Origin of the sequence: Primorskyibacter flagellatus, from assembly GCF_048268605.1 — a bacterium.
GTDB classification, from domain to species: Bacteria; Pseudomonadota; Alphaproteobacteria; order Rhodobacterales; family Rhodobacteraceae; genus Primorskyibacter; species Primorskyibacter flagellatus.
In genome coordinates this window covers 113,224-157,210 of record NZ_JBLWVF010000009.1, presented here as the reverse complement: position 1 = coordinate 157,210, position 43,987 = coordinate 113,224, and the positions used below count along the sequence as shown (strand labels likewise).

At 61.1% G+C, this 43,987-nt stretch carries 33 protein-coding genes and 1 pseudogene; 17 read left to right on the top strand and 17 right to left on the bottom strand.

The genetic code is table 11. The features are described 5' to 3' along the window. From glyA (ACN0WV_RS11985) to ACN0WV_RS11960, 6 genes and pseudogenes are all read right to left on the bottom strand, one after another. Positions 1 to 154, bottom strand: a pseudogene (glyA, locus tag ACN0WV_RS11985) (serine hydroxymethyltransferase); the annotation flags it as partial. 25 nt (positions 155 to 179) lie between these two features. Continuing rightward, positions 180 to 2,846, bottom strand: coding sequence for a phosphoenolpyruvate carboxylase (locus ACN0WV_RS11980; RefSeq protein WP_417606012.1), 2,667 nt, complete (start codon positions 2,844 to 2,846; stop codon positions 180 to 182). Next, positions 2,846 to 3,817, bottom strand: a complete 972-nt coding sequence (locus tag ACN0WV_RS11975) for a 2-hydroxyacid dehydrogenase (RefSeq protein WP_084353735.1) — start codon at positions 3,815 to 3,817, stop codon at positions 2,846 to 2,848. Before ACN0WV_RS11975 ends, ACN0WV_RS11980 begins: the two co-directional genes overlap by 1 nt. Before the next feature lie 12 nt (positions 3,818 to 3,829). Continuing rightward, positions 3,830 to 4,711: a succinate--CoA ligase subunit alpha gene (sucD, locus tag ACN0WV_RS11970; RefSeq protein WP_417606010.1), complete on the bottom strand. Its 882-nt coding sequence runs from the start codon at positions 4,709 to 4,711 to the stop codon at positions 3,830 to 3,832. Next, positions 4,711 to 5,907, bottom strand: a complete 1,197-nt coding sequence (locus tag ACN0WV_RS11965) for a malate--CoA ligase subunit beta (protein WP_417606008.1) — start codon at positions 5,905 to 5,907, stop codon at positions 4,711 to 4,713. The genes sucD and ACN0WV_RS11965 overlap by 1 nt, the downstream gene beginning before the upstream one ends. Before the next feature lie 24 nt (positions 5,908 to 5,931). Continuing rightward, on the bottom strand, positions 5,932 to 7,179 hold the full coding sequence (locus ACN0WV_RS11960) for a pyridoxal-phosphate-dependent aminotransferase family protein (protein WP_417606006.1): 1,248 nt from the start codon (positions 7,177 to 7,179) through the stop codon (positions 5,932 to 5,934). Positions 7,180 to 7,380: 201 nt separating this feature from the next. Between ACN0WV_RS11960 and ACN0WV_RS11955 the strand changes: the two genes are divergently transcribed. Further along, positions 7,381 to 8,037, top strand: a complete 657-nt coding sequence (locus ACN0WV_RS11955) for a response regulator transcription factor (RefSeq protein WP_417606004.1) — start codon at positions 7,381 to 7,383, stop codon at positions 8,035 to 8,037. Between the two features lie 98 nt (positions 8,038 to 8,135). Beyond that, on the top strand, positions 8,136 to 9,113 hold the full coding sequence (locus tag ACN0WV_RS11950; protein WP_417606002.1) for an HpcH/HpaI aldolase/citrate lyase family protein: 978 nt from the start codon (positions 8,136 to 8,138) through the stop codon (positions 9,111 to 9,113). Positions 9,114 to 9,368: 255 nt separating this feature from the next. Here ACN0WV_RS11950 and ACN0WV_RS11945 read toward each other — a convergent pair whose 3' ends face one another. The 11 genes from ACN0WV_RS11945 to ACN0WV_RS11895 all read right to left on the bottom strand — a co-directional run bounded on the left by ACN0WV_RS11945 (position 9,369) and on the right by ACN0WV_RS11895 (position 25,066). After that, positions 9,369 to 9,797, bottom strand: coding sequence for a group II truncated hemoglobin (locus ACN0WV_RS11945; protein WP_084353729.1), 429 nt, complete (start codon positions 9,795 to 9,797; stop codon positions 9,369 to 9,371). A gap of 49 nt (positions 9,798 to 9,846) precedes the next feature. Continuing rightward, complete coding sequence (locus ACN0WV_RS11940) at positions 9,847 to 10,740, bottom strand: bifunctional 5,10-methylenetetrahydrofolate dehydrogenase/5,10-methenyltetrahydrofolate cyclohydrolase (RefSeq protein ID WP_084353728.1); 894 nt, start codon at positions 10,738 to 10,740, stop codon at positions 9,847 to 9,849. Beyond that, complete coding sequence (folD, locus tag ACN0WV_RS11935; RefSeq protein WP_417605999.1) at positions 10,737 to 11,627, bottom strand: bifunctional methylenetetrahydrofolate dehydrogenase/methenyltetrahydrofolate cyclohydrolase FolD; 891 nt, start codon at positions 11,625 to 11,627, stop codon at positions 10,737 to 10,739. Before folD ends, ACN0WV_RS11940 begins: the two co-directional genes overlap by 4 nt. Positions 11,628 to 11,744: 117 nt before the next feature. Then, positions 11,745 to 13,421: a formate--tetrahydrofolate ligase gene (locus tag ACN0WV_RS11930; protein WP_417605997.1), complete on the bottom strand. Its 1,677-nt coding sequence runs from the start codon at positions 13,419 to 13,421 to the stop codon at positions 11,745 to 11,747. 51 nt (positions 13,422 to 13,472) lie between these two features. Then, positions 13,473 to 16,253 carry a formate dehydrogenase subunit alpha gene (fdhF, locus tag ACN0WV_RS11925; RefSeq protein ID WP_417605995.1) on the bottom strand — a complete coding sequence of 927 codons (2,781 nt, stop codon included), beginning with the start codon at positions 16,251 to 16,253 and terminating at the stop codon, positions 13,473 to 13,475. Further along, the gene (locus tag ACN0WV_RS11920; protein ID WP_417605993.1) at positions 16,250 to 18,007 is read right to left on the bottom strand and encodes an NAD(P)H-dependent oxidoreductase subunit E; all 1,758 of its coding nucleotides are present in this window, start codon (positions 18,005 to 18,007) and stop codon (positions 16,250 to 16,252) included. Before ACN0WV_RS11920 ends, fdhF begins: the two co-directional genes overlap by 4 nt. 598 nt (positions 18,008 to 18,605) lie before the next feature. Beyond that, on the bottom strand, positions 18,606 to 19,880 hold the full coding sequence (gene glyA / locus ACN0WV_RS11915; RefSeq protein WP_417605991.1) for a serine hydroxymethyltransferase: 1,275 nt from the start codon (positions 19,878 to 19,880) through the stop codon (positions 18,606 to 18,608). A 78-nt stretch (positions 19,881 to 19,958) separates the two neighbouring features. Then, entirely contained in the window at positions 19,959 to 20,489 is a 531-nt protein-coding gene (locus ACN0WV_RS11910) for a sarcosine oxidase subunit gamma (RefSeq protein ID WP_417605989.1), read from the bottom strand. Positions 20,490 to 20,502: 13 nt separating this feature from the next. After that, positions 20,503 to 23,505, bottom strand: coding sequence for a sarcosine oxidase subunit alpha (locus ACN0WV_RS11905; protein ID WP_417605987.1), 3,003 nt, complete (start codon positions 23,503 to 23,505; stop codon positions 20,503 to 20,505). After that, positions 23,502 to 23,801 carry a sarcosine oxidase subunit delta gene (locus tag ACN0WV_RS11900; protein ID WP_417605986.1) on the bottom strand — a complete coding sequence of 100 codons (300 nt, stop codon included), beginning with the start codon at positions 23,799 to 23,801 and terminating at the stop codon, positions 23,502 to 23,504. The genes ACN0WV_RS11905 and ACN0WV_RS11900 overlap by 4 nt, the downstream gene beginning before the upstream one ends. 11 nt (positions 23,802 to 23,812) lie before the next feature. Further along, positions 23,813 to 25,066 (bottom strand): sarcosine oxidase subunit beta family protein, encoded by a 1,254-nt coding sequence (locus ACN0WV_RS11895; RefSeq protein WP_417605984.1) that lies wholly within the window; start codon positions 25,064 to 25,066, stop codon positions 23,813 to 23,815. Positions 25,067 to 25,169: 103 nt separating this feature from the next. Between ACN0WV_RS11895 and ACN0WV_RS11890 the strand changes: the two genes are divergently transcribed. The 15 genes from ACN0WV_RS11890 (at position 25,170) to ACN0WV_RS11820 (ending at position 43,842) form a co-directional block, all read left to right on the top strand. Beyond that, positions 25,170 to 26,183, top strand: coding sequence for a GlxA family transcriptional regulator (locus ACN0WV_RS11890; RefSeq protein ID WP_417605982.1), 1,014 nt, complete (start codon positions 25,170 to 25,172; stop codon positions 26,181 to 26,183). 153 nt (positions 26,184 to 26,336) lie between these two features. Next, complete coding sequence (locus ACN0WV_RS11885) at positions 26,337 to 27,785, top strand: MFS transporter (RefSeq protein ID WP_417605980.1); 1,449 nt, start codon at positions 26,337 to 26,339, stop codon at positions 27,783 to 27,785. Between the two features lie 146 nt (positions 27,786 to 27,931). Further along, entirely contained in the window at positions 27,932 to 28,936 is a 1,005-nt protein-coding gene (locus ACN0WV_RS11880; RefSeq protein ID WP_417605978.1) for a Gfo/Idh/MocA family protein, read from the top strand. Next, positions 28,933 to 30,504 (top strand): acyl CoA:acetate/3-ketoacid CoA transferase, encoded by a 1,572-nt coding sequence (locus tag ACN0WV_RS11875; RefSeq protein WP_417605977.1) that lies wholly within the window; start codon positions 28,933 to 28,935, stop codon positions 30,502 to 30,504. The genes ACN0WV_RS11880 and ACN0WV_RS11875 overlap by 4 nt, the downstream gene beginning before the upstream one ends. Next, a complete protein-coding gene (locus ACN0WV_RS11870; RefSeq protein WP_417605976.1) occupies positions 30,501 to 31,268 on the top strand; it encodes an enoyl-CoA hydratase/isomerase family protein in 768 nt (255 codons plus the stop codon). The genes ACN0WV_RS11875 and ACN0WV_RS11870 overlap by 4 nt, the downstream gene beginning before the upstream one ends. Before the next feature lie 3 nt (positions 31,269 to 31,271). Next, positions 31,272 to 32,798 (top strand): aldehyde dehydrogenase family protein, encoded by a 1,527-nt coding sequence (locus tag ACN0WV_RS11865; RefSeq protein WP_417605974.1) that lies wholly within the window; start codon positions 31,272 to 31,274, stop codon positions 32,796 to 32,798. A gap of 51 nt (positions 32,799 to 32,849) precedes the next feature. Then, complete coding sequence (locus ACN0WV_RS11860) at positions 32,850 to 34,100, top strand: ABC transporter substrate-binding protein (RefSeq protein WP_417605972.1); 1,251 nt, start codon at positions 32,850 to 32,852, stop codon at positions 34,098 to 34,100. Between the two features lie 60 nt (positions 34,101 to 34,160). After that, complete coding sequence (locus ACN0WV_RS11855; protein WP_084353712.1) at positions 34,161 to 35,060, top strand: carbohydrate ABC transporter permease; 900 nt, start codon at positions 34,161 to 34,163, stop codon at positions 35,058 to 35,060. Further along, positions 35,060 to 35,941, top strand: coding sequence for a carbohydrate ABC transporter permease (locus tag ACN0WV_RS11850; RefSeq protein ID WP_417605970.1), 882 nt, complete (start codon positions 35,060 to 35,062; stop codon positions 35,939 to 35,941). The genes ACN0WV_RS11855 and ACN0WV_RS11850 overlap by 1 nt, the downstream gene beginning before the upstream one ends. A 4-nt stretch (positions 35,942 to 35,945) precedes the next feature. After that, positions 35,946 to 37,058: an ABC transporter ATP-binding protein gene (locus ACN0WV_RS11845; RefSeq protein WP_417605969.1), complete on the top strand. Its 1,113-nt coding sequence runs from the start codon at positions 35,946 to 35,948 to the stop codon at positions 37,056 to 37,058. Beyond that, positions 37,059 to 38,552, top strand: coding sequence for an FAD-dependent oxidoreductase (locus tag ACN0WV_RS11840; RefSeq protein WP_417605967.1), 1,494 nt, complete (start codon positions 37,059 to 37,061; stop codon positions 38,550 to 38,552). A gap of 47 nt (positions 38,553 to 38,599) precedes the next feature. Beyond that, complete coding sequence (locus ACN0WV_RS11835; protein WP_417605964.1) at positions 38,600 to 40,189, top strand: GMC family oxidoreductase; 1,590 nt, start codon at positions 38,600 to 38,602, stop codon at positions 40,187 to 40,189. A gap of 3 nt (positions 40,190 to 40,192) precedes the next feature. Further along, complete coding sequence (locus tag ACN0WV_RS11830) at positions 40,193 to 40,507, top strand: Dabb family protein (protein ID WP_084353707.1); 315 nt, start codon at positions 40,193 to 40,195, stop codon at positions 40,505 to 40,507. Positions 40,508 to 40,618: 111 nt separating this feature from the next. After that, positions 40,619 to 41,632 carry a LacI family DNA-binding transcriptional regulator gene (locus tag ACN0WV_RS11825; protein WP_084353706.1) on the top strand — a complete coding sequence of 338 codons (1,014 nt, stop codon included), beginning with the start codon at positions 40,619 to 40,621 and terminating at the stop codon, positions 41,630 to 41,632. Positions 41,633 to 41,745: 113 nt separating this feature from the next. Beyond that, the gene (locus tag ACN0WV_RS11820; RefSeq protein ID WP_417605962.1) at positions 41,746 to 43,842 is read left to right on the top strand and encodes an FAD-binding protein; all 2,097 of its coding nucleotides are present in this window, start codon (positions 41,746 to 41,748) and stop codon (positions 43,840 to 43,842) included. Positions 43,843 to 43,987: the final 145 nt, after the last annotated feature.

Genomic DNA, 43,987 nt, shown 5'->3' with positions numbered 1-43,987 from the left:
GCATCACCGCCCGGCTGACGATGTTCTCCGAGGCGATCAGCTCGATCTCGTCGCGCTGGCGGCCAAGCTCGCCCGTGATCGCGGCAAAAACATCCGCGTCACGATCAGAAAGCGGTTCAGTGAAAAATCCAGCGGCGCGGTGGGGAGCATTCATGTCTGCATTTCCTTCGATATTGGGGCTATCCGGTCCAACCAAGTGCGGCGGCAACACAATTCATAGATTGCATCAGCGGCACACTTCCCGGACCATCTGTTTTCGAACGGCTGTCTTTCAGCAACGCGATCTGCATATCGTGCACGCGGTCCAGTTCGCCCCGCACGCGCGAAAAGCGACTGCTCATCATGGGGAAACGGGCACCGATCTGGCCGGAGCCGGTGATCGTGCGCAGGCATTGGCAGCTTGCCTCGTACTCGCGCTGGATCATTCCGAATATGTTGTCGCGAATGTCGGTATCGGCAAGCAGTTGGGCATAGCGCGCCGCCACATCCATATCCGTATGGAACAGCGACTTTTCCACTTCGTCCACGATCAGCCGGAAAAGCGGCGATTGCGCGAACATGGCCCGCAGCAGCACATCGCCCTCTTCCTTGCGGAACCGTCGAAAAGAGGTGATCGCGGACCCGAATCCATACCAGCCCGTGATAAGGTGACGGTTCTGCGACCATGCAAAAACCCACGGGATCGCGCGCAGATCATCAAGGCTTTCGGCCCCGAAACGCCGCGCCGGGCGTGACCCCATCTTGAGCATCGCCAGCTCCTCGACCGGGCTGGCATATTGGAAATAGCTCACGAAGCCGGGCTGGTGCAGCAAAGTGCTATAGGCGGTCTGCGACATTCCCGACAGCGCCTCCAGCGCGTCGTGATAATCGGGCCTGTTTTCGGGCGTGTCTTTGCTCAGCGACCGTGCAAGAACCGAGGATGCGAGCAGTTCCAGTTCATGTTGGGCAGTGCCGCGATTGGCAAACTTGGACGAAACGACCTCGCCCTGTTCGGTGGTACGCAGCTTGCCGTGCACAGTGCCATGGGGCTGGGCCGCGATGGCACGTTCCGTCGGCGCGCCACCCCGGCTGACCGACCCGCCGCGCCCGTGGAAAAAGACGGGGCGGCAATCATGTGCCTTGAGACTGCGGGTGATGTTGCGCTGCGCCTTTTCCAATTCCCAGGTGGAACAGATGAATCCACCATCCTTGTTGCTGTCGGAATAGCCCAGCATCACCTCGATCTGATTGTCGCGGCCGACAAGGCTGCGCCGGGCCAGCGGCACCTTCAGCAACTGGTCCAGAATCTGTGGTGCAGCGCGCAGGTCATCTATCGTCTCAAAAAGCGGGACAACAGCCAGGTCCAGCTTTTCGGCCCCAAAGCCGGCGTATCGCGCCAGCAAATAGACCCCAAGAAGGTCGTCACAAGACCGCGTCATCGACAGGATAAACGGACCCATCGCCTGCGGATCGCCGCCCAGAGATGCCTGTCGCATCAGTGTCAGCAACGCCATCATTTCGCGGGCTTCGTCGCCCAGCTTGTCGTGATCAACCCACCGCAGATCAGCGCTGCCCAGATCCTGCCGCAGACGTGCCGACCATTCAGGTGTTCCATATTCAGGCGGGGTTTCGGTCAACGCCCAGATTTCGGCGATCACGCGGGTGGTCACGGAAGAGTTTTGCCGGACGTCCAGCGTAACGGTCCGGAACCCGAACACCTCCGCCTGCCAGCGGATCGGCTGGATGTGTCGGGCCGCCAACCGGGCGGCACCGATTGCGACAAGGCCGTCCTCGATCCGGCGCAGATCCTGAATAAAGTCCCGAACCTGCCGATACGTCCCTGCCCCACCTGATTGCGTGGCCTTTATGCGCCGCGCAATCGCGCTCAGCGCCTGACGAAAATGCTCGCCGGGATTGGGGTGGAGGGGGCTGTCGGCAGGTGGCGCTGCATCTATGATCTTTGCCAGCACTTCAAGCGTCTCAGACGGCAGTCCGGCAATCGCGGTGCTGACACTGATGTGGCGCGCGGCATCGGTCAGTTCGGACACATATCGCGCGAGGATGGTTGCCCGGTTCCTCTCCAGCGCGGCGCGCGTGGTCTGCGTTGTGACATTGGGGTTGCCGTCGCGATCCCCACCGATCCAGGAATGGAAATGCACACAAGGCGACGTATTGCCCCCGATACCGAAGCGGCTTTGCGCGGCATCATGGAACCTGTGATAGAGTTCGGGCACCGCGTCGAACAGCGCATCGCGGAAAAACTGCAAGCCCCATTCGATTTCATCCTCGGGCGTGGGGCGTTGCAAACGCAACTCACCGGTCAGCCACAGAAGGTCGATTTCGCTTTCCAGATCGCGCATGAGGTCGCGCCGTTCGCGCGGCGTCCAACGGCGGGTTTCCAGCTTCACCAGACCGCGATATATGCGGCGATGAATCTCCAATACGGTCACGCGCTTTGCTTCGGTCGGGTGGGCCGTCAGCGTCGGACCGACAGACAGGCGCTGCGCGGCATCGTCGAATTCCGACCGCGACACATCGGCCGCGTCAGCCAGTGCTCTGGCAAAGCTGCCACTCACCGCATCGGCACCGTCTTTGGTCTCTGCCTCGCGCCGGGCCCGCATCGCGGCGTTTTCCTCGACAATCTTGAGAAGCTGAAACCAGATGTTCAGTGCCTGAAGGTAGCTGGCCTGATCCTTGCCTTGCGGCAGGGAGCCATCAGAGCTGTCGAGCAAAGGCAGGGCCTGCGGCGCGCGATGTGAGATCACATTGCGCCACAGTTCCTGCACCTCGGTCCGCAGGGTGTCGGCATAGGCATCGGACACTGCAAGAGCGTGCTCCGGCCCGGTGGACGCCTCGGCTTGTGCCATCAGTTGACCCTGTCCCTCGGTTCGCGCCCTTCAAAGAAATCGCGCAGGTTATCAATGACCCTGAAGCCCATCGCCTCGCGGGATTCGTGGGTGGCGCTGCCCAGATGCGGCAGCATCACCAGACGGTCACAGTCCAGAAGGGCCGGATTGATCCGCGGTTCGCCCACGAACACATCAAGTGCTGCCCCTCCGATCGTGTTGAACCAAAGCGCCTGCGACAGCGCCAGTTCGTCTATCACCTCGCCACGGGCCGTGTTGATAAGGAAGGCATCCGGTTTCATCAGTTCCAGCCGGGCAGAGTTGATCATGTTGCGGTTTTCGGCACCGCCCGGACAATGCAGCGAAACGAAATCGCAAAGCGGCATCAGCGTTTCGATGTCATCGACCTGGGTGGCGTTGCATTGCGCCAGCACTTCGGGCGCGACCTTGCTGCGGTTTTGCACCACGATCTTCATGCCGAAACCATGATGCGCCCGGCGGGCAACCTCCTGACCGATCCTGCCGAACCCGATGATCCCGAGCGTCTTGCCCGAGACCTTGGTTCCAACCAGATGGGTCGGCCGCCATCCCGTCCAGCGGCCTTCGCGGATCTCACGTTCGCCTTCGCCTGCCCGCCTTGCAACCATCAGCAAAAGCGTCATGGCAAGGTCGGCGGTACATTCGCTCAGGACATCCGGTGTGTTCGTGACGGTGATCCCAAGATCATTCGCGGCGGCGATGTCGATATGGGTATAGCCGACCCCATAATTGGCGATGATCCTGGTCTGTACAGACTTCATCTGCATCGCCTCGCCGCCGATTGAATCGGTGACGGTGGGCAGAACCGCATCACAGGAAGACAGCGCCGCCCGAAAATCTTCCGGGCCAAGCGGTTTGTCCGATGTGTTGAGAACCGTATCGAAACTTTCGGAAAGTTGCGCTTCGACCGCTGCGGGCCAGCGACGCGTGACCAGAACCTTGGGCTTCACCATTGGAACAACCTCCTATTGCATGACACGTTCGATGGTTTCACCGATCACCGCAGGGTTTTCGGCAACGGTCACGCCGGCGGCGGTCAGAATTTCCACCTTTTCGCTGGCGCTTTCCCCGAAGGCCGAGATGATCGCCCCGGCATGTCCCATCGTGCGGCCCTTCGGTGCGGTCAGACCGGCCACATAGGCAATCACCGGCTTGCTGATATGATCGCGGATATATTCGGCGGCTTCGGCCTCCTGTGGTCCGCCGATCTCGCCGATCATGCAGATGATGTGCGTGTCCGGGTCATTCTCGAACTGTTCAAGAATATCGCGGAAGGACGATCCGTTGATCGGATCGCCGCCGATCCCGACCGAGGTGGAGACGCCGATCCCGCGCTCCTTGAGCTGTGCGGCGGCCTCATATCCCAACGTGCCTGACCGCCCGACGATGCCCACATTGCCTTGCAGATAGATATGTCCGGGCATGATCCCCAGAAGCGCCTTGCCGGGGCTGATCGTTCCGGCACAATTGGGCCCGGTCAGCACCATGCGCCGCTCTTTCGGATAGCGGTACATGTAGCGTTTCACGCGGATCATGTCCTGCGCGGGAATGCCGTCGGTAATGCAGACGCAATACCGGACACCGGCATCGGCTGCTTCCATGATGCTGTCGGCCGCAAAGGGGGGCGGAACAAAAACCAGCGTCGCCTCGGCACCCGTTTCGGCGACGGCTTCCTTCATCGTGTTGAAGACGGGAACGCCTTCGACGGTTTCGCCGCCCTTGCCGGGAACGACACCGCCGACGACATTGGTGCCATATTCGATCATGTCCTTGGTATGGAACCGGGCCATTTTGCCGGTAATTCCCTGCACAAGCACTTTCGTGTCGCGGTCCAGATAGATGCTCATTACACGGCCCTCACTTTGGTGCTTTGATCAAGATCGCTCTGCCATGCGCCGACGGCGCGTTCAGCGGCTTCGACAAGGGTCGTTGCCCTGATAAGTGGCAGACCGCTTTCGGCGAGGATCTTCTGACCCTCCTCGACATTGGTTCCGGCAAGGCGCACGATCACCGGCACGTTGACTTCGACTTCGCGCAGCGCCTTCACCACGCCTTCGGCCACCCAGTCACACCGGTTGATGCCGGCAAAAATATTGACAAGGATCGCTTCGACCTTGGCGTCGGACAAAACCAGACGGAATGCCTTGGCAACCCGTTCAGGCGTTGCGCCGCCCCCGATATCGAGGAAATTCGCGGGTTCGCCGCCGGCAAGCATGATTGTGTCCATCGTGGCCATTGCAAGCCCGGCACCGTTGACGATGCAGCCGATATTGCCATCCAGACCGACATAGGACAGTCCGCGGTCGGCCGCGCGGCTTTCGCGCGGATCTTCCTGCGATTTGTCGCGCAGTTCGGAAATCTGCGGATGCCGGAACAGCGCATTGTCGTCAAAGGTCATCTTGGCGTCGAGCGCCAGGATCCGACTGTCCCCGGTGATGACCAACGGATTGATTTCAACCATGGTGGCGTCAAGCTCGGTGAAAGCGCGGAAACATCCCTGAAGGGTGCGCACCATCTGCTGCACCATCCCTGCGTCGATCCCCAGCTTGAACGCGATCTCGCGACACTGGAATTCCTGCAAACCCACAGCCGGTTCGACGGTGGCGCGCACGATACTGTCGGGCCGGTCGGCCGAGATGTCCTCGATCTCCATTCCGCCTTCGGCGCTCGCCACGATCATCACGCGCTGGCTTGTCCGGTCCAGAACGAAGCCCAGATAGATCTCGCGGTCGATCGGCACCGCCGCCTCGACATAGACACGGTAGATGCCTTTGCCTTCGGGGCCGGTCTGATGCGTGACCAGCCTGCGACCGAACATGTTTTCCGTGACTTCCTGGATTTCGACGTCGCTGTTGCAAACCTTGACGCCACCGGCCAAGCCTCGCCCGCCGGCGTGGATCTGCGCCTTGACCACCCAACGCTCACCACCCATTTCGCGGGCGCGATATGCGGCCTGTTCAGGGCTGTAAGCCAGTGCCCCAGCAGGCACCTCTACGCCAAAGTTGCTCAGCACTTCCTTGGCCTGATACTCGTGAATATCCATAGTTCTGTTCCTCCCGGTGACAGATTATTCCGCTGCGATATCGGTGTCGTAATGCCGGTTCAGCCCATCGCGGACCGCATCGGTGTCGATCTTGGCGCCCAATTCGCGCATCGCCTCGCCAAACCGTGTCGCGATCTCAAGGATCGCTTCCTGCGTCAGCAGGTTGAGAATACCGATACGGATCTGCACCGGTTGCGACAGTGTCGGCCAGATACCGAAACCGTTGGCCCGACAGTGCTGCACCAGTTCCATCTCGCGGCCTGCCAATTCCTCGGGCAGGTTCAGCACCACCAGCGACGTCATGTTCGACGACACCTTGCACCCCATTGTCGTCACGGCTTCGCGGAGCGCTGCCTCGTGGAAGGCATAATCCCGTGCGCGCTGTGCGACGCCATGTTGAAGGGTGATCCGCAGTGCCTCGTGGAAGGCGGCGACCGCATAGGGGCTGTGCGTGCGGTGATAGACACCCTTCTCGGCATCCTTGCCGTCGATAATGCCCCAGTGACGCGCTTCGAGGATCGGATGATGCACGAAGCTGCGGCAGCCTGTGGATTTCAGAACGTCGATATAACGATCGGTGAAGGACACCGGAGCGTAGGTCAGCGGCAGGCAGCAGATACCTTTCTGCGGGCACGAGGCCCACCCATGCACGCCGCGGAAATCGTCAATCCGGAAATCCTCGACGCCCAGCGACGACACAGCGTCGATCAGGCCCATGACATCATGGCGCTCGCAGGCATCCGAGAACCCGCGCAGATCGTTGATCCGGCCTGAACCGGTTTCCCAATGCGCCATCGCGGCCCATTTCGGTTTATGCTCTGCCAGGGCTTTTTCAACGATTTCGCCGCTGACTGACTCGCCATGCGGCACGTCGATGATGGTGACAGAGGCGGGCTTGGGGTCAAGTGGATTGGCTGCGAGTTCCTCGGCCGTCGCTGCTTTCATGCGGACAGTCAGACCGTCGATCCCTGAAAACGTACCATTGTTGAACACGACGACCTTGTCGCCCGGCATCACCGCGTTGAACATTACGTCCAGGCCGCTCCACCCCGTACCGGCAACGCCGAAAGTATGAACGTTGCGCGTACCCATTACATCGCGCAACATGTGTTTGGCCTCGACCATGCCGCGCAACACGTCGGGCTGCATATGATCGGCGACGCCCGCAGCGGTGAAACGCTGCAACACACGAGGATCGGTATTGCCGGGCCCAGGCCCTGCGGCAAGAGTTTGCGGAATGTCGAGCTGCGGGAAGATCTCAGTGTCGGTCATGCTGATATTTTTCCTATCAGTTAATTTCCAGTCCTCTTCAGGAAACACCTACTCGACAAACCACACAACATCCGTCATTACTGCTTTTGGGTATCTAAATGGGTGGTAATTTTCCTATTCTTTCAGGCAAGAATGCTACGGTATACAGATTTTACCCCTACCCAGAGGTATGGTTTATTCAGATAAAGGCTATGATTTGATATGGTTAAGGAAATCGCACCACCGATCAGCATCATGTTGGCCGACAGCAATCCGCTCGTTCTGTCGGCGATGTCCGCCTATTTCGAACGCGACAAGCGATTCTCTTTGATTGCGACCTCCGCCACCGCAGAGGGCTTTCTTGGGACGGTCATGCGCGTGCCGGTACAGGTCGGTGTCATCGACTGGAATCTGCCCGTGCTGGGCGGTGCCAGGCTGCTGGAAGTGCTGCGCGAGCACGAAAAAGCACCGCGGCTTGTCGTCTATGCGGATGAGAACAGCGATGCGCATCGCGGGGCGATGGCGGCAGGTGCGGCCGGTTTTGTCGCGCGGAACGGCCCTGTCGAGGGGTTGCTTGACACCTGCATCGCGGTCGCGGCGGGCCAGATGGTCTTTCCGTTTCTCGATGTGCGCGACCTTCAGAAGGATCCGATCCATTCCCTGTCGCGGCGGGAACGGATCATGCTTGAGGCGCTGTCGAAAGGTCTGACCAATCGCGAGCTTTCGAAGGAATTGGATATTTCGATAAACACCGTGAAATTCCATCTCTCGAACCTGTTCGAAAAACTCTCGGTCAGGAACCGGGCGCAAGCGATCGCTTTCTACTACAGCAGCCGCTTGCCCGGAGAACGTGCCTCGCGTCAGCAAGCAAAAGAATGACCCAGTTTGACAGGCTCGGAATTATTTTCTTGACAGGAAACTATTCTTCCTACTTGCATAGGGGCTGCCAGAGCAATGACCGCCAAGGAGCATAGAACATGAGTTTCCATCCAATCGAACAGGCCCCCGGACGCCTGAACAGAAGCGAGTTGGCCGTTCCCGGAAGTCAGCCGCAAATGTTTGAAAAAGCAGCTGATTCCGACGCCGACGTGATCTTTCTGGATCTCGAAGATGCCGTCGCTCCCGACGAAAAATTGCAAGCCCGAAAGAACATCATCAAGGCGTTGAATGAAATCGACTGGGGACGAAAATCCATGTCGATTCGAATCAACGGGCTGGATACGCACTACATGTATCGCGACGTTGTCGACATCGTTGAACAGGCCGGGGAACGTCTGGACCTGATCATGATACCCAAAGTTGGCACTGCCGCAGATGTCTACGCGGTGGACATGTTGGTGACTCAAATCGAGGATGCCACAGGTCTGAAAAAGCGCATCGGCTTCGAGCACATCATCGAAACAGCCCTTGGCATGCAAAACGTATACGCGATCGCCGCCGCATCCAAACGCAACGAAAGCCTGCATTTCGGCGTCGCGGATTACGCCGCAAGCACCCGCGCCCGCACGACGGTTATCGGTGGCGTGAACGAACATTATTCCGTGCTGACGGATCCGGACGGTGACGGAAATCGCCAAACCCATTGGGGCGATATGTGGCATTACGCCATTTCACGCATGGTTGTCGCTGCCCGCGCCAACGGTCTGCGCCCACTGGACGGCCCGTTCGGCGATTTTTCCGATCCCGATGGGTTCAAGGCAGCCGCCTACCGTGCTGCCGTCATCGGCTGCGAGGGGAAATGGGCCATCCATCCCAGCCAGATCGCCCTTGCAAACGAGGTGATGAGCCCTTCCAAAGACGAGGTGGATCGGGCCGAACGTATCCTCAAGGCGATGGCCGAAGCCGAAGCGGCAGGCAAAGGTGCTGTATCGCTTGATGGCCGTCTGATCGACTATGCCTCCATCCGCCAAGCCGAAGTCCTGGTGGAGAAGGCCAAGCAGATCAGCGCCGGCTAGCATTATGGCTGACGCGCATTCTGGCGCGTCAGCCGTCTACCCATCCCGTGAATGTCGCCGCTGCTGCCTTGCAGTAGCATGACAGTATCGGGCGCACCCGTCGGCACACCCCTCCCGGCCGACGGGTGCCATTTTCCATTCGACGCTCGATAAAATCGCTCTTGCAGTGCTTCGTCGGCTGAATGCAAAAAAGGCGCGTCTGACCCGACAGACGCGCTTACAATGCGATCACTCAGAAAGCGTCAAAGAAGATTATCAGGTTTTCTGCGGTCCCTCGGTCGCTGGGACACCCCAGGCACCCAAATCGTTGACCAGAAGCATCGCCACACGCCGGAGCACGCCGCGCAATCGTTCGACTTCAGGTCCGGCAAGCCCGTTGGCTTCGAGTGCCTTATCCATACAGGTCAACCAGTTTTCGGCTTCCGCTTCTGAAATCGGCACATGTTCATGCATCAATTTCACGTCCATATGGCCGAATTTCTCTTCGTAATAGCGCCGACCACCCAGAAAACCGGACATGAAGTTGAACTGTTCCAGCCGGACATGCGCCAACCCATGGCCCCGGTCATGCATCTTCTTGATCTCGGCACCTTCGGGCATCGTCTCGATGAGGTCGTAAAAATCATTCACCAGCTTGCGCAGCGCGTCTTCGCCGCCGATCTGTTCCAGCATGCTCTGCTTCATGTTCGTCCTCCTTCCTCTCAAAAAGAGACCCGCCAAGATGCAGTCAGCCTCAGCAGATCCAGCCAACCTCCTTCTGACGCTGGTGCGCGATCATCGCGTTGCGCATCAGAATGGCCACCGTCACCGGCCCCACCCCGCCCGGCACAGGCGTCACCCAACCGGCGACCTCCTTGACGGCAGCCGTATCAACATCTCCGACGATCTGGGTTTTACCGGATGCGTCGGTGATCTGGTTGATACCAATATCGATCACGACCGCGCCCGGCTTGACCATATCAGCCCCGATCAGATGCGGTTTCCCCACCGCAACCACCAGGACATCCGCGCGCCGCGAATGCATCGCAAGCGCCCTGGTCATGTGATGACAGACGGTGACGGTCGCACCCTCCGCCATCAAAAGCAAAGCCGCCGGCTTGCCGACGATCTCCGAATGGCCGACCATGACAACTTCGAGCCCCTTGAGCTCCAATCCGGTTTCCCTGATCAGTTCAACCGCCGCCGCCGCCGTACAGGGTGCCAGCGCCATGTCTGAATAGACGATATTTCCGATGGAGGCGGGGTTCATACCCTCCACATCCTTCAACGGATGAATAGCCGACTGCAACGAGCGGACATTGATATGATCCGGAACAGGACGTTGCAGAATGATGCCAACAATGCTGGGATCGTCGTTCATCTCGACGATCAGTTGCTTGCACTCTTCCTGGCTGACCTCATCGCTCCAGAGCTCTTGATAGAAACGCAGGCCGGCCTTTTGCGCGGCCAGCGCCTGATTGCGCACATAGACCGCGACTTCGGGGCTGTCGCCGATACTGACGGAAACCAGCCGAGCCCCCTTCTGGCCGATATCGGCACCCGCGAAATAGGCGGATACGTCATCCAGAATACGCGCCATGACGGCCTTGCCGTCGATCAGCCGATGGTCTTGTGGCGCATCCTTCACGCCGTGAGTCCCTCAGGTTCAGCAAGCCCATTCGCCCGGCAACAGGCCGTCACGGTGTTCGCCAGCAAACAGGCAATGGTCATCGGGCCGACACCACCCGGCACTGGCGTGATCGCGCCTGCCACGGCGGCACAGCTGTCGAAATCGGCATCGCCGACCAGCTTGTTCTTGCCGTCACGCTCGATACGGTTGATGCCGACATCAATCACGGTCGCGCCTGGCTTGATCCAGTCGCCCGGCACCATCTCGGGCCGCCCCACGGCGGCAACGACGATATCGGCGCGGCGCACCACGTCGGCAAGATCCTTCGTGCGGCTATGCGCGATGGTCACGGTGCAGCTGTCTCCCAGCAACAATTGCGCCATCGGCTTGCCCACGATATTGGACCGTCCAATGACAACCGCGTCCATTCCCGACAGGCTGCCATGGTGGTCTCGCAGCATCATGAGACAGCCCAGCGGCGTGCAGGGCACCATGCTTTTCTGCCCGGTGCCCAACAGTCCCACGTTGGAAATGTGAAACCCGTCGACATCCTTTTCCGGCGCGACCGAATTGATCACCAGATCTTCGTCCAGATGTTTCGGCAAAGGCAGTTGCACCAGAATGCCGTGAATCTCGGGATCATTGTTCAACTGGTCGATCAGTGACAGCAGATCGGCTTCTGACGTATCGGCATCCAGCTTGTGCTCGACCGAATTCATGCCGACCTCGACCGTCATCTTGCCCTTTGAACGGACATAGACCTGCGATGCCGGATCTTCGCCGACAAGCACAACCGCCAGACCCGGCTTGACGCCATGGTCTGTCTTCAATCGCTTCACATGCTCAGCCACCTGTTCGCGCACGCGTGCCGCGAATGCCTTGCCGTCGATGATTGTCGCTGTCATCGGATTACCTTCTTGTTTGTCTGGGCCGGAATATCCACCACCAAAAGTCAGGACCAGGCGGCAGATGGGAGGGTGGGCGGGGCGTCGGCGCAGCCGCGCGACGTCCCGCCCGTCAAGTCAAAACAACCCTTCGACGTCGCCGTCTGCGTTGAGCCGAATATTCTCCGCCGAAGGCACGCGCGGCAGGCCGGGCATGGTCATGATCTCACCGCAGATCACCACCACGAAACCCGCGCCCGCACTCAGACGAACCTCGCGGACCGGCACGCTGAACCCGGTAGGCGCGCCGCGACGATCGGGATCGGTGGTAAAGCTGTATTGGGTCTTGGCCATGCAGATTGGCAGATTGCCATATCCCTGCGCTTCCCATTCCTTGAGCTGATTGCGAACCTTCTGATCCGCCAGTACCTCATCGGCGCGGTAGATCCGCTTGGCCACGGTTTCGATCTTCTGCATCAGTGGCATTTCGTCGGGATAGATCGGCGAGAAATTGGCGCTTTCACCATCGGCGATTTCGGCCACACGCGTCGCCAGATCGGCAGACCCTTCGGACCCCAACTCCCAATGCCGCGACAGGATCGCCTCGGACCCCTGCCCCTTGACATATTCCTTGACCGCATCAACCTCGGCATCGGTATCCGTCACGAAATGGTTGATCGCAACGACCACCGGCACACCAAAGGATTTCACGTTCTCGATATGGCGGCCCAGGTTCGCGCAGCCCTTCTTGACCGCGTCCACGTTCTCGGCACCCAGATCAGCCTTGGCAACGCCACCGTTCATCTTCATCGCCCGCACCGTGGCGACCAGCACCACACAGGACGGTGCCAGACCGGCCTTGCGGCATTTGATATTCATGAACTTCTCGGCACCCAGATCAGCACCGAAACCGGCTTCGGTCACGACGTAATCCGCAAGCTTCAGAGCGGTGGTTGTGGCGATGACCGAATTACAGCCATGCGCGATATTGGCGAAAGGTCCGCCATGCACAAAGGCCGGGTTGTTTTCCAGCGTCTGCACCAGGTTGGGCTGCATCGCGTCCTTCAGCAGAACGGTCATCGCGCCGTCGGCCTTGATGTCGCGGGCAAAGACCGGAGTCTTGTCGCGGCGATAGGCCACGATCATATCGCCAAGTCGTTTTTGCAGGTCTTCCAGATTCCGGGCGAGACACAAGATCGCCATGACCTCGGACGCGACGGTAATGTCGAACCCGGTTTCGCGCGGGAAGCCGTTGGCCACGCCGCCCAGGCTGGCAGTGATCTGGCGCAGCGCGCGGTCGTTCATGTCGACGATGCGGCGCCAAACGACGCGGCGCGTGTCGATCTCAAGCTCGTTGCCCCAGTAGATGTGGTTGTCGATCATCGCCGACAGCAACGAATGGGCAGAGGTGATCGCGTGGAAATCGCCCGTGAAATGCAGGTTCATTTCTTCCATCGGAACGATCTGTGCATAGCCGCCACCCGCAGCGCCACCCTTCATGCCGAAGTTCGGTCCAAGCGAGGCTTCGCGGATACAAACGGCCGCTTTCTTGCCGATCCGGTTCAGACCGTCGCCCAGACCCACGGTTGTTGTCGTCTTGCCTTCACCGGCAGGTGTCGGGTTGATCGCGGTGACAAGGATCAGCTTGCCATTGCTATTCTTCTGCACCCCGTCGATGAAGGTCTGGCTGACCTTCGCCTTGTCGTGGCCGTAGGGCAGCAGATCGTCGCTGCCGATGCCCAATTTCTCGCCGATCTCCTGGATGGGTCGTTTCTTCGCTTCGCGGGCGATTTGGATGTCGGTCTTGAAGGCCATTTGGTCGTGCTCCCTGTCAGGATTGAGTGCTGTGGTCTGTTGGATTGCCGATCATTCGGCAACCAATGCGCTGTCCGGCGCCTTTTCCACCCGGACGGCGGCGAACTTGAATTCCGGAATCTTGCCATAAGGGTCGATCGCCGGGTTGGTGAGAATATTGGCCGCGGCCTCGACATAGGCAAACGGCAGAAACACCATATCCTCCGAGATGGCGCGATCTGCTCGGGCCATGATCGTAATCGTACCCCGCCTGGTCGTCAGGTTGATCATCCCGCCCGGCTCCACGCCCATCTTGCGCAAGGTTTTTGGATGCAGCGACGCGTTGGCCTCTGGCTCGACCGAATCGAGCACCTTGGCGCGGCGCGTCATTGATCCGGTATGCCAGTGCTCAAGCTGACGACCCGTGGTCAGGATCATCGGATACTCGGCGTCGGGCACCTCGTCAGGCGCGATCACGCTGGCGGGCGTGAACTTCGCACGACCATCAGGGCGCGGGAATCCATCCCCGAACACAACGGGCTGACCGGGATCTTCAGGTGACAGCGACGGGTAGGTCACCGCCTCGGTTTTCAGGCGTTCCCATGTGATGTTGTCAAGAGAGCGCATATTCACTGCCATCTCTTCGAACACCTGACCGGGATCAGTATAGGTCCAGCCCAGGCCAAGACGCTTGGCGAGTTCAACCTCAATCCACCAGTCCTCTTTCGCGTCGCCCGGCGGTGGCACGGCCTGACGCACCATCTGCACCTGCCGGTTGGTGTTGCTGACCGTGCCGGATTTCTCATACAGGGTCGAGGCGGGCAGAAGGACATCGGCATAGTTCGCCGTCTCGGTCAGGAAGATGTCCTGAACCACCAGATGCTCCAGCTTGGCAAACGCCTCGCGGGCGTGATCCACATCCGGGTCCGACATCGCCGGGTTCTCGCCCAGAATATACATCGACCGGGTGTTGCCGGCATGAATGTCATCGACGATCTCGGTGACGGTCAGACCCTTCTCATTGCTGAAGTCCTCGCTGCCCCAAACGTCCGTGAACGCTTTGCGGACATTGTCATCCGTGACGGACTGGTAGTCCGGCAAGAACATCGGAACCAGACCCGCATCGGACGCGCCCTGCACGTTGTTCTGCCCGCGCAATGGGTGAAGTCCGGTGCCCGGCCGTCCAATCTGACCCGTCATCAGCGCCAGTGAAATCAGGCAGCGCGAATTGTCTGTGCCGTGAATGTGCTGGGAAACGCCCATGCCCCAGAAGATCATCGCGGATTTGGCCCCGGCGAAGGTCCGTGCCACGTCGCGCAGCACATCTGCCTCGATGCCGCAGATCTCGGCCATCTTTTCCGGGCTGAAATCCTTCAGATGGGCCTTCTCGGCTTCCCAGTTTTCGGTATAGGCGTCGATATACTGCTGATCGTAAAGCTTTTCCTCGACGATCACATGCATGATCGCGTTCAGCATCGACACGTCCGCGCCGGGGCGGAACTGCAACATATGGCTGGCGAAACGGCGCAAACCGACTCCGCGCGGGTCCATGACGATCAGCTTGCCACCGCGCTTGGTGAACTGCTTGAAGAACGTGGCGGCGACGGGGTGGTTTTCCACCGGGTTGGCCCCGATGATGATCGCCACATCGGCATTTTCGATCTCGTTGAAGGTCGCCGTGACAGCACCGGACCCGACGTTTTCGATCAGAGCGGTTACCGAGGACGCGTGGCACAGGCGCGTGCAGTGGTCGACGTTGTTATGCTTGAACCCTTCGCGGATCAGCTTCTGAAACAGATAAGCTTCTTCGTTGGTGCATTTGGCAGAGCCGAAGCCCGCGACAGCCTTGCCGCCATGCGCCTGCGCGATCCGCGCCATGCCACCGGCCGCGAAGTCGAGCGCCTCGTCCCAGCTGGCTTCGCGGAAATGGGTGGACAGATCGCCCGGATCGACGTTCAGCCCCTTGGGCGGCGCGTTCTCGCGGCGGATCATCGGTTTGGTCAGGCGGTGGGGGTGGTGGATATAGTCGAAACCGAACCGCCCCTTGACGCAAAGCCGTCCTTCGTTTGCAGGACCATTGATCCCGTCCACATATTTGACGCGGCCATCCTTGACCTTGAGGCTGACCTGACAGCCCACACCGCAGAACGGGCAGACGGATTCAACCTCTTTGTCGAAATCGGCACTGTCGCCGACCTGCGCCTCGTCCACCACCGTGGCGGGCATCAAAGCCCCTGTCGGGCAGGCCTGCACACATTCGCCGCAGGCCACACAGGTACTGTCGCCCATCGGGTCGGCCAGATCGAATGTCGGATAGGCATCATGCCCGCGACCGGACATACCGATCACGTCATTGACCTGAACTTCACGGCACGCCCGGACGCACAGCCCGCATTGAATGCAGGCGTCCAGATTGACCGACATCGCAACATGGCTGTCGTCGAGCAGCGGAATGCGGCCTTCCTCCAATTTGGGAAAGCGGCTTTCGCTGACGCCCTGCATTTCCGCCATGTCCCAGAAATGGCTGGATTTGTCGTGGGCGACGTCTTGTTCAGGCTGATCGGCCAGCAGCATCTCGACCACCATCTTGCGGGCATTGGTGGCGCGCGCGTTGTTGGTGGTAACGACCATTCCCTCGGCCGGCTCACGGATGCACGAGGCGGCCAGTACGCGTTCGCCTTCGATCTCGACCATGCAGGCGCGGCAGTTGCCGTCCGGCCGGTATCCCGGCGCGGGCTTGTGGCACAGATTCGGAATTACCAGGCCGCGGCCATTGGCCACTTCCCAGATTGTCAGACCCGCCTTTGCTTCTACGGTCTCACCATCGAGGGTGAATGTGACTGTGTCGCTCATTGCGGTCGCTCCTTGCTTTCAAGCCCTCGGTCAGAGGCATTGCTTTCGGCATTATTGGCCGGGCCGGCGCTGACTTCATCCGCGAAATGTTTCATCACCAACCGGATCGGGTTGGGTGCGGCCTGCCCCAGCCCGCAGATCGACGCATCGACCATCGCGGTGCTCAATTCCTCAAGCAAGCCCTGATCCCAGGTGTCGGCCTGCATCAGTTTGACCGCCTTTTCGCAACCCACCCGGCACGGCGTGCATTGGCCACAGCTTTCATCCTCGAAGAAGCGCAGCATGTTCAGGGCCGCCGCCTTTGCACTGTCCGTCTCTGACAGCACGACAACAGCAGCAGAGCCGATGAAGCTTCCATGCGGCTGCAACGTATCAAAGTCGAGCGGCACGTCATCAAGCGAGGCAGGCAGCAGGCCGGAGGAAGGGCCGCCCGGCTGGTAGGCTTTGAAGACATGACCATCCGCCATGCCGCCGCAGGCTTCGATGATGTCCAGAATGGTGGAACCTGCTGGCAAAAGGTAAACGCCCGGCTTGGCCACCCGACCCGATACCGAATAGCTGCGCAGCCCCGTGCGCCCGTTCTTTTCTGTCGTGTTCAGGCATTCCGGCCCTTCACGGCAGACCCGCGCGATCCACAGCAGAGTCTCGACGTTATGCACCAGCGTGGGTCGCCCGAAGACGCCGACCGCCGCCACATAGGGCGGACGATGACGGGGCATGCCGCGCTTGCCCTCGATGCTTTCGATCATCGCGGATTCTTCACCACAGATATAGGCACCGGCACCGCGCCGCAGCTCGATAAAGCCAGGCTTCACGATGCCCGCCTGTTCCAGCGCCGCGATTTCGCGCGCCAGAATTTCCAGCACGGCAGGATATTCATCACGCATGTAGATAAAGCAGGTGTCGGCCTCGACCGCCCAGGCGGCAATCAACATGCCTTCGAGGAACAGATGCGGCGTGCGCTCAAGATAGTAGCGGTCCTTGAACGTGCCCGGCTCGCCCTCATCGCCATTGACGGCCAGATAGCGCGGACCGGCATTGCCGCGTACGAAACCCCATTTGGTACCGGATGGAAAACCGGCCCCGCCCAGACCACGCAGCCCGGATTCCTTGATGGTGGCCTGAACCTTTTCCCAGTTGCCGTTCTTGCGCAGGGATTTCAGCGACTCGTAGCCACCATCGCTGACATAAGCGTCGAATTCTTCGTAATCGGGCAGATGTGCGTGGATGTCCTGCGCCTCGATAGCTTGGCGCACCTTTTCAGGAGTCGCGTGGTCGATATGGTTGTGACCCAGTTCCAGCACCGGGGCCGTATCGCAGCGCCCCATGCAGGGTGCCCGCAAAACGCGAACTTCGCTGCTGTCCAACCCGTCCTCCAGCGCCGCCTTCAATTGCTGCGCGCCGGCCAGCTCGCATGACAGCGAATCGCACACGCGAATGGTCAGTGCGGGCGGCGGTGTCTCGCCTTCCTTGACCACGTCGAAATGCGCGTAGAAGGTCGCGACTTCGTAGACCTCTGCCATGCTCACACGCAATTCCTCGGCCAGAGCGCGAAGATGTGCGGCGGACAGATGTCCGTATTCGTCCTGAATCAGGTGGAGATACTCGATCAACAGGTCACGGCGGCGCGGCGCAGCGCCCAAAAGGCTACGGACCTCGTCCCAGGCCTGATCCTGCAACTGACGTCCCTTGGGCGTATGCCGCCCTTTGCCCTTGCCTGATTTCCAAACGCCTTTTTGCTGATCCAAAGCCATCGGTGCAAGTCTCCCTGTTATTCCCATTGTTTAACTAATTTTCCTTTAGGTCAACATGTTTTGGCTTCACATTCTGCGAGTCTGGGCAGCCATAACGAGGATTTATTCATAAAATCGTCATATCCGACTATCCGAAAAGTTATTATAGATACATAAGGTTAGGTGGCAGCTTCACAAACCGCGAGCCAGAACCAATAAAATTAGAACGCAATTTTTCGAGGCAAACCATTTGCAGAGCGTTCCGTGACCACGACGCTCCAAAAAACCGCTATCAACCCGCTCGAAGGGTAAAAGTGTCGGCTGCGTCGTTTGTCACGCTCATCGCAATATCAAGCCGTTGCGGAAAGATCGAGGAAAAGGCAGACCAATCACAGCCGACACCGGCGCGGCAGGTGTCGCCCCAGAGTCGTCAGGTCAATGACTGTGGCAATTGCTGACAGCCATGTTGTCACCCGGCCCCCAGATCACATCACTCTTCTCATGCTAGAACAGAATGGCCCGCGTCGCCGGGGACCGGCCGCGCCGCAGCCGTCACCGTGTGCAACGATGACGGCCGACACCGGGCTTGAAAGTGGCGAAGACGGACAGAAATTTCGGGTTACGCGTCGTTGGCGTAGATCGGATGCGCGGCACACAACGCACGAACGTCATCCAGCACAGCCGCCTCGACCTCCGCATCGCCTTCGGGGTTGTCTGCAAGTGCGTCGATCATCTTCAGGATCAACTCGCCGACCTTGCGGAACTCCCCTTCACCAAAGCCACGCGTGGTGCCTGCGGAGGTGCCAAGACGCACGCCGGAGGTGACAAACGGCTTTTCAGGATCGAAGGGGATGGCGTTCTTGTTGCAGGTCAGCCCTGCCCGCTCCAGTGCAATTTCTGCCGCCTTGCCGGTCACACCCTTGGGGCGCAGATCGACCAGAACCATGTGGCAATCGGTGCCGCCGGACACGACGCCCAGACCACCCGCAACCAGAACCTCGGACAGCGCGCGCGCATTGGCGATCACGTCCCTGGCGTATTGCTTGAACGACGGGTCGAGCGCTTCGCCGAAGGCCACGGCCTTGGCCGCAATGACATGCATCAGCGGGCCGCCCTGATTGCCGGGGAAAACGGCAGAGCTGAACTTTTTGGCCAGCGCCTCGTCATTGGTGAGGATCATGCCACCGCGCGGGCCGCGCAGGGTCTTGTGGGTGGTGGTGGTCACGACATGGGCGTGCGGCAACGGATCGGGATATTCGCCCGCCGCGATCAGCCCTGCGTAATGCGCCATGTCGACCATAAGATAGGCGCCGACCTCGTCCGCGATCTCGCGGAACGCAGCAAAGTCCATATGGCGCGGATAGGCAGAAGCGCCTGCCACGATCAGTTTGGGCTTTGTCTCCAACGCGGTGTTGCGCACATTGGCCATGTCTATCAGGTGATCGTCCCTGGACACCTCATAGCTGACCACATCGAACCATTTGCCCGACATGGTGACGGGCGAGCCATGCGTCAGGTGCCCGCCATGCGCTAGGTCGAGCCCCATGATGCGGTCGCCCGGTTGAAGCAGCGCCAAAAACACCGCTTGGTTGGCCTGTGCGCCGGAATGCGGTTGCACGTTGGCAAAGCCCGCGCCGAACAGCTCTCGCGCGCGGTCAATGGCGATCTGCTCGACCGTATCGACATGTTCACAGCCGCCATAGTAGCGCTTGCCCGGATAGCCTTCGGCATATTTGTTCGTCAGCACCGATCCTTGCGCCTTCAACACATCGACACTTACGATATTTTCCGATGCAATCAACTCGATCTGGTTCTGCTGGCGGTCAAGTTCATGGCTGACGGCATCAGCAATGGCAGTGTCGGTGATGCAGGTGGTTTTAGCGGAATCGAGCATGTGAAGGGTCCTTTCAGACATAAGGAAGGGGTCGCGCCCTTTGTCAGGGCGCGTCAATTGTACGGTTGAGGTCGGGCGTTAAAGACCGATAGCCAATTCGCGCACGCCGATTTCAAGCAGGCCGTGCACATGCGGGAAGAAGGACCGCCAGACTTCAAGGCGGAACGCGTCGTCACCGTCACGGATCAGCACCACCTGTGCATAGTCAAAGACCGTGCGTTTCGCGTGCCCCACGGCCATGCGCGACAGGTCCAGCGGGCAGCAGGTCGATAGCAGGTCAATCGCCGCCGGTCCGGTGATCCCGATGATGATTTCCCGGTCGGACAGCACCGTTATACTGTGCGGGGTTTCGGCGCGGGCGGTATCGAAACCGGACATGATGGCGCTTTGATCGGCCTCAACCGCATGCAGCAGCCATTCGTCCGGGCCGATGCAATAGGCCGCGCGATCGCCATTCCGCGCGCCCTCCCCGATCTTTGCCGGAAGGGTCAGGCCAAATATCCTGGAGGCAACCGCCAGATCGGCGGGCGCGATGCGCAGGTTGAACCGCGCCACCGGCGGCAGAACCGCGACGGATACCGCGTCAAAGGATGTCACAGGAGCATTCATCGGATCGTCCTCCTTATTCGACCTTCAGGCGTTCGCCTGCGGGATCATAAAACTGCGTTCCGGTCACCTTGGCCGTAACCGTGCCACCCGTTTCCGTGGGGATGTGCAACGTGTCGTCCATGCGGTCGAAACCACCTTCGACCAGCGCCATCGCGATAGAACGGCCCAGCACCTCTGACCAGTAGGACGAGGTCACATGCCCGATCATCTTCATCGGCTTGGGCTGGTTCGGATCGGCCACGATCTGCGCGCCTTCGGTCAGCACGGTCTTGGGATCGTCCGTCAGAAGGCCCACCAGCTGCTTGCGCCCCTTCGCCACGATGTCGGGCCGGTCAAGCGAGCGTTTGCCGACAAAGTCGAGCTTCTTTTTGCCGATGGCCCAGCCGATCCCGGCATCTTCGGGCGTCACGGTGCCATCCGTGTCCTGACCGACGATGATGAAGCCTTTCTCGGCCCGCAGGACATGCATGGTTTCGGTGCCATAGGGGCAGATGTCATATTGCTGACCGGCGTCCCACAGCTTTTCCCAAAGCGCCCTGCCATGGCGTGCGGGGACGTTGATCTCGAACCCCAGCTCGCCGGTAAAGCTGATCCGGAACAGCCGCGAGGGAAAGCCCGCGACCGTGCATTCCACCACCGACATATGCGGCATGGCATCGGCGGAAATGTCCGCGCCTTCGACGAAACGTTGCAACAGCTTGCGCGCGTTGGGGCCGTTCAGGGCAATGGTGGCCCATTCCTCGGTGGTCGAGGTCAGCCAGACCCTGAGATCGGGCCATTCGGTCTGAAGGTAATCCTCCATCATGTTCAACACCCGCGCGGCACCGCCGGTCGTGGTGGTGACATGGAACAGATCATCGCGCATCCGGCCAATCACGCCATCGTCGCGGATGAACCCGTCTTCGCCCAGAAGCAGGCCATAGCGCGCGCGCCCCACCCCCAGCTTGGTCCAGGGGTTGGTGTACATGCGATTCATGAACTCGGTCGCATCGGGGCCGGACACTTCGATCTTGCCCAGGGTGGACGCGTCGAACATGCCCACGCTTTCGCGTGTGGCCTTGCACTCGCGCGCGACGGCCTTGTGCATGTCCTCACCCGCCTGCGGGAAGTACCAGGCCCGACGCCACAGCGCGACCGGTTCATACTCTGCGCCGATTTCCTCGGCCCAGTCGTCGATCGGCGTCTTGCGCGTGACCTCGAAATGCGCGCCCTTGTGATAGCCCGCAAAGGCCCCGAATGTGGTCGGCGTATAGGGCGGGCGGAAGGTCGTCAGACCAACCTGGGGTGCCTCTTTCCCCAGCGCATCGGCGGCAATGGTCAAACCGTTCATATTGGAAAGCTTGCCTTGGTCGGTTGCCATGCCGTTGGTGGTGTAGCGCTTGACATGCTCGATAGATTTCATGCCCTCGCGCACGGCCAGCCGGATGTCCTTGGCGGTCACATCGTTCTGGAAATCGACAAAGGCCTTGGCTTTGCCGGGGCTGCGGTCGGTGGGCAGTTCCTTCTGCGTGATCCCGGACCCTGTGCGGTCATCGGCAACCTCGAACGTCGCCGCACCGGCAGAGCCACCCAGCGACCGGACGGCATCCGCGCCCGCCTTGGTGCCGTCCTCAAGTGCGGCGGCAATGCCCCAAAGTCCGCGTCCCGCGCCTGCGATATGCACGTCTTCGGTCTTGTGGCCGGGCAGATAGGCCTTGGCCTCTGCGTCCCAGTCCAAAGATCCCTTGGTATGCGAGAACAGATGCAGCGACGGCGTCCAGCCACCGCAGACCAGAACCGCGTCGCAGGACAGCATCTTTTCAGCGCCGACCTTGACGTTGTGAACCGGATTGATCCGCAGCGCTGCGACCCGAAGACGCCCCTTGGTGGCCGTGGCGGTATGGCCCAGATGGATCGGGATGCCGCGCGCACGGGCTTCGTCCTGCAAGGCGTGCGGCACGGACTCGCGGGTATCGACAATCGCCACGACCTTTGCGCCGGCGTCCGCCATGTCGAAGGCGCTGTACCACGCGCTGTCATGGCTTGTCAGCACCACGGGCTGCTTGCCCACCAGCACCCCAAAACGGTTGAGGAAGGTCTGCGCCGCGCCCGCCAGCATCACGCCGGGACAATCATTGCCGTCGAACACCATCGGCCGTTCAATGGCCCCCTGGGCCAGCACCACCTCTTTGGCGCGCACCCGCCACATGCGTTCGCGCGGGGCACCTTCGGGCACATCGCCCATGTGATCGGTCAGTTTTTGCACCATGCCGATCATGTTCTGATGGTAATAGCCCGTCGCCGTGGTGCGCGTCATGCGGCGGACATTGGGCATGGCGTCAAGCTCTGCCATCGCGCCCGCCAGCCAGTCCCACGCGGGCTGACCGTCAATCGACACCGAAGGTTCGGACAAGAGCGTGCCGCCCATTTCGGCGGTCTCGTCCACCAGCACCACTTTGGAACCGACCCGCCCGGCGGTCAGCGCCGCGGCAATACCCGACGGACCGGAGCCGATGACCAGCACATCGCAATGCAGATAGCGGCTGGCATAGTGATCCGGGTCCACCTCGGTCGGGGCCTTGCCCAGTCCGGCGGCCTTGCGGATCAGCGGCTCGTACACGCTGTCCCAGAAACTGCGCGGCCACATGAAGGTCTTGTAGTAGAAGCCCGCCGAAAACAGCATGTAGAGGCGGTCGTTGATTGCCCCCAGATCGAATTTGAGGCTGGGCCACTTGTTCTGGCTCTCGGTCGTCAGGCCGGGATAGATTTCCTGGATGGTGGCGCGGGTGTTCGGCTCGAACCGGCCCTTGCCCCGTGTCGTGCCGACCAGCGCATTCGGCTCGTCAGAGCCTGCCGTGACCACGCCGCGCGGGCGGTGATACTTGAAGCTGCGCCCCATGAGATGCACGCCATTGGCCAGCAGGGCAGAGGCGACGGTATCGCCTTCAAAGCCCCGATAGGTCTCGCCGTCAAAGGTAAAGCTCACCGGCTTGGCGCGGTTGACGCGGCCCCGGCCTTCTACACGAAAATCGGTCATTGTGCGGGCTCCTTGCCGGGCGTGTCGGGGCGTGGTTCGCCTGCCTTGTAGGTGGTCACGAAACGGTCGCTGACCGTGTCGCGCAGCGCGTTGAAGAACCGCCCGCATCCGTTGATATGCCGCCAGCGTTCGGCATGGACGCCCTTGACGTTGCTGCGGATGAACAGGAAGTCGCGCCATTCCTCGTCGCTCAGCGCCGAGGGGTCTTTCGGACGGTCGATATGCGCCTCGCCCGCATAGGCAAATTCCAGTTCGGGCAGCGCGTCGTCGCAATAGGGGCATTGTATCAAAAGCATATTGGTCTCCCTTAATGCGCCACGGCGGCGGCGGCGGCTTCGTCAATCAGACGGCCGGTGGTGAAGCGTTCGAGCGTGAAAGGTGCGTTGATCGGATGCGGTTCGTCCTTGGCCACGGTCCAGGCCAGCGTATGCGCGGCCCCCGGCGTCGCCTTGAAACCACCCGTTCCCCAGCCGCAATTGACGTAAAGCCCCCTGACCGGCGTCTTGCCCAAAATGGCCGACCGGTCCGGCGTCACATCGACGATGCCGCCCCATTTGCGCAGCATCCGCATGCGGTTGAAGATCGGGAACACCTCGCAGATGGCCGCCACGGTATGTTCGATCAGTGGCAGGCCGCCGCGCTGCGAATAGCTGGTATATTGGTCGGTGCCCGACCCGATGACCAATTCGCCCTTGTCGGACTGGCTGATATAGGCATGCACGGTGTTCGACATCACGACGCAGGGAAAAACCGGCTTGATCGGCTCGGATACCAGCGCCTGAAGCGGATAGCTTTCCAGTGGCATACGCACGCCTGCGCTGTCCATCACGACGCTGGTGTGACCGGCGGCGGACACCGCGACCTTCTTGGCCTTGATAAAACCCCTCCCGGTCTCGACGCCTTCGACGGCACCATCCGCCCCGCGCCGGATAGAGATCACCGGGCAGTTCTGGATAATATCAACGCCGCGTTTGGCCGCCGCACGGGCATAGCCCCAGGCCACGGCATCATGGCGCGCGGTGCCAGCGCGCTGCTGCAATGCGGCACCCATCACGGGATAGCGCGCATCGGGCGAGATGTTCAGCGGCGGACAGAAGGCCTTTGCCTCTTTCGGTGTCAGCCAGCGGTTATCGACACCATTCAGGCGGTTGGCGTGGATATGCCGCTGAAAGGACTGTACGTCATGCACGTTATGCGCCAGCATCATCACGCCGCGCTTGGAATACATGACGTTGTAGTTCAGCTCGGTGCTCAGGTTCTCCCACAGATCAAGCGCATGATCGAACAGCCGCGCGCTTTCGTCATAGAGGTAGTTCGACCGGATGATCGTCGTGTTCCGGCCCGTATTGCCACCGCCCAGCCAGCCCTTCTCGATCACCGCGACATTGGTGATGCCGTGCTCCTTGGCCAGATAGTAAGCTGCACCCAGACCGTGCCCGCCCGCACCAACGATGATCACGTCATACTCATCTTTGGGCTGCTTGTCGGGCCATTGCTCGGGCCAGTTCTTGTGGCCCGATATTGCATTCTTGAGAAGCGACATCGCAGAGAAATGGGTCATGGTGCAGTCTTTCCGAGCGGACAAATTTGAACCTTTTGAAGATTTGCACACTCGCCCGATACAAGACTGTATAATTCCGTCACCCTTGCGTTAATATATCGCCATGACAAAACCCGAATCCACAGCCCGAACAGAGCGTGCCCGCCTGCGCGTGGGCTTTATCCTGACGCGGCGGTTCACGATCTGCGCCTTTGCCAATTTTGTTGATGTTCTGCGGCTGGCGTCAGACGAGGGCGATCGTTCCCGCCCGATCCTGTGCAACTGGCGCGTGCTCTCCGCCGACATGAATCCCGTCAAATCATCAAGCGGGGTCAGCGTGCAGCCTGACGAACGTCTGGGTGATCCGACGCGCTTTGACTATATCGTGGTCATCGGTGGCCTTATGGGAGAGCTGGAGCAGCTTGAACCAGCCTATTCGGCCTTCCTGCACCGCGCCGCCGGCGCGCGTATCCCGCTGGTCGGGGTCTGCACCGGATCGTTCGTTCTTCATGGTGCGGGCCTGTTGGAGGGATACCGCTGCTGCGTCAGCTGGTTCCATCACAATGACTTTCTGGAACAGTTTGACGGGTTGGTGCCGGTCTCCGACCAGATTTTTGTCGTCGACCGCGATCGGCTGACATGCTCGGGCGGGACAAGCTCCGCGCATCTGGCCGCCTATCTGGTCGAGCGTCACATCAGCCGTAGTGCGGCACGTAAAAGCCTGTCGATCATGATGATTGACGAAGCCATGGAAGCAGATCGTCCGCAACCGGGCCTGCCCCTTGATCTTACAACAAGCGACCCGGTGGTGCGGCGCACCTTGCTGCTGTTGCAACAGTCGCTGGAGTCGCCCCCCACCGTTTCGACCCTGGCGGCACGCTTGAAAATCAGCCCGCGCACATTGGAAAGACACTTTCATTCCGCCCTCAAGATCACGCCGTTCGAGGCGGGCAAAAGGATACGTCTGGCACATGCCGAACGGCTTTTGCAGCGGACCCAACGTTCCGTCACCCAGATTGCGCAGGAAACAGGGTTCTCGGATGTGTCCCATTTCATTCGCGTTTTCAAAACCACCTACAAGACCACACCCGAAGTCTGGCGCGCCCAGCAAGAACTGCACATCGTCGCACAGGCGTGAACAGACCGGATCTGTCGCAGCTTGGTACATTTACGGTCGCTTTGCGCGCCAAGCCAGTCGCGCACTTGCCCCACGACAAACACCTGCTTCAGATTGACGGCACATCCTGATAGGGCTGACCTTCTGCACCTTCCTCCACAGAAAGTCGTCAAGATGGATAAGCTGGACACGAACGGGACAAATTCCGCGGCACCCCAAGGCGACTTCGCGCCCGACCCGGTCCGCTGGCGCGTTCTGTTCGTGCTTCTGGTCACAATCTTCATGACGCTCATCAGCGTGAGCATTGTCAACGTCGCACTGCCGGCCATCGGGCATGGAATAGGGGCGTCTCAATCCGATCTGCAATGGGTGCTGTCGGGCTATGCGCTGACCTTCGGTGTGGTGCTGGTCGCAGCAGGACGCGCAGGCGACATCATGGGCCGTGGCGGATTGTTTCTGATCGGCGTGGCGATTTTCACCATTTCATCGATTGCTGCCGGGATGGCGCCCGATGCGACATGGCTCAATGTCGCGCGGTTCGTGCAAGGGATCGGGTCGGGGTTGGTCAACCCCCAGGGGCTTGGCATGATCCAGCACTATTTCCGCGGCGAGGAACGGGGCCGCGCCTTCGGCTATCTGGGCACGGCGATCGGATTTTCCGTTGCTATCGGCCCGGTATTGGGCGGGCTGCTGATCGAACTGGGCGGGCCTGACATCGGCTGGCGACTGACGTTTCTGGTCAATGTACCGATTGGCGTCGTCGCGATAATCTTCGGGCTGATGTGGTTCCCGCGCCCTCTGATCCGACGCCTTCCCGGTGTGGGCACCGGACTGCGTTCGCTTGATCCTGTTGGTGCGGTTCTTTTGGGGCTGGCCGTGCTGGCGATCCTGTTTCCCTTTGTCGAAGCGCGCGACACCCCTGCCCTTTGGTCCTTGCTGCCCGCCGGACTGCTTCTGCTCTGGCTCTGGCTGGCTTGGGAAAGGCGCTATGTCCGCCTTGGTCACAGCCCGATGGTTGATCTCGAGATATTCAAACTCCACAGCTATACTAGGGGTATTTCGATCATGTCATTCTACTTCATGGGCTTGCCCGGCATTTGGGTGCTGGTGGCGCTTTATGTACAAGAGGGCGATGGCAGAACGGCGCTTGAAGCCGGCTTTTTCGGCGCACCCGCAGCACTTCTAGGAGCGTACACAGCCCACTGGGCCGGAAGCAGGGTAGCACGCTACGGGCACAAGATGATTGTTTTCGGCCTGTGCCTGACCCTGATCGGTTTGGCCCTCAGCATGATTGTCGTCATACTGCATGAGGCGGGTCATCTGGACGTCTGGTGGCTTATGGCGTCGCTCTGTGCGGTCGGCGTGGCGCAGGGGCTCGTCATCAGCCCCAACCAGACGCTGACATTGGAAGAGGTGCCGCTGGATTATGCGGGCAGTTCGGGTGCCATCATGCAAACCGGTCAACGCATCGGCACCGCCATCGGCTTTGCCCTTATCACCGCGGCGACCTTCGCGACCCTCGCGATGACGTCATGGGCCGTGGCAGTCACAGTCGGATTCGGATTGATCTCACTCATGGTGTTGGCGTCTCTGCTGGTTGCTGCCAGAGACTTGCGCACATAGGGCTGACTTCGCAAACAGCTTGAGCAAGCGCGACAGTGCCTCGCGCAAGCATGCGGCAGCCGATTAGCGTGGCATCAGATTCTCTCTTGACTAAAACTGGAACGTTCCACTAACGTATGGAACGTTCCAAAATGCGGGAGGCTATCGTGAACTGGGTACTCATCGGCGCAAGCACCATTGCACGCGACTACATGATAGGCGCCATCCGTGCGCAAGGCGCAGGTCGGGTATCCTGGGTTGTCAGCGGCTCGCAGGAGCGCGCGGCGGAATATGCGCGACAGAACGATATCCCCGGTGCCACGTCGAATTTGGATGAGGCGTTGGGCGACCCGTCGATTGATGCTGTCTACATTTCGTCCACGAACGAAAAACACCAGTCGCAAGCGATTGCAGCCATTGCCGCCGGCAAGCATGTCTTGTGTGAAAAGCCCCTGTCCACCACCATTGAGGGCGCAACTGCGATGGTGCGCGCGGCCAAGGCCGCCGGTGTCGTCTTTGCGACCAACCACCATCTGCGCTGCGCCGGAAGCCACCGGGCGATCCGGTCGCTGATCCGCGACAATGCTATCGGTCGGGTTCTGTCCATGCGCGTGTTTCATGCCGTGCATCTGCCCGAAGGGCTGCGCGGCTGGCGGCTGGACAATCCGGACGCAGGCGGCGGGGTGATCCCCGATATTACCGTGCATAACGCCGACCTCGTGCGGTTCATCCTCGGCGAAGACCCACAGGATGTCGCGGCCCAGATGGGCGTGTCCGGTATGGGCAAGGGGGTCGAGGATTCGGCGATGTCGGTCTGGACCATGCCGTCGGGCGCGATGGTGATGAGCCACGAAAGCTTCACCCACCCCTTCGCCGGGTCGGGCATCGAAATACACGGAACCGACGGGTCGATCTTTGCCAAGGGCGTCATGGGTCAGAACCCGGACGGCGAAATCGAAATGGTCACAGCCGCCGGACGCAAACCCGTGCCGTTCGACAACCACAACCTCTACGACGAATCCGTGCGCCGGTTCTGTGAGGCCGTGTCGGGCAATGGCACGCCTGCGGCCACGGGGCTGGACGGGATAAAATCGCTACAGGTCGCCATGGCCGTTCGCACCTCTGCCCGTACTGGCCAACGCCAGACACTGAAATACGAGGAAATCGCATGACAAAGGTCACCAGCGCAGAACATGCCGTCGCGCAAATCCCCGACGGCGCCACGCTGACAGTGTCGTCCTCCTCCGCCCTCGGATGCCCGGATCTGGTGTTGAAGGCGCTCGGCGAACGTTTCGACGCCGAAGGCCACCCGACAAACCTGACCAGCATACATCCGATTGCCGCCGGCGACATGTACGGGGTGAAAGGCGTCGATCATATTGCCAAGGATGGGCTTCTGGCGCGCATTCTGGGCGGCTCTTATCCGTCGGGCCCGTCGTCAAAACCGATGCCAGAGATCTGGCGCATGGTCGTCGAAAACCGCGTTGCCGCCTATAACGTGCCGTCGGGCATCCTGTTCGACATGACCCGCGAAGCGGCGGCCAACCGGCCCGGCGTGCTGACCAAGGTGGGGATGGACACGTTTGTCGATCCGGTCCGCGAAGGCTGTGCGATGAACGACCGCGGGGCCGAAGCCGCTATTGTCAAACGCGTCGAATTCGATGGCGACACATGGCTGCACTTCCCGAATATCGTGCCGAATGTGGCCATCCTGCGCGCCACCACGGCGGATGAACATGGCAACCTGACCTATGAACACGAAGGCGCGTATCTGGGCGGGCTGGAACAGGCGATCTGCGTGCGCAATCATGGCGGGTTGGTCATCGCTCAGGTCAGCCAAGTGACCAAGCGCGGGTCACTGCGTCCGCATGACGTGCGGGTGCCGGGGCATCTGGTGGATCTGGTGGTCATCGACCCCGACCAGAAACAGACCTGCGAAACGCCCTATGATCCGGCGATTTCCGGTCAGGTCATGCGCCCGTGGGACAGCTTTGCGCATGCCGAACCCGGTGTCGAGAAAATCATCGCCCGCCGCGCCGCGATGGAGCTGAAGCCCGGCATGACCGCAAATCTCGGCTTCGGGATCAGCGCCATGGTGCCGCGCATCCTGCTGGAAGAAGGCCATCCCGACGCGGTCACATGGGCCGTGGAACAGGGCGCCGTCGGTGGCGTGCCGCTGACCGGGTTTGCCTTTGGCTGCGCGTCCAATGCCGACGCTTTCGTGCCCTCCCCGCAGCAATTCATCTATTTTCAGGGCGGCGGGTTTGACGTGTCCTTCCTGTCTTTCCTCGAGGTCGATGTCGAAGGCAATGTCAACGTTTCGAAACTGGGCAAGAAACCCTACCTCACCGCAGGGTGCGGCGGCTTTGTCGATATAACCTCCGGCGCGAAGAAAATCGTGTTCTCGGGCTGGTTCGAGGCCGGAGCACAGATCGAGCTGTCCGCACAAGGCATCAAGGTCAAGGCACCGGGCAAGTTCACAAAGATGGTCGAAGCGGTGGAGCATGTGACCTTTTCGGGCGCGCGCGCCCGCAAGCTGGGACAAGAGGTTCTCTATATCACAGAGCGCTGCGTCATGCGCCTGGGTGACACCGGCCTGATCGCCACCGAAATCATGCCCGGTATTGATCCGGCGCGCGACATTGTCGAAGCGTCCGGCGGCCGCGTGACACTTGCCGAGGATGCGATCACGTTGCCACTCTCGCTGTTGGCGGATGCGCCGATGGGATGGGGGCAATGAGCGCCGTTCACCTTATCCACCACGGCGCAATTGCAGAGCTGCGGCTGGACAATCCGGCCAAGATGAACGCCTTTTCCGTCCAGATGCTGGACCAACTGGCCGACCATCTTGAGGTAATCGAACGCGACATCTCGATTGCCGCCGTAATCCTGACCGCCGAGGGCGACCGCGCATTCTGCACCGGCGCTGACATCAACGGCTGGGGCGATCTTGGCCCCGCCGAATTTGCCCGCCATTGGGTGCGCGACGGCCACCGGATATTCGACCGGCTGGCGCGCCTGTCAAAACCCACCGTCGCGGTATTGCAGGGCCACGCCTTTGGCGGCGGGCTGGAACTTGCCGCCGCCTGCGACATCCGGGTGATGGCGCCCACCGCCGCACTGGCCCTGCCCGAAGCTAGCGTCGGCATCGTCCCCGGATGGTCAGGCACGCAACGGCTGTCGCGCCTGCTGCCGGAACCGATGGTCAAGGAAATGGCGCTGTTCGGCAACCGCATCAAGGCCGACCGTGCGCTGGCCTGCGGCTTTGTCGCGGCCGTGGACGATGATCCCCGCGCAGTGGCGGAAACGCTGCTGGAACGCGCGATGACCCTGTCGCCCCGCGCGGTCGAGATTGCAAAGTCGATGATCCACGCCGCGCAGGGCGAGGACAGGGCCGCCATGGTCGAAGCCTTGGGGAGCGCCGCAATCGCCGCGACGGATGACCGGGCGGAGGGCGTGACCGCCTTTCGCGACAAACGCAAACCAGACTTCTCGGGAAGATAACGCATGCTGGATCTCAACATTCTCTCTGAACAGACCATCGACATGCCGCAAGCGCCCTATCAGGCCCGGCATTTCATCAACGGTGAATATATCGACAGCGCCGATGGGCGGAAATCGGACCGCGTCTCGCCCTCGCATGGCATTGTTGTCAGTCAGGCCGCACTTGGGTCAGAGGCCGAGGCCGAGGCCGCGATCAACGCCGCCCGCACCGCATTTGACGATGGCCGCTGGAGCGGCCTGTCGGCTAAGGATCGTGCGGCGGTTCTAAACAAGGTCGCCGACCTGATCGAACAGAACGAAGAGCGGCTCGCCGTGATCGAAACGCTGGAAAGCGGCAAACCGATTTCGCAGTCGCGCGGCGAATGCGGCGGCGCGGCGGACCTGTGGCGCTATGCGGCCTCGCTGGCCCGCACGTCGCATGGCGACAGCCACAACACGCTGGGCGAAGATATTCTGGGGATGGTCCTCAAAGAGCCAATCGGCGTTGTCTCGATCATCACGCCGTGGAATTTTCCGTTCTGGATCCTCAGCCAGAAACTGCCCTTCGCGCTGGCCGCCGGATGCACCTGCGTGGTCAAACCGTCCGAAATGACGCCCTCGACCACCGCCATGCTGGGCGAGATGCTGCAAGAGGCGGGCTTGCCTGCCGGCGTCTGCAATATCGTTCTGGGTTACGGCACGCCGGTCGGCAGCCTGCTCAGCACGCATCCGGATGTGGACATGGTGACCTTCACCGGGTCTACCGCCGTCGGCAAGACGATCACCAAATCGGCGGGCGAAACGCTCAAGAAAGTCGCGCTGGAGCTTGGCGGCAAAAACCCGCAGGTGATCTTTGCCGATGCCGATCTGGACTCCGCCGCAGATGCCGTGACCTTCGGCGTGTATTTCAACGTCGGCCAGTGCTGCAATTCATCCAGCCGGATCATCGTGCACGAAGACATCGCGGATGATTTCATAGCCCGTGTCGTCGCCCTGTCCCGCAAGGTGGTGTTCGGCAATCCGATGCATCCTGACACCCAGGTCGGTGCCATCGTGACCCAAGATCATCAGGCCAAGATCGACGGCTACGTCAAGGACGCCGTCGACGCGGGGGCCGAACTCTGCCTTGGCGGCGGCGTCCTGAATGTGCCGGGGCTGGGCGATCAATTCTACCAGCCAACCATTGTGCGCGGCGTGACGCCCGACATGGCAATTGCCCGAGAGGAGGTCTTCGGCCCTGTCCTGACCGTACTGACATTCCGCGATTTCGACGAAGCTGTTGCTCTGACAAATGACTCGACCTACGGTTTGTCTGCGGGCGTCTGGAGCGAGAATGTCCACACCTGTCTTGCCTTTGCCCGCAAAGCGCAGGCGGGAACGGTCTGGACCAACACATGGATGGACGGATTTCCTGAAGTTGCGTTCGGCGGGATGAAGGAGTCGGGACAAGGGAGAGAGATCGGACGTTACGGATTTGAAGAATTCCTTGAGGTAAAATCACTGGTCATGCGCATCGGACGCAGCAGGGCACCTTGGGTGAAGACGACCTGACACCGCCGCGGCGGTCGTCAGAAAACAAAAGTGAATATGGGAGGTTACCTAATGCATAAATATTTTGGTGGAAAAACGGCACTTGCCGCAGCGTTTCTGGCCACGGCCGGCATGGCGCAGGCCGCGGATGTCGAAGTGCTGCACTGGTGGACATCCGGTGGCGAAGCCTCGGCGCTGAACGTGCTGAAGGACGATCTGTCGGGTCAGGATATAGGCTGGCAGGACATGCCGGTGGCCGGTGGCGGCGGTACGCAGGCGATGACCGTGCTGCGCGCGCGCGTCACCTCCGGCAACCCGCCCACAGCCGTGCAGATGCTGGGCTTTGACATCACCGACTGGGCCAAGGAAGGCGCGCTTGCCAACCTCAATGACATTGCCGAAGAAGGCGGTTGGAACGATGTGGTGCCCGCAGCGCTTCAGAAATTCTCGACCTATGACGGCCAGTGGGTCGCGGCCCCGGTGAACGTGCATTCCACCAACTGGGTCTGGGCGAACAAGGCCATCATGGACGAGCTTGGCCTGGAAGAGCCGCAGACATGGGACGAATTCGTCGCGGCCCTTCAGGCGGCCAAGGATGCCGGATACGTGGCACTCGCGCATGGGGGTCAGGCCTGGCAGGAAGCCACTTTCTTTGACGGCGTCGTGCTGGCTGTCGGCGGGCCGGAATTCTATCAGGCCTCAATGATCGACCTCGACGCAGAGGCGCTCGGTTCCGACCAGATGAAAGAGGTCTTCGACCGCATGGCCACGCTGCGCGGCTTTGTCGATGACAACTTCTCGGGCCGAGACTGGAACCTTGCGACCGCGATGGTGATCAACAAGGAAGCGGCGTTCCAGCTTATGGGCGACTGGGCCAAGGGCGAATTCCTGAACGCGGGCAAAGTCCCCGGCGAGGATTTTCTCTGCTTCCGTTTCCCCGGCAGCCAGGATCAGGTGACCTTCAACTCTGACCAATTCGCCATGTTCTCGCAGGGCGAAGGCGTGTCGGACGAGCAGGCCGCACTGGCCAATGCCATCATGTCGCCGGAATTCCAGATCGCCTTCAACAAGGTGAAAGGCTCTGTTCCGGCGCGGACCGATCTGGATGCAAGTGAACTCGATGCCTGCGGCCAGCGCGCCTACGAGGACTTCAAGGCAGCCGATGCCAGCGGCAACCTTCTTGGCTCGATGGGGCATGGCCATGCCAACCCGGCCTCGGTCAAGAACGCCATGTATGACGTGATTACCGCGCATTTCAACGGCGAGTTCGACTCCGCGACAGCGGTAGAGGAACTGGTCACAGCCGTCGATATCTCGAAGTAATCGACGTGCCTGCGGGAAAGCGCTTCGGCGCTTTCCCATCCAATCAATTGGAGACGTGCCATGGCACAGGTTGCCCGAAACCGCCGCGGCGGCAATGACTGGCTGCGTGAAGCGTTGCCGAAACTGGTTCTCAGTCCAAGTCTGGCGATGGTTCTGATTTTCGTCTACGGCTTCATCATCTTCACCTTCTATCTGTCCTTCACCGACAGCCGCATCCTGCCCTCTTTCGATCTTGTGGGCTGGGAAAACTATTCCAAACTGTTCCGCATCCGCGCTTGGGACACGGCGATCACCAACCTGTTGATTTTCGGCTCTCTGTATATCGTGATCTGCTGCGCACTGGGGCTGGCCTTGGCGATCCTGCTGGATCAGAAAATCCGCGCAGAAGGTTTCATCCGCACCATTTACCTCTACCCGATGGCGCTGTCGTTCATCGTCACCGGCACCGCGTGGAAATGGTTCCTTGATCCGGGGATCGGGTTGCAGGCGGTCATCCGCAGTTGGGGCTGGGAAAGCTTCACCTTCGACTGGATCAAGGATGGCGACATGGCGATCTATACCATCGTCATCGCGGCCGTCTGGCAAACCTCGGGCTTTGTCATGGCGATGTTTCTGGCGGGCCTGCGCGGCATCGACAACGAAGTGCTGAAAGCCGCCCAGATAGACGGGGCGTCGAATTTCGCGCTTTACCGCCGGATCGTCATTCCGCAACTGCGCCCCGCCTTCATGTCGGCCTTCGTGGTTCTGGCGCATATGGCGATCAAGTCCTACGACCTTGTCATCGCCCTGACAGGCGGCGGGCCGGGCACGTCCACCGAAGTCCCCGCCACCTTCATGTATTCCTACACGTTCACGCGCAACCAGATGGGCATCGGTGCGGCCTCGGCCACGATCATGCTTATGGCGATTGCCGCGATCATGGTGCCCTACATCTACTCCGAACTGCGGGAGAAGTCGTGATGTCCACCAATGCAACCGCAACCGTGGTCCGCACCGGCGCCGGATCGCGCTTTGTCATCTACACGCTTCTGGCGCTGTTCTGCCTGTACTACCTGCTGCCGCTTTATGTGATGGTGGTCAACTCGCTCAAACCGCTTAGCGAAATTCAGGCCGGGGGCATGATGGCCCTGCCCGACGTCTGGACGCTGGCACCCTGGAAAAGCGCCTGGTCCACCGCACAGATCGGGGTCGAGGCCACCGGCCTGCGCCCGTTTTTCTGGAACTCCATCGTCATGGTGGTCCCGGCGGTTGCGATCTCGACCGTGCTGGGCGCGCTCAATGGCTATGTGCTGACCAAATGGCGGTTCCGCGGCGACACGATCATCTTCGGGCTGCTGCTGTTCGGCTGCTTCATCCCGTTCCAGATGGTGCTGATCCCGATGGCGCGGATGCTGGGCCTTGTCGGGCTTGCGGGCACCGTACCGGGGCTGGTCTTTGTCCACCTTGTCTACGGCATCGGGTTTTCGACGCTGTATTTCCGCAACTACTACCAGCAGTTCCCGACAGAACTGGTGCGCGCGGCAATGATCGACGGGGCGGGGTTCTTCACCATTTTCCGGCGCATCATGCTGCCTTCATCCGGGCCTATCGCCGTGGTCTGCGTCATCTGGCAGTTCACGAATATCTGGAACGACTTCCTGTTCGGGGCCTCGTTCTCGGATTTCGACAGCCAGCCGATGACCGTGGCGCTGAACAACCTCGTGCAATCCTCGACGGGTGTGAAGGAATACAACGTGCATTTCGCGGGGGCCATCATGGCCGCCCTGCCCACCCTCCTCGTCTATATCGTCGCCGGCCGCTACTTCGTTCGCGGGCTGATGGCCGGATCTGTGAAAGGATAATCCGATGGGTTTTCTCGATATCAAAAACGCGACCAAATCCTACGGGGCGGTCAAGGTGCTGCATGAAACCGACATCTCGATCGAAGAAGGCGAGTTTCTGGTGCTGGTCGGTCCCTCCGGCTGCGGCAAGTCCACGCTTTTGAACATGATCGCCGGGCTGGAGGAGATCACCACCGGCGACATTGCCATCAAGGGCCAGTCAATGGCCGGCGTGCGCCCGGCGGACCGCAACATCGCGATGGTGTTCCAGTCCTACGCGCTCTACCCGAATATGAATGTCGGGCAGAACATCGTATTCGGTCTGGAAATGCACGGCGTCCCCAAACCAGAGCGTGACACGGCGATGAACAAGGTGGCCGACCTGTTGCAGATCAAGCATCTGCTGGACCGCAAACCGGGGCAGTTGTCTGGCGGTCAGCGTCAGCGCGTCGCCATGGGTCGGGCGCTGGTGCGCGATCCGGATGTGTTCCTGTTCGACGAACCCTTGTCCAACCTCGATGCCAAGCTGCGCGTGGACATGCGCACCGAAATCAAGAAACTGCACCAGAAGCTGAAGACCACCATCGTCTATGTCACCCATGACCAGATCGAGGCGCTGACCCTGTCGACCCGTATCGCGGTGATGTTTGGCGGCCATGTCCAGCAGCTTGGCACCCCGAAAGAGGTCTATGACAACCCCGCCAACATGTTCGTCGCGGGCTTCATGGGCTCGCCGTCGATGAACCTGTTTCCGGCGAAAATCGCGGTCGAAAATGGCAAGGCCGTGGCCAAGGCGAAACTTGCCGACGGTCAGGACGCCACCCTGCCCTTCCCTGAAGCGCGCGGTTTTGAGCGTCACGATGGCCGCGAAATCATTCTGGGCCTGCGCCCCGAGGCCATCACCGATCGCGACGGTGCCGACCGCAACAGCCAGTCGGTGCATGTCATCGACGCCCATGTCGACATCACCGAGCCTGCCGGGTCCGACACGTTCGTCAGCACCCAACTCGGCGGCAAGGAGGTGACGGGTCGTTTCCGCGCCGATGTGGATGTGCATCCCGGTCAGACATTCCCCTTTGCGATCAACATGGAAAAGGCCGTGGCCTTCGATCCCAAGACCGAAGAACGGGTGTCGTGAATGCACCAGCAGGCAGACATCGTCATTGTCGGATCCGGCATAGGCGGGGCCACGCTTGCCGCAGCGCTCGCGCCGTCCGGCCGCCGTATCCTCATTCTGGAACGCGGCGATCACCTGCGCCCCTCTGCCCATGACCGCGATGCCGAGGCGATCTTTGCCAAGGGCCACTACCGCCCGGATGAACAATGGCTGGACGGCGCTGGCAAGCCCTTCAATCCCGGCAATTACTACTATGTCGGCGGCAATTCAAAATTCTATGGTGCGGTGCTGCTGCGCTACCGCGCCGAGGATTTCAGCCCGCTGCGCCATATCGGCGGCACCACGCCGGGCTGGCCGATCCGCTATAACGACTTAGAGCCCTATTACGGCAAGGCCGAACAGCTTTACGCGGTGCGCGGCCAGACAGGCTGCGACCCGACAGAGCCTGCCCATTCCACGGACTACTCCTTCGGCCCCGTCCCGGACGAACCGGCGATCTCTGATCTGCGACGCAGGCTGTCAGCCGTTGGACTGCATCCTGCTTCTCTCCCGCTTGGCGTCGATCTTGACCGGTGGCTGTCGCGGGCCAGCACACCTTGGGACGCCTATCCCAACACATCCGGCGGCAAGCTGGACGCCGAAACCGGCGGTCTGGCGGCGGCGCTGGCGCATGACAACGTGTCGCTTCGCACCAATAGCCGGGTCAGCCGCGTGCTTGTCGGACCAGAGGGCCGGGTCACGGGGGTCGCGCTTGCCTCCGGTCAGGTGATCTCTGCCGGGGTCGTTGTCCTTGCCGCAGGTGCTGTGCAAAGCGCGGCCCTCTTGCTGGCCTCGGCGGATGAGGCGCATCCAACGGGTCTGGCCAATTCCTCGGATCAGGTCGGACGCAATTTCATGAACCATAACAGTTCGGCCATTCTGGCCCTGCATCCGTTCCGCACCAATCCATCCGTCTACCAGAAGACACTGATGGTAAACGATTTCTACCTGACGGGCGGTCCGGGTGGCGAACCGCTTGGCAATATCCAGCTTCTGGGCAAGATCTCGGGTCCGATCCTGCGCGCCTCCTCTGCTCTGCCAGCCGTTCTGGCGAACTGGATCGCAAAACGATCCGTCGATCTCTATGCCGTGTCCGAGGATCTGCCAGACCCCGACAGCCGTGTCAGCCTGAAAAACGGCCAGATCGTGCTGGATTGGAAACGCTCGAACCAGGACACCCACCGCGCGCTGGTGCGCAAGATCAAACGCTTGTTGCGCAAGGCGGGCTATCCGGTCGTCGTCTCGCGCCCCTTTGACCGGCGCACGCCATCGCATCAATGCGGCACAGCGCGGATGGGCAATGATCCGGCCACCAGCGTCACCGACAGTTTCGGGCGCAGCCATGACCACGCCAACCTGTTCGTCATGGACGCCTCGATCCTGCCCACCTCGGGCGCGGTCAACCCGGCGCTGACCATCGCCGCCCTCGCGATCCGCGCGGCAGAGCACATCGCACAAACCGACTTCGCGGCGTGACACCGGGGCCCTGCCCGTCCCGCCGCCCTCTCTTTTGGAAAAGACTCATGCCCAAAGGCTACGATTTCATCATCATCGGTGGCGGCTCTGCCGGCTCCGTCCTCGCCGGTCGGCTGTCAGAAGACCCCTCGGCGCAGGTGCTGCTGCTGGAAGCGGGCGGAAGCGACCGGCACCCGTTCTATCACCTGCCCGCCGGGTTTGCGAAGATGACCAAGGGCATTGGCAGTTGGGGATGGGAGACGGTTCCCCAGCGCCACATGCAGGACAAGGTCTTTCGCTACACGCAGGCCAAGGTGATCGGTGGCGGATCGGCGATCAACGCCCAGATCTACACGCGCGGCAATGCGCAGGATTACGATGACTGGCGGCAGATGGGTTGCACCGGCTGGGGCTATGACGACGTGCTGCCCTATTTTCGCAAGGCCGAGGATAACGAGACCTATGACAACGCCTTTCACGGCAAGGGCGGGCCTTTGGGGGTCAGCGAACCGCGCGCGCCCCTGCCCGTCTGCGAGGCCTATTTCGAGGCCGCCGCGCAGCTTGGTATCCCGCGCAACAGGGACATCAATGGCGAAAAACAGGACGGTGTGTGTTACTACCAACTGACGCAACGCAATGCGCGCCGGTCCTCGGCTGCGATGGCCTATGTCGCGCCGAACCGGCACCGTGCGAACCTGACCGTGAAGCTGGGCGCGCAGGTGCGCCGCCTGATCGTCGAGAACGGCCGTGCCACCGGCGTTGAAATGGCGGACGGCACGCGCCTGACTGCAAATGCCGAGGTGATCCTGTCCTCCGGTGCCATCGGCTCGCCGCGCTTGTTGCAGCTTTCGGGAATCGGTCCGGCGGATCATCTGGCGTCGCTGGGCATCGACGTGGTGCAGGATCAGCCGCAGATCGGGGCCAACCTTCAGGATCATCTGGACCTCTATTGCATCAGCGAACTTCGCGGGCCGTATAGCTATGACCGCTACGCCAGGCCGCACTGGGCGGCGCTTGCCGGGCTGCAATATCTGTTTGGGCGCAAGGGGCCGGTGGCCTCGTCCCTGTTTGAAACCGGCGGCTTCTGGTATGCCGACCCCAGCGCGCGGTCGCCGGATATTCAGTTCCACCTCGGGCTGGGCACCGGCATCGAACATGGCGTCGCGGCCATGCCGCAGGGCGGGATCACGCTGAATTCCTGCTACCTGCGCCCACGCTCGCGCGGAACCGTAAGGCTGCAAAGCGCCGATCCGGCCAAGGCCCCGCTGATCGACCCGAACTACCTGCAAGATCCGCTGGACCGCGACATGTCGATCCGGGGGCTGAAGCTGACGCAAGAGATCCTCGCACAGTCGCCGCTGAGCAAATACATCCTGGCCGAGCGTCTGCCGGGGCCGGACGTGACCACCGACAAGGACTATTTCGATTTCATCTGCCGTCACGCCAAGACCTCGCACCATTGCGCAGGCACCTGCCGCATGGGGCCGGATGACGCCGCCGTGGTGGATACGCGGCTGCGCTTCAACGGGATCGACGGACTGCGCGTGGTTGACAATTCGATCATGCCAACGGTGATTTCGTCCAACACCAACGCCGCCGCCATCATGATCGGTGAAAAGGCCGCCGACATGATAAAATCCGACAATGGAATGGGATAGAAGATGATCCGACATATCGTATTGATCAGGTTCCGCCCTGACGTGACCGAAGCCAAGATCGCCGAGCTGTTTGCAGAGCTTCACCAGATCGAAGGCAAACTGCCCGGTCTGCTGGGCATCACCTCGGGGCGCAGCGAAAGCCCCGAACAGATGGAGCGCGGCTACATGCACGGCTTTGTCGCGGATTTCCGCGACTGGGACGGGCTACAGGCCTATCAGGATCACCCCGACCATCAGGCCATCGGCGCAAAACTGACCGAGCATGCGGATCAGGGCAAGGCTGGCATCCTGTGCTTCGATCTGCCCGTCACGGACTAGGGAATTGCAGCCGGGCGGCGCATCGGGCAATGTGACCGGGCCGCAAAGGCCCGGCGCGTCTGACCGGGCGGGCCCGACGGTGGGCGGCGGGCTTTACGGGAACCAACCACCATGACTGTCACCCGCCGCCCCACCATCATCGACGTTGCCAAACAGGCCGGGGTGTCCAAATCCACGGTCAGTCTGGTCTTGCAGAACAGCCCTTCGGTCCGCGAGGAAACCCGCCAACAGGTGCGCGCCGCGATGGCCCAGATCGGCTATGTCTACAACCGGTCCGCCGCCAATATGCGCTCCTCGAATGCGGGCCTGATCGGGCTGGTGATCAATGACCTGCGCAACCCGTTTTTCACCGAATTCGCCACCTCGCTTCAGATGGCGCTGTCAGAGCGTGGCTATTCCGCCGTGATGGCCAATACCGATGAAAAGTCCGAATTGCAGGAACAGGTCGTCAGCGCGATGATCGAACACGGGGTCTCGGCGCTGATCCTGTGTCCCACCTATGGCCCGTCATCGACCTTCGATGCGATTGCCCGCGCGGGCATCCCTGCCCTGCAAATGCTGCGTTGGGTGGACGAACGGTTTGACCTGTTCCCGCTTTCCGCCCCCGACTATATCGCGGGCAGCCGTGCCGCGACCGAACACCTGATCCGGATGGGCGCGCACCGTATCGCCTTTGTCGGCGGTCCCGAAGGCCGGACAGTCACCGAAGAGCGCAAGGTCGGCTATCTTGACGTTTTGCGCGAACATGACATGCAGCCTTGCGTGCTGACCGGGCGATCGGTGCGCGCCTTCGGCAGAGACGCCGCCAAGACGCTGGCAAACGAACATCCTGCCGTCGATGCCGCGCTGTGCTTCAACGATCTGGTGGCCTTGGGGATGCTGTCGGGGTGCTATGAAATCGGGCGTAACGTCGGCACGGATTTTCGCATCGTCGGCATTGATGATATCGAAGAGGTTGCCCAGACCTTCCCGGCGCTCAGCTCCGTCAGTTGCGACATTGCCGCGATTGGCCAGCAGGCCGCCAGAACCGTGGTCGACTGGCTCGAAGACGGCAAGACGCCCCCGCCCGAGACCCGTACCCCGGTCAACCTGGTGGTCCGCGCCTCCAGCAACCCGGACGCATGACGTCAAGACGCCGCCACGCAGCATAGCACCCCGATCCCGACCCGGTTGACGCAAAACCGCGCGCCGTGTATCGATAATTGGAACGTTCCAATAAACCCGATCGGATTGCCCCAGTGACCAACCCTATCCCCCAAGACATCCTTGACGCGCTGACCGATGTAGAGATGCCGCGCCTGCCCCCTGCCCCGCAGATTGCCGAAACCCTCCGGGTCAGTGGCCACACTATCCCGGTCCGCAATTGCGGCTGTGTCGTTGTCGGCAGCGGTGCCGCAGGCCTGCGCGCGGCGGTCGAGCTGGCCCGCCGGGAGGGCGATGTCACGATCATCAGCCAAAGCGCCTGGGGCGGCACATCCGCCTGTTCCGGGTCGGACAAGCAGACGCTGCACACCGCCAATACCTCGGATCAGGGCGACAATTTCACCGCCATGGCACGGGCGATCCGCGCGGGCGGCGCGATGGACGAAGACATCGCCTATATCGAGGCCACAGGATCCACCCGTGCGATGGCGTCGCTACAATTTCTGGGCCTGCCTCTGCCGCAAGACGCGCTTGGCGGCACGCTGCGCTACAAGACCGACCATGACGAGGTGGGCCGGGCGACAAGCTGCGGGCCGCGCACCTCGCGATTGATGGTGCAGGTTCTGGCCCGCGAGGCGATCCGCCTGGGCATTGCCTTCTTCAACCAGACAACCGCCGTCCGGATCCTGACGCAAGGCGACGGACCCGCGCGCCATCTCGTCGGCATCCTTGCGATACAGCCCAGATCCCAGACGCCCGACAACCCGCTCGGCCTTGTCGCCTTTCGCTGCGCCGCGCTGGTTCTGGCCGCAGGCGGCCCCGGAGAGCTTTACCGCGACAGCGTCTTTCCCAACGGCTGTTTCGGATCGCTGGGTCTGGCGCTGGAGGCCGGTCTGGATCTGGTCAACCTGACCGAAAGCCAGTTCGGCATCGGTACAAGGCGCGAGGGCTTCCCGTGGAACCTGTCGGGCACCTATGTGCAATCCATGCCGCATATCTATTCCGTCGATGACGCGGGCCAGGAACATCATTTCCTTGGCGGGTATTTCCGAACCACGCAGGAAATGGTCTCGAACATCTTTCGCAAAGGCTATCAATGGCCGTTCCATGCCAGCCGGATGCTGGATTTCAAATCCAGCCTTGTTGACCTTGCCATCTTCCGCGAGGGTCAGAAGGGGCGGCGCGTCTTCATGGATTTCAACCGCAATCCACTGCCTGTGCCGGGCGATCAGCCCTTCAGCCTGACCCGGTTGGACGATGATGTCAGCGCCTATCTGGGCACGGCAGGCGCGGTGCAGGACCAGCCCATCGACCGGCTGCGCCACATGAACCCGCTCGCGATAGAGCTTTATCGCCGATACAAGGTCGATATCGCTGCCGATCCGCTGGAATTTGCCGTCAACAACCAGCACATGAATGGCGGCATCGCCGTCGATATCTGGGGGCGCAGCAATGTCGGTGGCATCTACGCGATTGGCGAGGCCGCCGGCACCCATGGTGCAACCCGTCCGGGCGGCGCTGCGCTGAACGCGGGTCAGGTCTTTGGCACCCGCGCGGCCGAACATATCGCCGCCACGGGATGCGCGGCGTCCCCGGCGACGCACAATATCACGGATACGGCGACGGAAGCGCTGGACCGGATCGCCGCGATCCTGAAACCCGACAGCCCCCTGCCCTATCGACAAGTCCGCGACGACGTGCAGGCAAGGATGAGCGATCACGCAGGCATCATCTGCACGCCAGATCAGGTCAGCACAGCGCTGAAGGCCGCCACGGCCCTCTGCGCCGATATTCGGCAAAACGGCCTCGCCTATGACCGGCCCGCCGAGATTGCCCGTGCCCTGCAATGGCAACAAATGGCGCTGGCCTCGCAGGCGGTCCTTGCGGCGCTAGACCACTATATCCGCAATGGCGGCGGCAGCCGGGGTGCCCGTGCAATTTGCGACACCGACGGCGATGCGCTGCCCGTCACACGCGCGGGGTCATTGGAGGAGTTCCGCTTTCGCAGCCAAAAGGCGGTAGACGGGGAACAGCAGATCCTCGTGCGTTTGACCAAGGATGACATCGGCCTCTCGACCCGGGCCAACCGTCCGTTCGATGACACCGCCAAGGCCTTTTTCGAACGCGACTGGCCCGCATGGCTAACGAAGGCGATCTATGATCTGCCCCCTGCCCCGGACCCCAGCGCCTGATCGCCACGCACGCCCTGCTCTGCTCTTGCGCTACGGGCTGTGTCTCGCGCCCGTCCGGCTTTGCCATCAAGCGTCGGCTTCCTGCCACTTGTCGCGCTCGGGGATCATGTGGCGAGAGGTCTCAAAGCCGCCAGAATACCGGGCC

Coding starts and splice junctions, on each gene's coding strand:
- ACN0WV_RS11980 (WP_417606012.1), bottom strand. CDS start 2,846: ATGGCACAAGCCGAGGCGTCCACCGGGCCGGAGCACGCTCTTGCAGTG.
- ACN0WV_RS11975 (WP_084353735.1), bottom strand. CDS start 3,817: ATGGTGAAGCCCAAGGTTCTGGTCACGCGTCGCTGGCCCGCAGCGGTC.
- sucD (WP_417606010.1), bottom strand. CDS start 4,711: ATGAGCATCTATCTGGACCGCGACACGAAAGTGCTTGTGCAGGGAATT.
- ACN0WV_RS11965 (WP_417606008.1), bottom strand. CDS start 5,907: ATGGATATTCACGAGTATCAGGCCAAGGAAGTGCTGAGCAACTTTGGC.
- ACN0WV_RS11960 (WP_417606006.1), bottom strand. CDS start 7,179: ATGACCGACACTGAGATCTTCCCGCAGCTCGACATTCCGCAAACTCTT.
- ACN0WV_RS11955 (WP_417606004.1), top strand. CDS start 7,381: ATGGTTAAGGAAATCGCACCACCGATCAGCATCATGTTGGCCGACAGC.
- ACN0WV_RS11950 (WP_417606002.1), top strand. CDS start 8,136: ATGAGTTTCCATCCAATCGAACAGGCCCCCGGACGCCTGAACAGAAGC.
- ACN0WV_RS11945 (WP_084353729.1), bottom strand. CDS start 9,797: ATGAAGCAGAGCATGCTGGAACAGATCGGCGGCGAAGACGCGCTGCGC.
- folD (WP_417605999.1), bottom strand. CDS start 11,627: ATGACAGCGACAATCATCGACGGCAAGGCATTCGCGGCACGCGTGCGC.
- ACN0WV_RS11930 (WP_417605997.1), bottom strand. CDS start 13,421: ATGGCCTTCAAGACCGACATCCAAATCGCCCGCGAAGCGAAGAAACGA.
- fdhF (WP_417605995.1), bottom strand. CDS start 16,253: ATGAGCGACACAGTCACATTCACCCTCGATGGTGAGACCGTAGAAGCA.
- ACN0WV_RS11920 (WP_417605993.1), bottom strand. CDS start 18,007: ATGGCTTTGGATCAGCAAAAAGGCGTTTGGAAATCAGGCAAGGGCAAA.
- glyA (WP_417605991.1), bottom strand. CDS start 19,880: ATGCTCGATTCCGCTAAAACCACCTGCATCACCGACACTGCCATTGCT.
- ACN0WV_RS11910 (WP_417605989.1), bottom strand. CDS start 20,489: ATGAATGCTCCTGTGACATCCTTTGACGCGGTATCCGTCGCGGTTCTG.
- ACN0WV_RS11905 (WP_417605987.1), bottom strand. CDS start 23,505: ATGACCGATTTTCGTGTAGAAGGCCGGGGCCGCGTCAACCGCGCCAAG.
- ACN0WV_RS11900 (WP_417605986.1), bottom strand. CDS start 23,801: ATGCTTTTGATACAATGCCCCTATTGCGACGACGCGCTGCCCGAACTG.
- ACN0WV_RS11895 (WP_417605984.1), bottom strand. CDS start 25,066: ATGACCCATTTCTCTGCGATGTCGCTTCTCAAGAATGCAATATCGGGC.
- ACN0WV_RS11890 (WP_417605982.1), top strand. CDS start 25,170: ATGACAAAACCCGAATCCACAGCCCGAACAGAGCGTGCCCGCCTGCGC.
- ACN0WV_RS11885 (WP_417605980.1), top strand. CDS start 26,337: ATGGATAAGCTGGACACGAACGGGACAAATTCCGCGGCACCCCAAGGC.
- ACN0WV_RS11875 (WP_417605977.1), top strand. CDS start 28,933: ATGACAAAGGTCACCAGCGCAGAACATGCCGTCGCGCAAATCCCCGAC.
- ACN0WV_RS11870 (WP_417605976.1), top strand. CDS start 30,501: ATGAGCGCCGTTCACCTTATCCACCACGGCGCAATTGCAGAGCTGCGG.
- ACN0WV_RS11865 (WP_417605974.1), top strand. CDS start 31,272: ATGCTGGATCTCAACATTCTCTCTGAACAGACCATCGACATGCCGCAA.
- ACN0WV_RS11860 (WP_417605972.1), top strand. CDS start 32,850: ATGCATAAATATTTTGGTGGAAAAACGGCACTTGCCGCAGCGTTTCTG.
- ACN0WV_RS11855 (WP_084353712.1), top strand. CDS start 34,161: ATGGCACAGGTTGCCCGAAACCGCCGCGGCGGCAATGACTGGCTGCGT.
- ACN0WV_RS11850 (WP_417605970.1), top strand. CDS start 35,060: ATGTCCACCAATGCAACCGCAACCGTGGTCCGCACCGGCGCCGGATCG.
- ACN0WV_RS11845 (WP_417605969.1), top strand. CDS start 35,946: ATGGGTTTTCTCGATATCAAAAACGCGACCAAATCCTACGGGGCGGTC.
- ACN0WV_RS11840 (WP_417605967.1), top strand. CDS start 37,059: ATGCACCAGCAGGCAGACATCGTCATTGTCGGATCCGGCATAGGCGGG.
- ACN0WV_RS11835 (WP_417605964.1), top strand. CDS start 38,600: ATGCCCAAAGGCTACGATTTCATCATCATCGGTGGCGGCTCTGCCGGC.
- ACN0WV_RS11830 (WP_084353707.1), top strand. CDS start 40,193: ATGATCCGACATATCGTATTGATCAGGTTCCGCCCTGACGTGACCGAA.
- ACN0WV_RS11825 (WP_084353706.1), top strand. CDS start 40,619: ATGACTGTCACCCGCCGCCCCACCATCATCGACGTTGCCAAACAGGCC.